The organism is Paraburkholderia sp. TE9906 (genome assembly GCF_056279605.1).
Window position 1 is genome coordinate 1 of the sequence record NZ_JBWCCT010000003.1, and the last position, 56,942, is coordinate 56,942.

50 protein-coding genes and 1 pseudogene are annotated in these 56,942 nt (G+C 64.8%); 27 read left to right on the forward strand and 24 right to left on the reverse strand.

What is annotated here, in order from left to right; translation table 11 throughout:
* Positions 1–93: 93 nt before the first annotated feature.
* Together ACZ9H4_RS07775 and ACZ9H4_RS07780 are read right to left on the reverse strand one after the other, a co-directional pair.
* Positions 94–1,074, reverse strand: a pseudogene (locus tag ACZ9H4_RS07775) (ABC transporter substrate-binding protein); the annotation flags it as partial.
* A gap of 72 nt (positions 1,075–1,146) precedes the next feature.
* Positions 1,147–2,391, reverse strand: coding sequence for a DUF1479 domain-containing protein (locus ACZ9H4_RS07780; protein WP_476118663.1), 1,245 nt, complete (start codon positions 2,389–2,391; stop codon positions 1,147–1,149).
* Between the two features lie 95 nt (positions 2,392–2,486).
* On the opposite strand from ACZ9H4_RS07780, the gene ACZ9H4_RS07785 reads away from it, so the two are divergent.
* Positions 2,487–3,443: a helix-turn-helix domain-containing protein gene (locus tag ACZ9H4_RS07785; protein WP_408157870.1), complete on the forward strand. Its 957-nt coding sequence runs from the start codon at positions 2,487–2,489 to the stop codon at positions 3,441–3,443.
* Positions 3,444–3,903: 460 nt separating this feature from the next.
* Here ACZ9H4_RS07785 and ACZ9H4_RS07790 read toward each other — a convergent pair whose 3' ends face one another.
* Positions 3,904–5,568 (reverse strand): ABC-F family ATP-binding cassette domain-containing protein, encoded by a 1,665-nt coding sequence (locus ACZ9H4_RS07790; protein WP_476118664.1) that lies wholly within the window; start codon positions 5,566–5,568, stop codon positions 3,904–3,906.
* Positions 5,569–5,984: 416 nt separating this feature from the next.
* Here ACZ9H4_RS07790 and ACZ9H4_RS07795 point away from each other — a divergent pair, with 416 nt between their 5' ends.
* Positions 5,985–7,034, forward strand: coding sequence for an NAD(P)/FAD-dependent oxidoreductase (locus ACZ9H4_RS07795; RefSeq protein WP_408143630.1), 1,050 nt, complete (start codon positions 5,985–5,987; stop codon positions 7,032–7,034).
* A gap of 129 nt (positions 7,035–7,163) precedes the next feature.
* On the opposite strand, the gene ACZ9H4_RS07800 is transcribed toward ACZ9H4_RS07795, so the two are convergent.
* Positions 7,164–7,400, reverse strand: coding sequence for a hypothetical protein (locus ACZ9H4_RS07800; RefSeq protein WP_408143628.1), 237 nt, complete (start codon positions 7,398–7,400; stop codon positions 7,164–7,166).
* A gap of 234 nt (positions 7,401–7,634) precedes the next feature.
* Here ACZ9H4_RS07800 and ACZ9H4_RS07805 point away from each other — a divergent pair, with 234 nt between their 5' ends.
* From ACZ9H4_RS07805 to ACZ9H4_RS07825, 5 genes are all read left to right on the forward strand, one after another.
* Positions 7,635–9,593 (forward strand): PAS domain-containing hybrid sensor histidine kinase/response regulator, encoded by a 1,959-nt coding sequence (locus ACZ9H4_RS07805; RefSeq protein WP_408143626.1) that lies wholly within the window; start codon positions 7,635–7,637, stop codon positions 9,591–9,593.
* A gap of 216 nt (positions 9,594–9,809) precedes the next feature.
* The gene (locus ACZ9H4_RS07810; protein ID WP_476118666.1) at positions 9,810–11,021 is read left to right on the forward strand and encodes an acyl-CoA dehydrogenase; all 1,212 of its coding nucleotides are present in this window, start codon (positions 9,810–9,812) and stop codon (positions 11,019–11,021) included.
* A gap of 23 nt (positions 11,022–11,044) precedes the next feature.
* The gene (locus ACZ9H4_RS07815; RefSeq protein WP_408143622.1) at positions 11,045–11,650 is read left to right on the forward strand and encodes an SAM-dependent methyltransferase; all 606 of its coding nucleotides are present in this window, start codon (positions 11,045–11,047) and stop codon (positions 11,648–11,650) included.
* The gene (locus ACZ9H4_RS07820) at positions 11,647–12,303 is read left to right on the forward strand and encodes a glycosyltransferase family 2 protein (protein WP_408143620.1); all 657 of its coding nucleotides are present in this window, start codon (positions 11,647–11,649) and stop codon (positions 12,301–12,303) included. Before ACZ9H4_RS07815 ends, ACZ9H4_RS07820 begins: the two co-directional genes overlap by 4 nt.
* An 84-nt stretch (positions 12,304–12,387) precedes the next feature.
* Positions 12,388–12,894: a DUF421 domain-containing protein gene (locus tag ACZ9H4_RS07825; RefSeq protein WP_476118667.1), complete on the forward strand. Its 507-nt coding sequence runs from the start codon at positions 12,388–12,390 to the stop codon at positions 12,892–12,894.
* A gap of 15 nt (positions 12,895–12,909) precedes the next feature.
* Here the strand turns inward: ACZ9H4_RS07825 and ACZ9H4_RS07830 are convergent, their stop codons facing one another.
* The gene (locus ACZ9H4_RS07830) at positions 12,910–14,307 is read right to left on the reverse strand and encodes an MFS transporter (protein WP_476118668.1); all 1,398 of its coding nucleotides are present in this window, start codon (positions 14,305–14,307) and stop codon (positions 12,910–12,912) included.
* Between the two features lie 229 nt (positions 14,308–14,536).
* Here ACZ9H4_RS07830 and ACZ9H4_RS07835 point away from each other — a divergent pair, with 229 nt between their 5' ends.
* A complete protein-coding gene (locus ACZ9H4_RS07835; RefSeq protein ID WP_175165537.1) occupies positions 14,537–14,683 on the forward strand; it encodes a hypothetical protein in 147 nt (48 codons plus the stop codon).
* A 272-nt stretch (positions 14,684–14,955) separates the two neighbouring features.
* On the opposite strand, the gene ACZ9H4_RS07840 is transcribed toward ACZ9H4_RS07835, so the two are convergent.
* Positions 14,956–15,102, reverse strand: coding sequence for a hypothetical protein (locus ACZ9H4_RS07840; protein WP_476118669.1), 147 nt, complete (start codon positions 15,100–15,102; stop codon positions 14,956–14,958).
* A 450-nt stretch (positions 15,103–15,552) separates the two neighbouring features.
* Here ACZ9H4_RS07840 and mprF point away from each other — a divergent pair, with 450 nt between their 5' ends.
* From mprF to ACZ9H4_RS07860, 4 genes are all read left to right on the forward strand, one after another.
* The gene (gene mprF / locus ACZ9H4_RS07845; RefSeq protein WP_408328881.1) at positions 15,553–18,105 is read left to right on the forward strand and encodes a bifunctional lysylphosphatidylglycerol flippase/synthetase MprF; all 2,553 of its coding nucleotides are present in this window, start codon (positions 15,553–15,555) and stop codon (positions 18,103–18,105) included.
* Positions 18,102–19,367 (forward strand): virulence factor family protein, encoded by a 1,266-nt coding sequence (locus tag ACZ9H4_RS07850; RefSeq protein WP_408157856.1) that lies wholly within the window; start codon positions 18,102–18,104, stop codon positions 19,365–19,367. Before mprF ends, ACZ9H4_RS07850 begins: the two co-directional genes overlap by 4 nt.
* A gap of 425 nt (positions 19,368–19,792) precedes the next feature.
* Positions 19,793–21,364: a threonine ammonia-lyase, biosynthetic gene (gene ilvA, locus ACZ9H4_RS07855; RefSeq protein ID WP_476118670.1), complete on the forward strand. Its 1,572-nt coding sequence runs from the start codon at positions 19,793–19,795 to the stop codon at positions 21,362–21,364.
* Between the two features lie 245 nt (positions 21,365–21,609).
* Positions 21,610–22,788 carry a 4-hydroxybenzoate 3-monooxygenase gene (locus ACZ9H4_RS07860; RefSeq protein WP_408142082.1) on the forward strand — a complete coding sequence of 393 codons (1,179 nt, stop codon included), beginning with the start codon at positions 21,610–21,612 and terminating at the stop codon, positions 22,786–22,788.
* Positions 22,789–22,829: 41 nt separating this feature from the next.
* Here the strand turns inward: ACZ9H4_RS07860 and ACZ9H4_RS07865 are convergent, their stop codons facing one another.
* Positions 22,830–23,732, reverse strand: coding sequence for a helix-turn-helix domain-containing protein (locus ACZ9H4_RS07865; RefSeq protein WP_408142084.1), 903 nt, complete (start codon positions 23,730–23,732; stop codon positions 22,830–22,832).
* Between the two features lie 166 nt (positions 23,733–23,898).
* Here ACZ9H4_RS07865 and ACZ9H4_RS07870 point away from each other — a divergent pair, with 166 nt between their 5' ends.
* From ACZ9H4_RS07870 to ACZ9H4_RS07895, 6 genes are all read left to right on the forward strand, one after another.
* A complete protein-coding gene (locus tag ACZ9H4_RS07870; RefSeq protein ID WP_476118671.1) occupies positions 23,899–24,792 on the forward strand; it encodes an SDR family NAD(P)-dependent oxidoreductase in 894 nt (297 codons plus the stop codon).
* Positions 24,789–26,606 carry an FAD-dependent oxidoreductase gene (locus ACZ9H4_RS07875; protein WP_476118672.1) on the forward strand — a complete coding sequence of 606 codons (1,818 nt, stop codon included), beginning with the start codon at positions 24,789–24,791 and terminating at the stop codon, positions 26,604–26,606. Before ACZ9H4_RS07870 ends, ACZ9H4_RS07875 begins: the two co-directional genes overlap by 4 nt.
* Positions 26,603–26,941, forward strand: a complete 339-nt coding sequence (locus ACZ9H4_RS07880) for an NIPSNAP family protein (RefSeq protein ID WP_168661879.1) — start codon at positions 26,603–26,605, stop codon at positions 26,939–26,941. The genes ACZ9H4_RS07875 and ACZ9H4_RS07880 overlap by 4 nt, the downstream gene beginning before the upstream one ends.
* Positions 26,942–26,972: 31 nt before the next feature.
* Positions 26,973–27,737: an SDR family NAD(P)-dependent oxidoreductase gene (locus ACZ9H4_RS07885; RefSeq protein WP_408142091.1), complete on the forward strand. Its 765-nt coding sequence runs from the start codon at positions 26,973–26,975 to the stop codon at positions 27,735–27,737.
* 188 nt (positions 27,738–27,925) lie between these two features.
* Positions 27,926–29,335 carry an MFS transporter gene (locus tag ACZ9H4_RS07890; RefSeq protein ID WP_476118673.1) on the forward strand — a complete coding sequence of 470 codons (1,410 nt, stop codon included), beginning with the start codon at positions 27,926–27,928 and terminating at the stop codon, positions 29,333–29,335.
* Positions 29,336–29,536: 201 nt separating this feature from the next.
* Positions 29,537–29,788 (forward strand): hypothetical protein, encoded by a 252-nt coding sequence (locus ACZ9H4_RS07895; RefSeq protein ID WP_476118674.1) that lies wholly within the window; start codon positions 29,537–29,539, stop codon positions 29,786–29,788.
* Positions 29,789–29,904: 116 nt separating this feature from the next.
* On the opposite strand, the gene ACZ9H4_RS07900 is transcribed toward ACZ9H4_RS07895, so the two are convergent.
* The 6 genes from ACZ9H4_RS07900 to kduI form a co-directional block, all read right to left on the reverse strand.
* Entirely contained in the window at positions 29,905–30,153 is a 249-nt protein-coding gene (locus tag ACZ9H4_RS07900) for a hypothetical protein (protein ID WP_175157536.1), read from the reverse strand.
* A 78-nt stretch (positions 30,154–30,231) separates the two neighbouring features.
* Complete coding sequence (locus ACZ9H4_RS07905) at positions 30,232–30,600, reverse strand: hypothetical protein (RefSeq protein ID WP_476118675.1); 369 nt, start codon at positions 30,598–30,600, stop codon at positions 30,232–30,234.
* A gap of 52 nt (positions 30,601–30,652) precedes the next feature.
* A complete protein-coding gene (locus ACZ9H4_RS07910; protein WP_277873540.1) occupies positions 30,653–30,778 on the reverse strand; it encodes a hypothetical protein in 126 nt (41 codons plus the stop codon).
* 514 nt (positions 30,779–31,292) lie between these two features.
* Positions 31,293–32,177, reverse strand: a complete 885-nt coding sequence (gene kdgR, locus ACZ9H4_RS07915) for a DNA-binding transcriptional regulator KdgR (protein ID WP_476118676.1) — start codon at positions 32,175–32,177, stop codon at positions 31,293–31,295.
* Positions 32,178–32,308: 131 nt separating this feature from the next.
* Positions 32,309–33,079, reverse strand: coding sequence for a 2-dehydro-3-deoxy-D-gluconate 5-dehydrogenase KduD (kduD, locus tag ACZ9H4_RS07920; RefSeq protein WP_408324444.1), 771 nt, complete (start codon positions 33,077–33,079; stop codon positions 32,309–32,311).
* A gap of 40 nt (positions 33,080–33,119) precedes the next feature.
* Entirely contained in the window at positions 33,120–33,956 is an 837-nt protein-coding gene (kduI, locus tag ACZ9H4_RS07925; RefSeq protein WP_476118677.1) for a 5-dehydro-4-deoxy-D-glucuronate isomerase, read from the reverse strand.
* Between the two features lie 310 nt (positions 33,957–34,266).
* Here kduI and kdgT point away from each other — a divergent pair, with 310 nt between their 5' ends.
* The gene (kdgT, locus tag ACZ9H4_RS07930; protein ID WP_408142105.1) at positions 34,267–35,283 is read left to right on the forward strand and encodes a 2-keto-3-deoxygluconate transporter; all 1,017 of its coding nucleotides are present in this window, start codon (positions 34,267–34,269) and stop codon (positions 35,281–35,283) included.
* A 130-nt stretch (positions 35,284–35,413) separates the two neighbouring features.
* Here kdgT and ACZ9H4_RS07935 read toward each other — a convergent pair whose 3' ends face one another.
* Positions 35,414–36,013, reverse strand: coding sequence for a GNAT family N-acetyltransferase (locus ACZ9H4_RS07935; protein WP_476118679.1), 600 nt, complete (start codon positions 36,011–36,013; stop codon positions 35,414–35,416).
* A 121-nt stretch (positions 36,014–36,134) separates the two neighbouring features.
* Entirely contained in the window at positions 36,135–37,580 is a 1,446-nt protein-coding gene (locus ACZ9H4_RS07940; protein WP_121319406.1) for an NAD-dependent succinate-semialdehyde dehydrogenase, read from the reverse strand.
* A 380-nt stretch (positions 37,581–37,960) separates the two neighbouring features.
* Between ACZ9H4_RS07940 and ACZ9H4_RS07945 the strand changes: the two genes are divergently transcribed.
* A complete protein-coding gene (locus ACZ9H4_RS07945; protein ID WP_007181784.1) occupies positions 37,961–38,164 on the forward strand; it encodes a cold-shock protein in 204 nt (67 codons plus the stop codon).
* A gap of 191 nt (positions 38,165–38,355) precedes the next feature.
* On the opposite strand, the gene ACZ9H4_RS07950 is transcribed toward ACZ9H4_RS07945, so the two are convergent.
* The 3 genes from ACZ9H4_RS07950 to ACZ9H4_RS07960 form a co-directional block, all read right to left on the reverse strand.
* Complete coding sequence (locus ACZ9H4_RS07950; RefSeq protein ID WP_408142473.1) at positions 38,356–39,144, reverse strand: ABC transporter ATP-binding protein; 789 nt, start codon at positions 39,142–39,144, stop codon at positions 38,356–38,358.
* A gap of 11 nt (positions 39,145–39,155) precedes the next feature.
* On the reverse strand, positions 39,156–40,019 hold the full coding sequence (locus ACZ9H4_RS07955; RefSeq protein ID WP_408142110.1) for an ABC transporter permease: 864 nt from the start codon (positions 40,017–40,019) through the stop codon (positions 39,156–39,158).
* Positions 40,020–40,242: 223 nt separating this feature from the next.
* Positions 40,243–41,304, reverse strand: coding sequence for an aliphatic sulfonate ABC transporter substrate-binding protein (locus ACZ9H4_RS07960; RefSeq protein ID WP_476118681.1), 1,062 nt, complete (start codon positions 41,302–41,304; stop codon positions 40,243–40,245).
* A gap of 259 nt (positions 41,305–41,563) precedes the next feature.
* Here ACZ9H4_RS07960 and ACZ9H4_RS07965 point away from each other — a divergent pair, with 259 nt between their 5' ends.
* The 4 genes from ACZ9H4_RS07965 (at position 41,564) to ACZ9H4_RS07980 (ending at position 45,971) form a co-directional block, all read left to right on the forward strand.
* Positions 41,564–41,956 (forward strand): hypothetical protein, encoded by a 393-nt coding sequence (locus ACZ9H4_RS07965; protein ID WP_408142115.1) that lies wholly within the window; start codon positions 41,564–41,566, stop codon positions 41,954–41,956.
* 244 nt (positions 41,957–42,200) lie between these two features.
* On the forward strand, positions 42,201–43,622 hold the full coding sequence (hpnJ, locus tag ACZ9H4_RS07970) for a hopanoid biosynthesis associated radical SAM protein HpnJ (RefSeq protein ID WP_408142117.1): 1,422 nt from the start codon (positions 42,201–42,203) through the stop codon (positions 43,620–43,622).
* Positions 43,619–44,779 (forward strand): bacteriohopanetetrol glucosamine biosynthesis glycosyltransferase HpnI, encoded by a 1,161-nt coding sequence (hpnI, locus tag ACZ9H4_RS07975; protein WP_408142119.1) that lies wholly within the window; start codon positions 43,619–43,621, stop codon positions 44,777–44,779. Before hpnJ ends, hpnI (ACZ9H4_RS07975) begins: the two co-directional genes overlap by 4 nt.
* A gap of 148 nt (positions 44,780–44,927) precedes the next feature.
* Positions 44,928–45,971 carry a flippase-like domain-containing protein gene (locus ACZ9H4_RS07980; protein ID WP_408142121.1) on the forward strand — a complete coding sequence of 348 codons (1,044 nt, stop codon included), beginning with the start codon at positions 44,928–44,930 and terminating at the stop codon, positions 45,969–45,971.
* A gap of 46 nt (positions 45,972–46,017) precedes the next feature.
* On the opposite strand, the gene ACZ9H4_RS07985 is transcribed toward ACZ9H4_RS07980, so the two are convergent.
* The 3 genes from ACZ9H4_RS07985 to ACZ9H4_RS07995 form a co-directional block, all read right to left on the reverse strand.
* On the reverse strand, positions 46,018–47,451 hold the full coding sequence (locus ACZ9H4_RS07985) for an ATP-binding protein (protein WP_408152671.1): 1,434 nt from the start codon (positions 47,449–47,451) through the stop codon (positions 46,018–46,020).
* Positions 47,448–48,107, reverse strand: a complete 660-nt coding sequence (locus ACZ9H4_RS07990) for a response regulator (RefSeq protein ID WP_408142125.1) — start codon at positions 48,105–48,107, stop codon at positions 47,448–47,450. The genes ACZ9H4_RS07985 and ACZ9H4_RS07990 overlap by 4 nt, the downstream gene beginning before the upstream one ends.
* Positions 48,108–48,239: 132 nt before the next feature.
* Positions 48,240–48,461: a hypothetical protein gene (locus ACZ9H4_RS07995; RefSeq protein WP_476118682.1), complete on the reverse strand. Its 222-nt coding sequence runs from the start codon at positions 48,459–48,461 to the stop codon at positions 48,240–48,242.
* Between the two features lie 16 nt (positions 48,462–48,477).
* Between ACZ9H4_RS07995 and ACZ9H4_RS08000 the strand changes: the two genes are divergently transcribed.
* From ACZ9H4_RS08000 to hpnK, 3 genes are read left to right on the forward strand one after another with little or no spacing between them, the layout of a single operon-like run.
* Complete coding sequence (locus ACZ9H4_RS08000; RefSeq protein WP_476118683.1) at positions 48,478–48,828, forward strand: hypothetical protein; 351 nt, start codon at positions 48,478–48,480, stop codon at positions 48,826–48,828.
* 12 nt (positions 48,829–48,840) lie between these two features.
* On the forward strand, positions 48,841–50,160 hold the full coding sequence (gene hpnI / locus ACZ9H4_RS08005; protein WP_476118684.1) for a bacteriohopanetetrol glucosamine biosynthesis glycosyltransferase HpnI: 1,320 nt from the start codon (positions 48,841–48,843) through the stop codon (positions 50,158–50,160).
* Positions 50,150–50,980, forward strand: a complete 831-nt coding sequence (hpnK, locus tag ACZ9H4_RS08010) for a hopanoid biosynthesis-associated protein HpnK (RefSeq protein ID WP_408324438.1) — start codon at positions 50,150–50,152, stop codon at positions 50,978–50,980. Before hpnI (ACZ9H4_RS08005) ends, hpnK begins: the two co-directional genes overlap by 11 nt.
* Before the next feature lie 97 nt (positions 50,981–51,077).
* On the opposite strand, the gene ACZ9H4_RS08015 is transcribed toward hpnK, so the two are convergent.
* Genes ACZ9H4_RS08015 through ACZ9H4_RS08025 form a run of 3 tightly spaced genes read right to left on the reverse strand, consistent with a single transcriptional unit; the run spans position 51,078 to position 56,726 of the window.
* Positions 51,078–54,128, reverse strand: a complete 3,051-nt coding sequence (locus ACZ9H4_RS08015; protein ID WP_476118685.1) for an efflux RND transporter permease subunit — start codon at positions 54,126–54,128, stop codon at positions 51,078–51,080.
* Positions 54,125–55,267 (reverse strand): efflux RND transporter periplasmic adaptor subunit, encoded by a 1,143-nt coding sequence (locus ACZ9H4_RS08020; RefSeq protein ID WP_476118686.1) that lies wholly within the window; start codon positions 55,265–55,267, stop codon positions 54,125–54,127. Before ACZ9H4_RS08020 ends, ACZ9H4_RS08015 begins: the two co-directional genes overlap by 4 nt.
* Positions 55,257–56,726 (reverse strand): TolC family protein, encoded by a 1,470-nt coding sequence (locus tag ACZ9H4_RS08025; protein WP_408142139.1) that lies wholly within the window; start codon positions 56,724–56,726, stop codon positions 55,257–55,259. The genes ACZ9H4_RS08020 and ACZ9H4_RS08025 overlap by 11 nt, the downstream gene beginning before the upstream one ends.
* Positions 56,727–56,942: the final 216 nt, after the last annotated feature.

Below are 56,942 nucleotides of genomic sequence, written 5' to 3' on the forward strand. Positions count from 1 at the left end.
GCGTTGAAATACCGCTCGCCACGAGCGTTTCGCCGCGCGATGGATTCAGCAACCTTAGTGTGACGCTGTGTCCGGAATTACAGGGTCAACTCCAAAATCGACTGACATGATCGTCCTGGCAAGTGCAAGCTGTCCGGCGCTCGCGTCTTTTTTACCATTCTGCTGGAAGAACACGAACGAGTCTACGGTGTAGGTGAAGGCGTTCGACGTACCCGGTGCGGCCGCGCAGATATAGTCAACGTCGGCCTTTTTGTTCGCATTCGAGAACTCGCCTTTCGCCCAGTCACCCATGAACTGCATCCCGCCAGATCCGTTGATGACCATGGCGGTGGCGAGATTCCAGTCGCGCCCGGTAGAGCCTTTGTCGAAGTAACCCTGAATCTTTCGGACAGTCTGGAACACCTGCAACATCTGCGGCGAAGTGAGTGCTTTCTGGTCGAGATCAATCATGGCCTTGCGATAAAAATCCGCGCCCTGAGACAGCACCACCGTTTCCCAGATGGTCATGTCCTGCCATGGTTGACCGCCGCGTGCGACGGCCGTAATGCCCGCAGCACGGAACTTGTCGGCGAGGGCGAAGAACTCCGGCCACGTCGTGGGTGCTTTACCGCCGACCTTATCGAGGGCTGCCTTGTTGATCCACAGCCAGTTGATCCGGTGTATCGAGAATGGCGCGGCCACATAGTGACCCTTCGACATCATGGTCTTGTTAATCTGCGCCGGCAGTTGAGCTTTCCAGTCGGTAGCCGATTTGTCTATATCGACCAGTACACCTTGATCGGCCCAGTCCTGTATCAACGGTCCCTTGATCTGTGCAGCCGAGGGTGCATTGCCTGACATGACCTGTGTCTTTAACGCGGTCATCGCAGCCGCACCCGCTCCTCCAGCTACGGCGAAGTCTTTCCACTCGTAGCCCTGTTTATTCATGTCGTCTTTAAGTACCCTGATTGCCTTCGATTCGCCACCCGAGGTCCACCAGTGCAACACGGAAAGCGATTCGGCAGCACTGGCGAGCGGTGCACCTGTGGCGAGCGCCGCCGCGACAATTGCGGCTGACATGAGCGTCCTTTGCATTGCTGTCTCCGTTAGTTTTGCTTATGAATCACCAGGCAGGCGCTCGCCACAACGGCGTGCGCCTGTTACCGCTTAGAGATCGAAACCGAGTTGGGATTTACCGAGGGGCGTCAGGTCGTCGGCGGTGGCCCGTCCGACAAAATCGACTTCGAAATGGTCGGTCGGGAAGTCCGGCGGGCTCTTGCCTTCCAGGAAGCTCGGCAGCTGGCGTTTAAGGTATTCATCGTTTTTGGCACACGCCGGCGCCGACGGGATATACATCACGTTGCTGTATCCTGCTCCGCGGTGTGCGTCTTCCACTGCGTGGATCACGTCGCTGTGCCAGAACACCGTGTCGCCCGCCTGCATGTGGGGAATCGATGACAGCGCTTCGAACAGAGGCGCGTGGAACTCCTGCTTGATCGAAAGCGCGCGGCCAGGCATCGCACCGCACAGGTCGTCGTCGGCAACATCGTCCTGAAGGGCGCGCAACAGGATATAAGCCATCGAATTCGCAATCGGCACGAGTTGCAGCGTGCCGTCGCCGGGGCCTTGCGGCGTCAACGCGGTCCACCCCTGGAACGTGCGGAACATCGAACATACTGCGGGCGACGCGATCTCTTCGACGTCCGGTCGGAACGCGGCATCGAACGGATCGTATTGACGCCAGTTGCCATCGAACACATGCCGGTACACCTTGCGGAAGTTGCCTTCGATCCACCGCTCGACCGAGCCGCCGTCGCAATGCGCGGACAGGCCCAATGACTCGGAGCCGGGTGGCCGCCGACGCATCCGGTCCGCGTAAGCCGGCACGCGCTCCGGATCGAAATGGATGCGGCCTTCACTCTCATTGCGCCACAGCCGGTTGAGAAAGACGCGCGCCGCAGTCAGCGAAGGCGCCTGACGTGCGAGCACCTGCGGCTTTGACCAGTACACGCCGTAAATCTGCGGCTTGCTCGATGCGAGCTGACCAAAGTATTTGTCTTCGGCGCGGGTTTTCAGGCGCGTATCCAGGTCGTTGCGCTCCACGTACTCCGCAATATCGCGGTCCCATCCTTCCACCAGCGAACGGTCGAACACGTTGCGGATCACGCACGCGCCGCGCGTTTTGACGAGCTCGATCTGCTCCGCGCTCACACGTTGTTCCGCGATGTCAGAGAACTGGATCTCGGGGATCACGTTTTCGCCGCGGCTGCGTTGCGCAGCAATTCTGCTGGCTTCGGCGCGGATCGCTTCATCCACTTCGGCGAAAACATCCCGGTAGTTCGGAAGGCGTTCGCGAAGCTCCTGCTTGGCCTGCCGGATGGCTGCCGGCAAATCGTCAATTTTGAGTGCCATGGTTGTCTCCTGATGGGTTCTGCCATGTCCGCAGCATAGGCTGACCACACCCATAAAAGTGATACTATTCAGTCAAGTTCTTTGCGATTTATGCCATGAAACCTGCATACGAACGCGTCGAATTCGGCGATGACTGCTCGGTCAGGGTTTACCACCGGCGTTTGCCGCGCATTCCGTTTGAATGGCACCACCATCCGGAATACGAACTGACCCTGACGCTGAATAGTCACGGCAAGCGCTATATCGGGGATTCGATTACGGACTATGTAGACGAAGATCTGGTTCTTGTGCCGCCCAATCTTCCTCACACGTGGGCGTCGAACCGCTCGATCGACTCAGCGTCTGCTCAGGTTGCAATCGTGATCTGGTTCGGCGGCGAATGGGCGCGAAGGTTATCGGATGTGTGCCCGGAATACGCGCCTTTGCGTGACCTGTTGCGTCGGGCAGCGTGCGGACTGGCCTTCGGCCGGGAGGTGGGCGCCGCAATGCACGAGCAGGTCGACAATCTGCTCTCCAGCGCCCCGCGAGAACGCCTTGCCGCTGCACTGAATGTCCTGTGCATGCTCGCTGATGCGCCCGGCGTTCCGCTTGCTTCGCCGACCGCGTTTAGCGACCGGACAGAAGGTCCTTCAGGCCACGAACCGGAACGCATCAATCGTGTGTTGTCGATGATCGACTTACGTTTCGCTGAACCGCTGCGTCTATCCGAACTGTGCGAGGCTGCCAATCTGTCGGAGCGTTCTCTGGCCCGCTACTTCGAGCAGCACATTGGAGAGAGCGTGGGGCGGTATATCACTCGGGTCAGGATTGGACATGCATGCCGGATGCTCGCGCATACCTCGACGCCCGTTTCGGTCGTTGCAACGCGCTCCGGATTTCCGAACGTTGCCAATTTCAACCGGCAGTTCAGGGCATTGAAGGAACTGACGCCCGTCGCTTATCGCAAGCAGTTTGCGGCTGGTGATATTGCGGAAACAAACATCAGTCCGCAGCTCACTGAGCGCTCACCTTCGTTGCAACGAAACCCGCGACTACCGAAATCGATTGCGTGATGGAGACACTGGCCCAACGCAAAGTCTGCATTATGATTATCAGCGGCTCTTTAAAATGTCTGGCCAGATACAGATCTCCGGCACCGCCACTAGCCGCGGAACACGCACGGCGTGATAACACCCGTTATCGCGGCAATCGTCGCGCGGCAATGAAACGGGCGCGGGCGAGGCTGGTTGAATATACTTTCTCGATTGGAATGCATGCGGCCTCAACGGTCTAAAGCGAGGTCGAGGCGCCGCGGGAGGAGCGTGGTTCGGCCGAAGCCGTCATTGGGATGGGCTGGGTTCTACGTCAGCAATGCGACTGATTGCCGACGATGGCGGCATCGAGCAATTCGGTGGCAGCATCCTGCATCAGTGCGCTCACGCTCCCGACCTTAAGCGGCCCTTCGACCCGATGCGAGGGCTGTGGCAGCTTCCAAACTGGAATTGCCGGATGGTTAGCTCAGGCGATGACCTTCTACTCCCCGGCAGCCTGCTCCCGCATGCGACGGGCTTCGTCGCGCAGGAACTGCTGGTAATCGTCCAGATCGCCGTCGAAGGGCTCGACGCCACCCTTGGTCACGAGCCAGAACTCGTCGCATACCGCGCGCAGCAGGGACCGGTCGTGACTGACCAGCATCACTGTGCCTTCGAATTCGTTGAGTGCCATGCCTAGCGCTTCGCGTGTGGCCAGGTCGAGGTGGTTGGTAGGCTCGTCGAGCAGCAGCAGGTTGGGGCGCTGCCACACGATCATGCACAACACGAGCCGCGCCTTTTCGCCGCCGCTCATCGTGCTGACCGCCTGATGGACCATGTCCCCGCTGAAGTTGAAGGTGCCGAGGAAAGTGCGAAGCGATTGTTCGGTGCCGCTCTGGCCGGGGGCACGCATGTGCGCCGGCGTGTCCCTGGCAAGGCGGATCATGTGTTCCATCGGCGTGTCGAGAGGACGCAGCACGTCGAGCTCCTGCTGTGCGAAGTAGCCGATGTTCAGGCCTTTGCCCTCGCTGATTTCGCCGGCAATCGGCGCCAGTTCGTGCGCCACCGTCTTCACCAGCGTGGACTTGCCTTGGCCGTTCGCACCGAGAATGCCGATGCGCTGCCCGGCCAGCACGGATCGGTTGATGCCCCGCACGATGACGGTCGGGGGCGTGCCGGGCGCTGCGCCGGTCGGCGCGGGGTAGCCGAAGCTCGTGTCCAGCATCGACAATAGCGGGTTCGGGACGTTGAGCGGCTCCTTGAACTCGAAGTTGAACTCCGCGTCGGCAAGCACGGGTGCGATCCTCTCCATGCGTTCGAGCGCCTTGACCCGGCTCTGCGCCTGCTTCGCCTTCGAGGCCTTGGCCTTGAAACGGTCGATGAATTTCTGCAGGTGGGCGATCTTGTCCGCCTGCCTGGCCATCGCGGCCTGCTGCAACAGCAGTTGCTCAGCGCGCATCTCTTCGAACTTGCTGTAGTTGCCGCCGTAACGCACGAGCTTGGCGTTGTCGACGTGCACCGTCACCTGCGTCACCGCGTCGAGGAATTCGCGATCGTGGCTGATCACGACCAAGGTTCCTTGATAGCGCTTGAGCCACGCTTCCAGCCAGACCAGCGCGTCGAGGTCGAGGTGATTGGTCGGCTCGTCGAGCAACAGCAGGTCGGACGGGCACATGAGCGCGCGCGCCAGCTGCAGTCGCATGCGCCAGCCGCCGGAGAAACTGTTGACCGGCTGGCTAAGCTGCGCAGCACTGAAGCCAAGGCCCAGGATCAGCGCTTGGGCACGTGCGGGGGCATCATGCGCACCGGCGTCGTGCAAAGCCATGTAGGCATGCGCCATGCGCATGCCATCGTCGTTGGCCTCAGCGGCGGTTACTTCGGCCTGCGCGGCCAGCAGTAAGGTGTCACCCTCGATGACGAAGTCGGTCGCGCTCTGCTCGGTCTCCGGCATCTCCTGCGCGACCTGGCCCATCTTCCATGCAGCGGGAATCGAGAACTCGCCGCCGTCTTCGTGCAGCGTGCCGTTGAGAAGGCCGAAGAAGGATGACTTGCCGGCGCCATTGCGGCCGACAAGGCCAATCTTTTCGCCGGGGGTGAAGGTGACGGACGCGTGGTCGAGTACGACATTGACGCCGCGGCGCAGCGTGACATTACGGACGGAAATCATAAGGGGCTACTTCGGAGAGGACAGGCATCATAGCCGACCGGACGTACAGGGCTGTCTCTTTTCTGGCCGCACGAGTGAAGAGCCGCTTGCGCTTTGCGGCGCCCAGCGCCCGCAAAGCGAGGCTGGCACTGGCGCACCGGGCGTTCCGGCTACGGGGCCAGCGAACAGACGGTGAGGGACGGCTCCTGGCCGCGTGTTGACGAACGCCTCCCGGCTGTTGCACGTCACCGCGAGCGCACTGAGGCAAAATAACTGCATACTCGCTGTGTGTATTGCCGAGCCTGGAATCATTGATTAGCGGGCCCCAAACCTGTCGCTTTTCGCCGGGGCGGGTACCTTACCAGCAGTAATGACATCGTTGCCGCGCCGCGCTCGATTCGGTATCGTGGGTCATCGACTATCCGGAGAGACCACTCATGACGCCCGCCGCAGAACCCCTTCCGGCACCCTTGCGCACCGACGTCCTGATTGTCGGCGCCGGACCCGTCGGCCTGTTTGCGGCGTTCGAGGCGGGCGTGATCGGCCTGTCCTGCCAGATCGTCGATGCGCTCGACAAGATCGGCGGCCAGTGCACCGAACTCTATCCCGACAAGCCCATCTACGATATCCCGGCGATTCCGTCCTGCACCGCGCGCGAACTGGTCGAGCGTCTGATGGCGCAATGCAAGCCGTTCGACGCGCCGATCCATCTCGAGCAGACGGTCGAGTCCGTCGAGCAGCGCGACGACGGCCGCTGGACCGTGCGCACCAATCGCGGTCTCGTGTTCGACGCTGCGGCGATTCTGCTCGCGGCGGGCAACGGCGCGTTCGTGCCGCAAAAGCTCGCGCTGCCCGAGGCGGTGCCGCTGGAGTCGCGTCACGTGCATTACAGCGTGCCGCGCCTTGCCGATTTCGCCAACAAGAACGTGGTGGTGGCCGGCGGCGGCGACTCGGCGCTCGACTGGGCGCTCGCCCTGCGCAAGGTCGCGCGGCGCGTGACGCTGGTGCACCGGCGCAGCGGTTTCAGCGCGGCCGATTCGAGCGTCGCGACGATGCGGCGCGCGGTGGAGGCGGGCGAGATGGACTTCATCGTCGGCGCGATCGCGGGGCTCACCGTCGAAGGCGATGCGCTGAAGTCGTTGACGTTGCGGCATATCGAGGGCGAGACGCGACTCGAGGCCGAACACCTCGTCGCGCTGTACGGTCTGGTTGCCGATCTCGGCCCAATCGCGCAATGGGGACTGTCGATTCACGGCGGGCGCATCGACGTCGATACGTCCAACTACGAAAGCTCCCGGCCGGGCATCTTCGCGGCCGGCGACCTCGCCAACTACCCGAATAAGCAGAAGCTGATTCTGTCTGGCTTTCACGAGGCGTCGCTGGCGCTGCGCAAGGCGTATGCGTACGCGTATCCCGAGAAGAAGCGCGTGCACGTGCATTCCAGTTACGACGCGAAGCTGGCGGAAAAGCTCGGCGCGGCTAGCTGAGCGGGCGGGCGTCGGACTGACGGCGCGGGTGTTTTCGCGCAGTGCGCGCGAGCAAAGAGAGCCTGTCTCGATGAACGCGCCACGACAGGCTCTTTCTTACCCGTTGACCAGGCTTGCCGTGATGCAGCCTTATTTTCCCTCGGGCTGACTGGCGGCAGCCGCCGCGCTCGCGGCCTTGTCTTTTTTCTTCGCTTCGTGGTGGCCGATCGCGCAGCCGGCGGCCGCGCCTGCGACGCCATGATCTCCGGCCACGTGACCGGCAACGCCGCCCACGACCGCGCCTTTGGTGCAGCCTTCGGCGTGCGCGGGGGCATGGGTGAGCACGAGCGCCGTGGCGCAGGCGAGGGTGGTAAAGGCTTGTTTCATTGGGGCTCCTGTCCGTTGCGACGAGGCGATGCCGGGAGGCTGCCGATGCGGCAACCGGTCTGGTCATCGGCACGGTAGAGGTAGCAAGCGCGGGGCCCGGCAGCCGCGCGTCCCGCCGATGCCACGACGCGCACGCGTGTTGGCGGCGCATACGCTCATCAGGTGAAACCATGAGCCCGGCAGCGCGCCGTGCGCGGTGTATCCTTTGACCGGAATCCCCTATACTTGCGCGCCATGAATCCGCTTGATATGCGTTCCCCCCACGACACCGGCAAGCATGACCGGGACCCCGCCGCAACGGCCGTCGGCCTCGATTACTGGATGCTTGTGCAGGCAATCGAGGACTACGCGATCTTCCTGCTCGATGCGAGCGGGCACATCGTCAGCTGGAACGCCGGCGCGCAGAAGCTGAAGGGCTATGCGGCGCAGGAGATCATCGGCCAGCATTTCTCGCGTTTCTATACCGAGGAAGCCGTGGCGCGCGGCTGGCCGGCCTACGAGCTGCAACAGGCGTCGCTGACCGGCCGCTTCGAGGACGAAGGCTGGCGGGTGCGCAAGGATGGCACCACCTTCTGGTCGAACGTCGTGATCACGGCGATCCGCAACGAGGCGGGCATTCTCACCGGCTTCGCCAAGATCACGCGCGACCTGACCGCGCAACGCGAGTACATGGAAGCATTGCGGCAAAGCGAGGAGCGCTTCCGTCTGCTGGTCGACAACGTCAAGGACTACGCGATCTTCATGCTCGATCCGCAAGGCTATGTGGTGAGCTGGAATGCGGGCGCCGCGCGCATCAAGGGCTATAGGCGCGAGGAAATCATCGGCAAGCATTTTTCGCTGTTCTATTTGCCGGAGGATGCGGCGGCGGGCAAGCCCGCGCGCGAACTGGCCATCGCACGGCAGCTCGGCCGCGTCGAAGACGAGGGCTGGCGCGTGCGCAAGGACGGCACGACCTTCTGGGCCAACGTCAACATTACGGCGGTGCACGACGAATCGAACCGCTTGCGCGGTTTCGCCAAGGTCACGCGCGATCTGACCGAGCGGCGTCAGCGCGAAGAACTGGAGCGTTCGGGCGAGCGCATGCGCGAGTTTCTCGCGACCCTCGCGCACGAATTGCGCAATCCGCTTGCGCCGGTGCGCAACGCCGTCGGTGTGATGCAGCTCGAGACCGGGCTGAGTCCCACGCTGGCGCGCGCGCGCGATCTGATCGACCGGCAGGTGACGCACCTGACGCGGCTGGTGGACGATCTGCTCGATGTCGGCCGGATCATGTCGAACAAGGTCGAACTGCGCCTCGCGCGCGTCGATCTGGGCGAACTGGTGACGCGCGCGGTCGAAGCGGCGCGGCCATTCATCGATGCGCACGAGCAGCAGGTGGTATCGCATTTGCCGTACGAATCGGTGTCGCTGCGCGGCGACATGACGCGACTCGTGCAGGTGCTGCAAAACCTGCTGCACAACGCGTCGAAATTCTCGCCGCCCGGCAGCCGTATCGACATCGCGGGCCGCGTCGAGCAACGGATGGCGGTGCTCGAAGTGCGCGACTCGGGATGCGGCATTCCGCTGGGCTCGCTCGACAGGATCTTCGAACTGTTCGCGCAGGAAAAGGACTGCCAGAATTCGGGCGAAGGCGGGCTCGGCATCGGTCTCACGCTGTGCAAATCGCTCGTCGACATGCACGGCGGCAGCATTATCGCGACTAGCGACGGGCCGGGCTGCGGCAGCACGTTCACGCTGAGTTTGCCGCTCGCCGCCGCGCCGTCCGACGCCCCGGCCGACGAAGCGAACGCGGCCGCGTCCGAGGTGAAGCCGCTGCGGATCCTGCTGGTCGACGACAACCGCGACTCCGCCGACAGTCTCGCGATGCTGCTTGAACTCAAAGGCCATGAAGTGCGCATCGCGTACGAGGGCGAGCAGGCGCTGCAGATCGCGCCGCGTTTCGTGCCTCATCTTGCCGTGATCGACATCGCGATGCCGAAGATGGATGGGTATGCGACGCTCGCGGCCTTGCGTCAAATGCCCGAGCTTGCCGGGACGATGTACGCCGCGATGACCGGCTTCGGCCATGCAAGCGATCGCGACCGGACGCGCGAGGCCGGTTTTCACGCGCATCTGGTGAAGCCGGTGGAACTCGCGCTGTTCGATACGCTGCTCGCGCAGGTCGAAGCGCGGCGCGGCGGCGGTGCCGGCTGACGGTTGGTTCGTCGGCTGGGTTAGCTCGACTCAAGCTCCTGCCGTCACGGTGCGCGGAGTTGCGCAGCATCATCCTTCCTGTTTCCCGACTTTCCTGAAACACAGCTATGTGGCCGGGCGTTCGGCGCCTGAGGCACGTCACTTGCTGTAGGTCTGCATGGGCAGCGGCCGGCCAACGTCCGCGCTCAGCAGTTCCAACCGTTTCAGGGAGGCAGAATGCTCGATACGCGTGACCAGACGACCTGCGTGGCTGGCGTCAATGCGCGGCGCTCGCCGGGGCCGGGCGGCAGTGGCGGCCGCGAATCACATCCCGCCACGCCCCCGACAGCACTGCCGCCGCGCCATCCGCCGAGCGAGGGGAAAACTGCCGAATCGCTTGAAGAATTTCTCCACGCCACGCGTTTCGATCCCGACGACCCCGCCGCGCTCGGGGACATGTTGCGCGCACTGGTCGAATGCGGCTACGACCGCGCGCCATTCCTGCCCTTGCCAGGGCACGGCCAGACATTGATCCGCTGGCGCGCGCTGGCGGCCGTGGCCGCGTGCGATCTCGGCCTCGTCAAACTGTTCGAAGGCCATACCGACGCGCTCGCGATCCTCGCCGAACTACATGGCCCCATGCCGCCAGCGGCGAGCCGCTGGGCTGTCTGGGCCGCCGAGCCGCCCGATGCACGGGTGCAGGTGCTGAATGTGGACAAAGTAGGAATCCGAAGCGAAGAAGGGCAGGTTCGATTGATGGGCACCAAGGCCTGGTGTTCGGGCGCGAGAAGCGTTAGCCATGCGCTCGTTACCGCATGGCTGCATGACGAACCTGTGCTGGTCGCCGTCGCGATGGACCAGGCATCGATCGCGATCGATACCTCGAAGTGGCGGGCGGTCGGCATGCAGGCCACCGCGAGCGCCGACGTCAGCTTCGATGGCACGCCGGCCGCCCTGGTTGGCGCGCCGCATGCGTATGTGCGCCGTCCCGGCTTCTGGCACGGCGGCGCAGGCATTGCCGCGTGCTGGTACGGCGCGGCGGCGCAGATCGGCCGGACGTTGCGCGATGCGTGCGCGCAGCGCGCCGATCCGCATCGCCTCGCGCACCTCGGCGCGGTCGAGGTCGCATTGCAAGCGGCGGCTGCCGTATTGCGCGAGACCGCCGCCCATATCGATGCGAATCCCCTCGCGGATGCGCAACGTGAAGCGATGCGTGCCCGCCTCGTGGTCGAAGAAGCGGCAACGGCGGTGATGCATCACGCGACGCGTGCGCTCGGCGCGGGGCCGTTGTGCCGCGATGCGCGCTTCGCACGCGCGCTGGCGGATCTGCCCGTATTTCTGCGCCAAAGTCACGCGGAACGCGACCTCGCGGCACTCGGCGAATGGGTGGCCTCGGGCCACGGCGGCGATACGCCGATGTACGGTGGAGGTGCGCCGTGGACACTCTGATTCCATGCCCGAGGGTCGCTGAGATGAACTCGACGGTGCTGTACTTCGATCATCTCTACCAGCAGAGCGACGATCCGTGGAAGCTGCGCGAAGGCTGGTATGAACGCCGCAAGCGTTCGCTCACGCTCGCCTTGCTGCCGCGGCCACGCTATCGGAATGCGTTCGAACCCGGCTGCGCGAACGGCGAATTGACTGTCGAACTTGCGACGCGCTGCGACACGCTGCTCGCCGCCGATCTGCACGAGCGGGCCGTAGCGCTCGCGCGCGAGCGTGTGGCCGGTGCGCCGCAAGTCCGTGTCGAACAGCGCATGGTGCCGCGTGAATGGCCGACCGAAGCCGGACCCTTCGATCTGATCGTCATCAGCGAATTCGCGTATTACCTCGCTGCAGCCGAGCTGGAAACGCTGGCTGCGCGGATCGCCGCGTCGCTGACGACGGACGGCACGCTGCTCGCCTGTCACTGGCGCCGGCCCTTCGCCGAAGCGCTCGAATCCGCCGACGCCGCGCATGCGTTGTTCGATGCGCGCTGCGGCCTGTCGCGTCTCGCGCATCACGACGAAGCCGATCTGCTGATCGACGTCTGGTCGCGCGACGCACGTTCGGTAGCGCAACGCGAGGGGCTCCTATGATCGGCGTGATCGTTCCGGCACATAACGAAGAGGCGTTGCTGGCGCCTTGCCTCGCGGCGCTGATCGAAGCGTCGCGCCACGAAGACCTGGCGGGCGAGGCCGTGCGCATCGTGGTCGTGCTCGACGCGTGCAGCGATTTTTCCGGCGCGATCGCGCGGGCGTACGGCATCGAAACGCTGACGGTGAAGGCGCGCAACGTCGGCATCGCGCGTGCGAGCGGCGCCGATCTGCTGCTCGCGGACGGCGCCCGCTGGCTTGCGTTCACCGATGCCGACAGCCGCGTGTCGCCAGGCTGGCTCGTCGCGCAGCTCGCGCTCGACGCAGACGCGGTGTGCGGCTCGATTGCGGTCGACGACTGGAGCGCGCACCCGCACAGTGTGCGCGAATACTTTCGCAAGACGTACGTGGATGCCGACGGCCACCGGCACATTCACGGCGCGAACCTCGGCGTGTCGGCCGATGCTTACCGGCGTGCCGGCGGCTTTCCGCCATTGAGGTGCAGTGAAGACGTCGCGCTCGTCGACCGGCTGATTGCGATCGGCGCGCACATCGCCTGGAGCGCCGCACCGCGCGTGATCACGAGTGCGCGCGCAGCGGCACGTGCGCACGGCGGCTTCGGCGATACGCTGGTTGCGTGGGCCGCCGCCGGGTAGCGCGCACGACGCGTTCGTGCGGCGCGCCGGATTTGCTTCGGATACCAGAAGATCGGGACGGCGGCACGCCGCGAGGAGGGCGACATGATGGACGCAATCTTCATTCTGTTCGGCGAGGGCAGGAATCTCGACCCCTTGCAGATGGGCATGCGCTCGATCATCGTGTTCGTGATCGCGCTCGTGCTGATCAGGGTGTCGGGCCGACGCTCGTTCGGGCAACGCTCGCCGTTCGATTCGGTCGTGGTGATCCTGCTCGGCGCGACGCTGAGCCGGGCGATCGTCGGCGCGTCGCCGTTCGTCGCGACGGTGGCGGCGTCGTTCGTGATCGTCGCGAGCCATCGCGTGCTGGCGTGGGCCTGCATGCGCTCGCGCACGGTCGAGCGGCTGGTGGGCGGCGTCGAACGCGAGGTGTTCAGCAACGGCCGGTTCAACGTGCGTGAGATGGACGCCGCGTTGATATCGACCACCGATGTCGAGGAAAGCGTGCGGCAGAAAACCGGCTCGCGCTCGATGGATGACGTGGCCGCGGCGATTCTCGAACGTAATGGCGAGGTGAGCGTGATCCGCAAGCGGGTGCGAAAAACCGCCTGAACAAAGGCGCGTCGTTCAGCCTCGGCCACCGCGCGCGATCTCTTCGCCAGCGCCGCGCGGCATGCGCAGCGTGACCGGAATCGATGCGAACGAGCACAGGCCGACCACGAGGAACGCGGGCCAGAAATCCGACCACACGATGCTCGGATGGCCATGCAGCATGCGTGACAACTGCAGCACGATACCGCCCACGGTGACGCCGAGGCCTAGCGACATCTGCTGCACGACGCTGCCGAGGCTCGTTGCGCGCCCCACGTCGCGGCTGGCGATCTCCGCATAGGTCAGCGAGTTCAGACTCGTGAACTGCAGCGCGGGGAAGAAGCCGCCGAGCAGCACGACGACCCAGATGATCCACGTCGGTGTGCTCGGGAAAAACAGCCCGCACGCCGCGATCGAGAGTCCCGACAGCGCGGCGTTGACCACCAGCACCGAACGGAAGCCGAAGCGGCGCAGCACGCTGGAGGCGACCGTGCGCATGAACATGCCGCCGAACGCGGACGCGCACGTGATCAGACCGGATTGGAACGCGCTCATGCCATGGCCTTCCTGCAGCATCAGCGGCAACAGAAACGGCAGGGCGCCCAGGCCGATGCGAAACAGCGAACCGCCGAGCACGCTGGCCTGGAACGTCGGCACCTTGAAAAAGCGCAGGTCCAGCAGCGGAAGTTTGACGCGCTGCGCGTAGGCGACATAAATCACGAGCAGCACGGCGCCGATTGCGCACATGCCGAACGCGTCGGCGTTGGGAATCATTTCGCCGCCCACCAGTGACAGACCGAGCAGAAGCAGCACCGCGCCCGCGGCGGACAACAGAAAACCGATCCAGTCGAGTGGGCCCGGATGTGGCTCGCGCGTGTTGGCGATGTACTTGTTGGTCAGATAGATGCCGAGGATGCCGATCGGCACGTTGATGAAGAAGATCAGGCGCCAGTGCAGATAGGTCGTGATGAAGCCGCCGAGCAGCGGGCCGGCCGCCGGGCCGAGCATCGCGGGTACGCTCAGATAGTTCATCGCGCGGATGAAGTCGGCTTTATGGACCACGCGAAAGATGATGATCCGCCCGACCGGCACCATCATGGCGCCGCCGACGCCCTGCACGAAGCGTGCGAGCGTGAAGGTGGCGAGCGAGTTCGACGCAGCGCACAGCAGCGAGCCGGTCACGAAAATGCCGATCGCGGTACGGAAAATCGTGCGCGCGCCGAACCGGTCGGCCAGCCAGCCACACACGGGGATGAACACGCCGAGTCCGAGCACGTAGCTCGTCACGGCGATTTTCAGCGTGACCGGATCGCGCCCGAAGTCGCGCGCCATGGCCGGCAGCGCGGTGACGATCACGTTGGCATCGACGCTCTCCATGAACATCGCACACGCGACGATAAGGGGCGCAATCAGAGCTTTTTCGGCGACGGTCATGAAGACGGGCTGCGGCGGACGGTCGCAGGCAAAAGGGTCATTATTGCATCCGATTGGTGCGGATGGTTAATAGGCGGGCTAATGATGGTGCCCCTTTCACGTAATCGGCCTCAGCCGTTGTGACCGTGGCGCAACAGTGGCGTCACATTTTTTAAAGTTGTTGCAGTGCGGCAGGAGAAGGCTATAATCGGGTTGTTACCTAGGTATAAACCCTATACAGGAATCCGCCATGAACACCGCTTCCAACGCCGTCGCCCGTACTACTCCCGCTGCCACCACGCTGTTCGGCAAACTGCGCGCGCTGGCGCTGCATGCGCTGAACCTGCACCTGCAAAACTGCGCAGTCATGGCGGAAGCTTATCGCCGCCCGCTGTAAGAACGGCGTCGTGCGCCATCCTTGCCTGGAAGGCAGGGCAGGCGCGAGAAGGCACCGACCGGCGAATACGTGGAAATCGCGTTTTCAGGTCGTTCGAGGCGACGTTTAGCCGTCGCTCATCGCAGCCGCCCGCTTTTATAGCGGGCGTTGTGTTATCTGCGCCGGGATAATTGAGGGGGTGGCCCAAAGCTTAAGGGCCAGATGCGCGTTCGTTCGGTCCGTGTGCCTCTATCAGCAGGGCTTGCGGCGCGCACCCGCTGTGCCTGTGCGTCTTATTCGTCGATGCCGCTGCTCGACGCTATCGACACTGCCACCCGTTTCCTGGTCGCACGCGTGGTCAAGCCGCTCATCAGCAGCACCATGGACACCAGTCCGACCAGGTAAATCCCGGCCATCGCCCAATCCTGTTGCGCCATCATCGTTCTCCTTCAAATACAGGACTCGCACGGTCAATCTCCGGTATTTCACCGCGCCATTGCTTGCGATTACGGCACATGGATAGAAAAGCTTGATGCTGCAAACCGCCGTTTGAAAACCATTCTGGCAAAAATCGGCGGGAACGCGGCGCCGAATTGCCGGTAATAGGGCAGGGTTAACGTTTAAACCGCGCAACCCCTTGTGCGCACGGAGCCTCGCAGGCCATTCCGATCCGCCCGGAAAATATTCCCGCTTATTTCGTTCGATCGAATTAAATGCCGGCGATATAGCCCGCGCTGTCAACCTTTTGCATACTTTGCCGTTATCCCTTTGTAATCGCCAGATCCGGCGACGCAGCGATGGACGATCCGTCGCCGCGACAGCTCCATGCAAGGCCCCCCGCATTGACCATGTTCCATCGACATAACAATAGATTCGACCGGCCACGCGCAATGTTCGAACGTATCTCAAAGACGCTTGGCAACCGGGGAATGCTCTCGCCCGTACTCGCCCTCGTGATTTGCGGATTGCTGCTGGTGGTCTTGCAGCATCTGTCGCAAGCGGTCGACTATCGCTCGGTGATGCGTGAGTTGCGTGAACTCACGGCCGGCGAGTGGGCCGCCGCGCTCGGCGCCACCGCGCTCAGCTACGTGGCGCTGGTCGGGCGCGACGCCGTCGGCTTGCGCTATCTCGGCACGACGGTGCCGCGCGTGGCGTTGTGGATCGGCGCGACCGCGGGCTCGGCGCTCGGCAATGCGACCGGCTTCGGCGCGTTGACGGGCGGCGCCGTCCGTGCGCGCGTGTATGGCGTCGCGAACCTCACGCCCGTGCAGATCGGCCGCATGACGGTGTTCACGAGCGTGTCGCTGGCGCTTGCGCTGGTGCTGATGACGGCGCTCGGGATGGTCGGCATGGCCGGGCAGCTCGCACCGATGCTGCACCTCACGCCGCTCACGCTGCGCTGGATCGGCGTGGCGCTGCTGATCGCGCTTACGCTCGTGGCTGCCGCGTGCCGCCGCGACACCCGGCCGGTACGCACGCGCTGGCAGTGGCTCTCGTTCGATATTCCGGCGCGCCGCGATCTGCTCGCGCAGGTGGCCCTCGCGGTCCTCGACGTGGTGGCCGCGGGCCTTGCTTTGTGGGCGCTGCTGCCCCACGCGAACGTGAGCTTCGTCACTTTCATCACGGTCTATGCCGCTGCGATGCTGCTCGGCATGATCGGCCACACGCCCGGCGGCGTCGGCGTATTCGAAGCGGCCATGGTGTTCACGCTGAGCGGCAGCGTGCAAACGCACCAGATGGTGGCGGCGCTCCTCGCTTATCGCGCGATTTATTTCGGTGTCCCGTTGATCGTCTCGGCGGCATTGCTCGCGGGCTTCGAAGGCCGCGCCCTCAAAGGGCGCTTGCCGTTTCTCGACGCGGCGGGTGCATCGAAACTCGCGCCGCTGTTTCTGAGCCTCGTCACGTTCGTGGTCGGCGGGATGCTGGTGATTTCCAGCGCGACGCCCGCGTTCTGGCAGCGCATTCACATCCTGCGCGACATGGTGCCGTTGTGGGTCCTCGAAAGCTCGCAGATGCTGTGCAGCGTGCTGGGCGTGCTGCTGCTGTTCGTCGCGCGTGGTTTGCTGCGCCGTCTGGACGCCGCGTGGTGGATGACGCTGCTGCTCGCGGTGCTGAGCCTCGCGCTGTCGCTGACCAAGGGCCTCGCCTTCGTCGAGGCGAGCGTGCTCGGCATGCTGATCGTGCTGCTGCTGTCGACGCGCCGGCGTTTCAACCGTCATTCATCGCTGTTCGCCGAGCGCTTCACGGCGGGTTGGCTGGTGTCGGTTGCGATGGTGCTGATGCTCGCCACGTGGGTGATGCTGTTTGCCTTTCGCGACGTGCCGTACACGCGCGACTTGTGGTGGCAATTCGCCTTCGACGAACGCGCGCCGCGCGCGCTGCGCGCGACGCTGGCCGCGAGCCTGTTCGCCGCGACTTTTTCGTTCTGGCAATTGCTGCGTCCGGCGCCGGGCCGCTTCGTCAAACCGGCGCCGGAGGATCTGCATGACGCGGCGCGCATCGTGCGCGCGCAGGAGCGCAGCGACGCCGGTCTCGCGCTGATGGGCGACAAGAGCTTTCTTTTTTCGGAGTCGCGCCAGGCGTTTCTGATGTACGCGAAATATGGCCGCACGTGGGCCGCGCTGCATGATCCGGTGGGACCGCGCGAGGAATGGGCCGGCCTGATCAGCAAGTTCGTCGCGCTCGCGCACGCGCACGGCGGGCGCGCGGCGTTCTATCAGGTCCGCGCCAACGCGTTGCCGCTTTATCTCGATGCAGGCCTCACGCTGATGAAGCTCGGCGAGGAAGCGCACGTCGTGCTCGACGATTTCGATCTGAAGGGCTCGCATCGCGCGCATCTGCGCTATGCGCTCAAACGTGGCGAGCGCGACGGCTTCACCGTCGAAGTGATCGATCAGGCGAACGTGCCGGCGTCGCTCGAAACGCTCCGCGGGATTTCCGACGGCTGGCTCGGCAGCCGCGACGCGCGCGAGAAGAGCTTCTCGGTGGCCGCGTTCAACGACGAGTACCTGGCCGCGCAATCGGTGATGCTGGTGCGCCAGAACGGCGAGCCCGTCGCGTTCGTCACGTTCATGACCACCGATCTGAACACCGAAGCGACAGTCGGCGTGATGCGGCACGTGGAGAGCGCGTCGCCGTACGCGATGGAATACCTGTTCACGCAACTGGCGCTGCATCTGAAGCAGGCGGGTTTCCGCTCGCTCAGTCTCGGCATCGCGCCGCTTTCCGGCATGCAGCCGACGCCGCTCGCGTCGCGCTGGCATCGGCTGGCCGGCATCGTGTGGCGCTTCGGCGGCCGCTTCTATAACTTCCGCGGACTGCGTGCTTTCAAGAGCAAGTTCCAGCCGCATTGGGAGCCGCGCTATCTCGCGGCGTCGGGTTCGGTGGGCGTGTTCTTCACGCTCGCGGACCTGTCATTGCTGGCAGGAGGCCGGCGTTCATGACTTTGCATTCGATTTTCAAGCTCGCCGTCGCGGCGAGCCTCGTGACCTGCGGCGCGCTCGCGCAGGCAGCGACCACCACGGTGCCCGGCGGCCGCTATGGCGACGTCACCGTGACGCAGCCAGAGGGTCCGTTGCGCGGTTTCGTGGTGCTGTACTCGCAAGCCGGCGGCTGGAGCGCCGCCGACCAGCAAAGCGCCGATGCGCTCGCGAAAGCGGGGGCGTTGACCGTTGGCGTGGATACCGCGCGCTACGCGGCCAACCTGAAAGCGAAGAAGGAAACCTGCCATCAACTCGTGGGCGACGCCGAAGCGTTGAGCCACCAGCTCGAACGGCAATCGCAGTCGAGCCACTATTTCGCGCCGATCGTCGCGGGCACGGGCCAGGGCGCGACGCTCGCGATGCACGTGCTCGAACAGGCGCCGTCCAACACGATTGCCGGCGCGGTCTCGGTGGATGCCGAGCACACGCTCGACGTACGCTTCAACCCATGCCCGCCGGACCCGACGGTGATCCGCGACAAGGTGCCGGGCTTCGTCGAAAAGGCGAGCACGGGCAATGCCGATCGCGCGCGTCTCGTCGCGTTGCTCACGCCGCATCTGCAAGCGGTATCGACGAGCGACGACGACGTCTCCGATCTGCCGCTGATCGAGTTGCCGGCCGCGCATCCGAACGGTCTGATGGCGATCGTCATTTCCGGCGACGGCGGCTGGCGCGATCTCGACAAGACCATCGCGCAAGCGTTGCAGAAGGACGGTGTCTCGGTGATCGGTTGGGACAGCCTGCGCTATTTCTGGAGCGAGAAGCCGCCCGCGCAGACGAGCCGTGATCTCGCGCGCGTGATGCAGACCTACGGTGCGCGCTGGAACGCGCAGCACATCGCGCTGGTCGGCTATTCGTTCGGCGCGGACGTGATGCCGTTCGCGTACAACCGTTTGCCGCAAGCGCAGCGTGCGAAGGTGTCGTTGATCGCGTTGCTCGGCTTTGCGCCAGACGCCGATTTTCAGATCCGGGTGGGGGGGTGGCTCGGCATGCCCGCGAGCGACAAAGCTTTGAAGGTGCGGCCGGAATTGACGAAAGTGCCGCCTGCGATCGTCCAGTGCTTCTACGGTGCGGACGAGGAAGACACGTTGTGCCCGGCGCTCGACAAGACCGGCATCGAGGTGATTCGCACGTCGGGCGATCATCATTTCGGCGGCAACTATAACGCGTTGGAGAGACATATCCTCAGCGCCTTCAGGAAGCAGAGCGGTGTGGCTGATTGATTGCCGCATGACGTGATGTGGGCTCGCGGAGTGCGCGAGTCCGCGAGCGAGCCTCATCCTCGGGTGCTGCACGTCGAAGCCCGCTCATCTCGCTTGACGCGGCAGCATCAATGAAGACTAATTCATGCTCATTTTGAGTGAGACGGCGAACGTCTTCCGGCGTCGCGTAGAGGGTAGTCCGCAACGCGCAGCATCCTGACCAGGTTGACAAAGCCCGCCAACTCAACGAAGATCGATCACATGAACTGCCTCGACATCCGTATTGCGCTGATTATTAGCATCATTCATCGAATGGTGGGTTAGCGCGCGTCCAGTAGCAGTGACACATTAACCCGCTCCAAGAGGCGGGTTTTTTTATGTCCGCTTGCTGCCTGCCTCCTGGTGAACGCCTTTGCTGATTCGTCTTTGCCTCACAGGAGCTTGCCTTGCCGTTACTCGAACTCGAACATGCGACCGAAACCGCCAGCAGCGCCGCGCTTCGCCATGACTACCTCAAGAAAACCCTGACCGCACGCGTCTACGACGTGGCCCGCGAAACCGAACTGGAACGCGCGCCGAATCTGTCGGCGCGGCTACGCAATCCGGTGTATCTGAAGCGTGAGGACAACCAGCCGGTGTTCTCGTTCAAGCTGCGCGGCGCGTACAACAAGATGGCGCATATTCCGGCTGAAGCGCTGGAGCGTGGGGTGATCACGGCTTCGGCAGGCAATCACGCGCAGGGTGTCGCATTGTCGGCGGCACGCATGGGTGTGAAGGCGATCATCGTGGTGCCGGTGACGACGCCGCAGGTGAAGGTCGATGCAGTACGTGCGCATGGTGGGCCGACGGTCGAAGTGGTGCAGTTCGGCGAGTCGTATAGCGACGCTTACGGCCATGCGGTCAAACTGCAGGAAGAGCGCGGCCTGACCTTCGTGCATCCGTTCGACGATCCGTACGTGATCGCAGGCCAGGGCACCGTGGCGATGGAAATTCTCAGTCAGCATCAGGGGCCGATCCACGCGATCTTCGTGCCGATCGGTGGCGGGGGGCTCGCGGCGGGCGTGGCCGCGTATGTGAAATCGGTGCGCCCGGAGATCAAGGTGATCGGCGTACAGACCGACGATTCGTGCGCGATGGCCGCCTCGCTCAAAGCGGGAGAGCGCGTCACGCTGAATGAAGTCGGGCTGTTCTCGGACGGCACGGCGGTGAAGCTGGTCGGTGAAGAAACCTTCCGCCTGTGCAACGAATATCTCGACGACGTGCTGCTCGTGAACACCGACGCGCTGTGCGCCGCAATCAAGGACGTGTTCCAGGACACCCGCAGCGTGCTCGAACCGGCAGGCTCGCTGGCCGTTGCGGGCGCGAAGCAGTATGCCGAGCGCGAAGGCATCGAGAACCAGACGCTGATCGCGATCACGTCGGGCGCGAACATGAATTTCGACCGCATGCGCTTCGTCGCCGAGCGTGCTGAAGTTGGTGAAGCGCGCGAAGCAGTGTTCGCGGTGACAATTCCCGAAGAGCGCGGCAGCTTCAGGCGTTTCTGCGAACTGGTCGGCACGCGCAGCGTCACCGAGTTCAACTACCGGATCGCGGACGCGAACTCGGCGCATATCTTCGTCGGCGTGCAGATCAGAAACCGCAGCGAATCCGCGCAGATCGCGGGCGCCTTCGAAGCCCACGGCTTCGCCACCGTCGACCTGACCTTCGACGAACTCTCCAAGCAGCACATCCGCTACATGGTGGGCGGCCGCTCGCCGCTCGCGCATGACGAACGCCTGTTCCGCTTCGAGTTTCCCGAGCGGCCGGGCGCGCTGATGAAGTTCCTGTCGTCGATGGCGCCGAACTGGAACATCAGTCTGTTCCACTATCGCAACCAGGGCGCGGACTACAGCTCGATCCTCGTCGGCATCCAGGTGCCCGCGAGCGAGACCGAAGCGTTCGAACGTTTTCTCGCCACGCTCGGCTATCCGAACTGGGAAGAGACGCAAAACCCGGTGTACCGGCTGTTTCTGGCCTGACGGACGCGCTCGGGGTTTACCTTAAGCCCACCTGAAGTCGAGTGATTGCGCGACGATCCTCATCGAGACGCTGCAAGCCCAGCCAGTACGGCGTTAGCGCGCATTGTCACCCATCAGCGCCGTCGCCCCGGAAACGTTGTTTATCGCCATAAGCGATACAGCCTATCCGTCATATCGCGTTGCACGATACGGGCCATGATCGTCACACTGAGTGCAAATCAATCGCCGCATTCAGGAGACATCTCATGCGCACCCAAGTTGGCATCATCGGTGCTGGGCCCGCGGGCCTGCTGCTTTCCCACCTTCTTCATTTGCGGGGCATCGAGTCGGTCGTGCTCGAAACGCGCACACGCGAACAGATCGAATCCACCATCCGCGCCGGCGTGCTCGAACAGGGCACGATGGACCTGCTGAGCGAAGCCGGCGTCGGCGCGCGCATGAAAGCCGAAGGCGCACTGCATCATGGCTTCGAACTGGCGTTCGAAGGCAAGCGCCGCCGCATCGATCTGACCGGACTCACCGGCCATTCGATCACGGTCTATGCACAGCACGAAGTGATCAAGGATCTGGTCGCGGCGCGCGTGGCCGCGAATGGCGCGCTGCGTTTCGGCGTGTCGGAGACGTCGATTCACGGCATCGATACCGACAAGCCGACGATCCGCTATCGCCACGAAGGCGAAGCCTGCGAGCTGCAATGCGACTTCGTGATCGGCTGCGACGGATCGCAAGGCGTCTCGCGCGCATCGATTCCGCAGGCGCTGCGCAAAGACTATGAGCGCGTCTACCCGTTCGGTTGGTTCGGTATCCTGTGCGAAGGGCCGCCGTCGTCGGAGGAACTGATCTATGCACGCCACGACCGCGGCTTCGCGCTGATCAGCACGCGCTCGCCGAACGTGCAGCGCATGTACTTTCAGTGCGATCCGAAGGACTCGGTCGAGAACTGGTCCGACGATCGTATCTGGGCCGAATTGCACGCACGTGTCGATTCGCACGACGGGCAGAAGATCGTCGACGGCAAGATTTTCCAGAAGAACATTGTCGGCATGCGCAGTTTCGTGTCGGCCACGATGCAGCATGGCCGGCTCTTCCTCGCCGGCGACGCGGCGCACATCGTGCCGCCGACGGGCGCGAAGGGCATGAACCTCGCCGTCTCCGACGTGCGTGTGCTGACGCAAGCGCTCAACGCGTTCTACGTCGAAAATCGCAGCGATCTGCTGGACGGCTATACCGAAACCGCGCTCAAGCGCATCTGGCGCGCGGAGCACTTCTCGTACTGGATGACGAGCATGATGCACCGTATCGAAGGCGCGTCGCCGTTCGAGCAACAGTTGCAGGTGGCCGAACTCGAATACGTGACGACCTCGCGTGCGGCGGCCACCGCCATGGCGGAAAACTACGTCGGCGTCGCTGGAGCGCACGCATAAACATAAGCGAAAGCGCATAGCGTACGCAGTGCGTCGGGTGACTAGTTCAACGATAAATCCCGATGCGCCGCAGCCTGAAACTCCGTAGGCGTGACGCCGGTCTGCTTGCGGAAATAGCGGCTGAAATAAGCCGCGTCCTCGAAACCGAGCGCATGCGCAATCTGTTTGATGGTCAAGCCTGAATAGACCAGATCGCGCTGCGCCTCGCGTATCAGATGATCGTTGACGAGCGACATCGGCGAATGGCCGAGTTCGTCGCGGCAGATGCGGCCCAATTGCGCGGCCGTGATGCCGATTTTGCCCGCATAGAACTCGATCGGCTGATGCTCGCGAACGTGCGCGGCGACGAGTTCGCGCAGCCGTTTGATCTGCGCCGCGCGCCGGTCGTTGACTGTTGCGCCGGCCGCCGCGCTGGCCGCCGAAGCCGCGTCGGTCAAACGCGCTACTTGTACAAAAAGTGCAATCATCAACGACATGCCCGCGGCGATGTGGCCGCGCGCACTGCCACGAAATTCCTGCTCCAGCAAACCGAATAGCGGCATCAGCGTGTCGTCGCCGATCTCGGGCCGCACGGGAATCAGCGCGGGCCGCTGCAGCACCGGCAACAGACCCGGCGACACCGCCTTCGAAATCGACTCCAAAGCCCGCTGCGCGGCGGTAATCACCAGCCCGTCGATCTCGGGCGAAAACACGAAGCCATGCACCGTTTGCGCGGGAATCAGCAGGAGGCAAGGCGGTTCGATCACGAGCTTTTCGCTTTCTATCAGCACGTGGCCCGTTCCGCTGCGGATATAGAGGATCTGCAGCAACGCGTCGTGCCGATGAGCGGAGATGTGCCAGTCGTTAGGACGGCTGCGCTCGGCGATCCATTCGAAATTGAACGCGTCGTACCAGGGCGGTCGCGCGGATTCGCCGTACAGATCGTAGTTAGGGATTTTACTCATGCCGGTTTGTCTCCTGTGTACGAATTGTCCTGCGATGCGCCGCCTTTGTCCAATTTCAAGCGCATTCGCGTCGCTATACTTTTTTCCATGAAAGGGGCGCTGGGATAGCGCGGTGCAGGTATCGACGCGGCACGCCATACCGGCAATCAAAATCATGGAGATTCGGATGACTAATCAAATAAAGAAACCCGATGCGGACGCGAACCCGCGGCATTGGCTCGGCCTCGAAGGCAAGGTCTGCGTGGTGAGCGGCGCGGCCGGGGGCATCGGCAGTGCGATCGCTCACGTGCTGGGCGGGGCCGGCGCGCGGCTCGCATTGCTCGACCGTGACGACGACAAGTGCCGCGCGCTTGCGCAAGCGTTGAACGCGAACGGCATCGAAGCACTGGCGCTGGCCTGCGATATCGGCGACATCGACAGCGTGCGCGGCGCCGTGCAGGGCGTCGAGTCGGCGTACGGCGCGGCCGATGTGCTGGTGAACAACGCGGGCCTGCTGCGCCCGGGCGGCATCGAGGAGATCGCGCTGGATGCATGGAACGCGATGCTGCGTGTGAACCTGACCGGCTACATGCTGTGCTCGCAGCAGTTCGGCCACGGCATGCTGAAACGGGGCGCGGGCGCGATCGTGCATGTCGCGTCGGTGGCCGCGCATCATCCACAGACTTACAGCGGCGCGTATAGCCCCGGCAAGGCCGGCGTGGCGATGCTGTCGAAACAGATCGCGGCGGAGTGGGGGCCGCGCGGTATCCGCAGCAACACGGTGTGTCCGGGCATGATCCGCACGCCGTTGTCCGCCGCGTTCTACGAGCATGGCGACATCGAGCGGCGCCGCAGCGCGATGACGGCGAGCCGCCGTATCGGCGAGCCCAACGACATCGCCGATGTCGTCGCGTTTCTCGGCAGCGCTCGCGCCGCGTATGTGAACGGCGCGGAGTTCGTCGTCGACGGCGGGCTCGAAAGCATGCTGATGGACCTCGTGCCGCGCCCAGGCTTCGAAGCCACAGCGGCTGTGCCGGTCACTCGCCAAGCCCCCGCACAAGGACAAGGACGCACATCATGACTACCGCAACACGTGCAACCGGCAACACCACACTGACCTGCGACGTGCTCGTCATCGGTTCGGGCGCGGGCGGCCTCTCGACGGCCATCACTGCGCGCAAGCAGGGGCTCGACGTGATCGTGATCGAGAAGGAGCCATTCTTTGGCGGCACGACCGCGTTTTCCGGGGGCGTGCTGTGGATTCCGGGCAATCGTCACGCTAGCAGCAATCACGTGAGCGACACGCGCGAGGCGGCGCTGACCTACATGCGCAACGAGACCGGCGCCTTTTTCGATGCCGCCGCCGTCGACGCGTTTCTCGACACCGGCCCGCACATGCTCGAGTTCTTCGAACGGGAGACCGCAGTCAAATTCGTGCCGACGCTCTATCCCGACTATCACCCGAACGTGGGCGGCGGCGTGGATATCGGCCGCTCGGTGGTAGCCGCGCCGTTCGATGCACGCGCGCTCGGCAAGGACATCGGGCGTTTGCGGCCGCCGCTGAAGACGATCACGTTCATCGGCATGATGTTCAATTCGTCGAACGCGGACCTCAAGCACTTTTTCAACGCGACGCGCTCGTTGACGTCCGCGCTGTACGTGGCGAAGCGCCTTGCAAGCCACCTGAAGGATCTCGCGCTGTACCGGCGCGGCGTACAGGTCACGAGCGGCAACGCGCTCGCCGCACGACTCGCGAAGTCCGCGCTCGACCTCGGCATTCCGGTTCACACGAACACCGCGGCGCGCGAGTTGACCGTCGCGGGCCAACGCGTGACGGGTGCGCTCGTTAGCGGACCAGACGGCGAGATGCGCATTACCGCGCGGCGCGGCGTCGTGCTCGCGTGCGGCGGCTTCTCGCATGACGTGGCGCGCATCGCCCGTGCGTATCCGCACGTGCGGCGTGGCGGTGAGCACGTGTCGTCGGTGCCGACCGGCAATACCGGCGACGGCGTCGGCATGGCGGAACGGCTGGGCGCGAAAGTGACGATCCGTTATCCGCAACCGGCGGCCTGGATGCCGGTCTCGCGTGTGCCGATGCGCGATGGCAGCGTCGGCGTGTTTCCGCATCTGCTCGATCGCTACAAGCCTGGGATCATCGGCGTGACGCGCGCGGGCAAACGCTTCACCAACGAAGCGAATTCGTATCACGACGTGGGCGCGGCGATGATCGAAGCGTGCGCGAACGAGCGCGAAACCGCGATGTGGCTGATCTGCGATCACGCGACAATCCGCAAATACGGGCTTGGTTTCGCGAAGCCCGCCCCGGTCCCGCTCGGACCGCTGCTGCGCAACGGCTATCTGACGAGCGGCCGCACGCTTGCCGAACTCGCGCGCAACGCGGGGCTCGACGGTGCGGCGTTGGAAGCGACGGTGAAACGCTACAACGCCGATGCAGTGCGCGGCGAAGACCCCGAGTTCGGGCGCGGCACGACCTCGTTCAACCGCTATCTTGCAGACCCGGAGCACCGTCCGAATCCATGCGTCGCGCCGATCGGCAATGGCCCGTATTACGCGTTGAAGGTGGTGATGGGCGACCTCGGCACCTTCGATGGCATTTCGACCAAAGTGACCGGCGAAGTGCTCGACGAAGCCGGCGCGCCGATTTCCGGCTTGTATGCAGTCGGCAACGATCGCGCGAGTGTGATGGGCGGCAACTATCCCGGCGCAGGCATCACGCTTGGCCCGATCATGACGTTCGGTTACATCACCGGGCGGCATCTGGCAGGCGTCGGTGAGACCGGTGAAACTGGTGCAAGCGGCGCGAACGCAAGTCACGACCGGGGCGGCAACGCAGGCGCCCGCAACACCGAAACCGTGTTGAGGACAGGCACATGAGCAGCGGCAAACCGTTTGTCGATCACCGCATCTATACGATCCGCCCGCGCGGCATGGCGGAATTCATCGAGGTATTCGACCAGCTGGCCATGCCGATCCAGGTGAAGTATCTCGGTGCGCCGGTCGGCTTCTATATGAGCGACATCGGCGCGCTGAATCAGGTCGTGCATCTGTGGGGCTACGAGAGCATTGCCGACTACGACCAGCGTCGCACCGCGCGCGACGCCGATCCGCAATGGCCCGCGTATTTGCAGGCGTCGGCGCATCTGATCGTCGCGCAGGAAAGCCGCATCATCAAACGCGTCGATTTCAGGAGCCTGGCGATGCTTCGCTAGCGGCGCCGCATCATTCAGGAGGAGACAAAACATGAACGATCGAACACGACGCGTCGCGCTCGTGACAGGCGCCGCGAACGGTATCGGCTGGGCGAGCGCACAACGTTTCGCGCAGGAAGGTTATAGCGTGGTCATTGCCGACATGGATGCGAATCGTGCTGGCGAACGCGCGCAGGCATTAGGTGCGGCTCATCTGGGCATCGGCGCAGATGTGGCCGTCGAAGCCGACGTGCGCGCGCTGATCGGCGCATGCATCGAGCGTTTCGGGCGGCTCGACGTGCTGGTCAACAACGCAGGCAACGGCGATCAACCGCATCCGACGATCGAGCAGAACGTCGAAGCGTTCGACCGGCTACTCGACATCCATGTGCGCGGCACCTTCCTCGCATGCCGCGAGGCGGCCCGAGTCATGCTCGCGCAGCGCAGCGGCGCGATCGTCAATCTCGGCTCGATTGCGGGGCTCGCCGGCATCCCGGCGCGCAACGCATACGGCGCCGCGAAGGCGGGCATCGTGGCGATGACGCGTTCGCTCGCCTGCGAATGGGCGCGCGACGGCGTCCGCGTGAACGCCGTGGCGCCAGGCTATGTCGCCACCGAACTGGTGGAGACGCTCAAGCGCAACGGCCAGATGAATCTGCAGGCCATCGAGCGGCGCACCCCGATGGGCCGCCTCGCACAGCCGGATGAAATCGCGCGGGCAATCAGCTTCCTCGCGTCGGACGCGGCGAGCTACATCACCGGCACGGTGCTGAGCGTCGATGGAGGCTGGCATGCGTACGGCGCCGCCGGCGACTGACAGCCTCCTGAACGCCGCGAGCGAATCTCGGCATAGGCAGCCGCATTATTCATAGCATTCCGAACAATAAAAAACACCTCGTCATATCACGGAGACACCGCAATGAAAAAGCCTCAACCAGGCAGGGCGAAAGTCCTGCGCCCGTACGGTCGTGAAACACGCGCCACCCTCGCTCGGGGAGACCTCAAATGATCCGCTCCGAACGCAATGTGGATGTTCAGGCCTTCATCGACGAGCAGCGCTTTTCGCCGTATCAATGGACGATTCTCCTGCTGTGCTTTCTCGTCGTTGCCGCGGATGGCTTCGATACGGCCGCGGTCGGCTTCATCGCGCCGTCACTGGTGCAGCAGTGGGGCATCGCGCGCAGCTCGCTCGGGCCCGTGATGAGCGCGGCGCTCGTCGGGCTCGGGATCGGCGCGCTCGCGGCCGGTCCTTTCGCGGATCGTCTCGGACGCAAAACGGTGCTGGTGTTGTCGGTGTTCTTCTTCGGCGTGTGGAGTCTCGCGGCGGCTCGCGCGAACTCGATCGAAGCGCTGACGCTGCTGCGCTTTCTCACGGGGCTGGGCCTCGGCGCGGCGATGCCGAACGCCGTCACGCTGATGTCCGAATACGCGCCGGCGCGGCTTCGCGCGGTCGCGGTCAACGGGATGTTCTGCGGATTTTCGTGCGGACTGGCGATTGGCGGTGTGGCTTCCGCGTGGCTGATTCCGCATTTCGGCTGGCCCAGCGTACTGGTGGCAGGCGGCGTCGGCCCGATCGCGCTGACCGTGCTGCTGATTCTGCTGCTGCCGGAGTCGGTGCAGTTTCTTGCCGTGCGCAGGCAGGCGGATCGGCGCATCGCGCGGATCCTGCAACGTATTGCGCCGCATAGCCGCTTCGAAGGATGCCGCTTCGTCGCGGTGGATGCGCGCGCAGGCCACGAGGCTGCGGCAAGCAACGCGAGCAAATCCGGCGCGCGTCCTCAATGGGCGCTCGCCATCGTGCTGTCCTCACGTTACCGCTTCGGCACGCTCATGCTGTGGCTCGCGTATTTCATGGGCTTGCTGATCTATTACCTGCTGACCAACTGGCTGCCGACGCTGTTCAAGGACACCGGTTTCTCCGGCGAAAAAGCCGCGCTGATGACCTCACTTTTTCCGCTTGGCGGCGTACTCGGCAATCTGTGCGTCGGCTGGATCATGGACCGTTTTGCCGGGCATCGCGTGGTGGCGCTGACCTTCGTCCTGGTGGGTGTGCTGGTGCTGCTGGTCGGACGTGGCGTTGGACATCAGGTCTGGCTCGGCACGCTGATCTTCCTCACCGGCACGGTGGCGACGAGCGCGGTCACGTCGATGTCGGCGCTCGCCGCGAGCTTCTATCCGACCCGGGCGCGCGCGACGGGGGTAGCGTGGATGCTGGGGATCGGCCGCATCGGCGGTGTGGCGGGCGCGCTGGTCGGCGCCGTGCTGATGGGGCTCGGCTGGCAGTTCGGCGCGGTGTTCAGTCTGCTGGCCGTGCCGTCGGTGATCGCCGCGAGCGGTGTGTATCTGATGATGCGGCGCGTGCGGGCAGACGCGTCTTCGGAGCAGGGGGCAAATCCTGCCGTCGCGCTCGAATGACCGCTGCGTGGCAAAGGGGGGGGCCGCACAATGGCGCCACGCCTTCATGACCGGCAGCCACTTTCATTGTGGTCTGAAAAACAACAGTGAATTCGTGATTGACGGATTTATCCCGTCAGGTGAGCCACCTACACTGCCTTCAATGCTGCCGCGCGAGTCACGCGGGCAGCGCATGTGGAGACAATCTCTGGAGGTGGTGTCATGAAGTTGCTCATTCAAACTGTTGCTCTCGCCGTCGGTCTTGCCGCGCCGGTCGCATCGTTCGCCCAACCGGCCGGTGATCCCGGTTCTCAGGACTCGCAGGCCACGCAGACGCCAGCCGCCCGCCCGCATCACGCAGCTCGAACGGATGACAGCGGGTATGGTGCAAGCAGCCACGGTACGTCGCAGTCCGGTCGCGGCACCGACACGACGGTCAGCTCCTACTCGCCGCCGATCTACAACGCGCGTTGAGCGCAGGTGCGGGCGAGGTATTCATAAGAATGGCTCGCGCGTAAGCACTTAACGAAGCCATACATGACCCACCGCGCGACGAGCGATTCGTCGCGCGCGTGTCGTCGGGGTTCCAGTCAGGGCGTACGCAACAACGCCATCTCGTTGCGCAACAGCGCATGCAGTTCATCGTCGGTAGGGCGAGTCCCCCAATGCTGTGCGCCCGCCACCGATGCAATCGCCATCCACGAATGCGGTGGGAACCACTCGCGCAACAGCGCGCCGTCCTGGCGCAAACACAATTGACCAGTCTGTTCGCTGTATTCGGCGCAGATGAGCGAACCATCGATGTGCGCCGTTACTCGTCTTGGATCGTTGCGTAGCAATTCGTCGCTCCTGCAAAAGGGGTGGCGAGCATGCCCACGCGATACGGCTGCGTCATCGACGCAGCCGCCGTCCAGGCATCAGTGATTGTGCCCGTGGTCGTCGCCATGGCCATGCCAGCCGTTGTCGTGACCGTGCGGGCCGCGAGCCTCGCGCCACTCGCGCCGGTCGTCATGACGCTCTTCCCATTCGCGCCGTTCCCAGTAGCGGTGGCCGTCGTAATAGCGCTCGCCGTACCAGCCGGGGCTCACCACGACCACGGGCGGCGGCGCAGGTGCGTACACCGGCGGAGGCGGGGGCGGCGCATACACCGGCTCGGGTGCGTACACGACACCCGGCACGCCGATGTTCACGCCGACATCGACGTGGGCCAGCGCGCCCGACGATGCGCCGATTCCCACGCCTGCAACGATCGCCAACGAGAGCCAGCGGTTTTTTGAATTGCTCATGTTTTATTCTCGGTCTCTACGATTGAGGGGACATGCTCGCGCGCGATGCGCATTAGTAATGGTCGTGATCGCGGTGGTGGTCGTGATCGTGATAGCCGCCTTCGGGGACCACGATGCAACCGCTCAGCGTGCTGCCGAGCGTTGCTGCCAGAATGACCAGGGCGAGAATTCTTTTCATGTCGTTGCTCCGTTTTGCTTGTGAAGCGAACTCTACTGAGCGGCGGCATTTTCGTTGTGTTTGTGTGTAACAGGACGTGTCGATGCGAACGCGCGTGGCTAACGGGCGCGGCGTGTGAGGAGGGCGTCGAGGGAGCGTTTCATCGGGCGATGGCGAGCTTGCCGCAACAGCCGCAAGCCATTGAACAGACTATGAAAAAAACGCGGCGCCCACGCATTGCGCATGACTGCGCGCATTGAGCGGTCAATGCATCAATTGCCGGCAAGTGGATCGCATCGTGTTTCGCCGCGGATAAGCCGGGCGGATACATTCAGTTGCAGACTGAGGCGTGACGTTGCATGGCGAGCGGCGCGGCCGCCGGCCTGCGTGGTCGAGGCGCGACACGACGCGAGTGCCATCAGTTCTGGATAAGGTTCGATGCGTAAAATGGACACGATGTGCGTCCGGCGTTCACACAGGCGTGACGGCGCCAAGGCCAGGTCGAGTCAACAGCGCCGTCATTGCAGCGCGTCGTTTATCCCGCCGGTGCAGGCTCCGGCGCCGGCGCTTGACGATAGCCGAGCCGCGCCGAGATCGCAAGACCCGACTGCTTGAGCAACGCGACATAGTGCGACTTCGTGTCGGCGCCGCAACGCATCGTCGGAAACGACACCGACAGGCCGGCGATCACGCGGCCGAAGCGATCGAACACCGGCACCGCGATGCACCGCAGTCCTTCTTCCTGCTCCTCGTTGTCTTCGCCATAACCTTGCTCGCGCACGTGAGGCAGGATGCTGAGCACCGCTTCGGCGCAGGTGAGGGTTTTCTGCGTCGACTTGCGAAACTCGACATGCGAAAGCACTTCGCGCGCGTCGGCCGGGTCCATCCACGCGAGCAGCACCTTGCCGATCGCCGTGCTGTGCAGCGGATTGCGCCGGCCGATGCGTGACTGCATGCGCAAGCCGTAGTCGGCGTCGATCTTGTGGATGTAGACGATCGCGTCTTCGTCGAATGCGCCGAGGTGCACCGCTTCGCGCGTCACCTGGCCGATGCGCCGCATTTCGACGTCGGCCTCGCGCACGAGATCGACGCTCTCCAGCGCCTTCGCGCCGAGTTCGAACAGACGGATCGTGAGCCGGTAGCGCTCGGTCTCGACTTCCTGGGTCACATAGCCGAGCGCCTTGAGCGTCTGGATCACGCGATGCACGGTGGTCTTCGACATTGCGAGCCGTTGCGACAGCTCGCTGATGCCGATCTGTCCGCTGTCGCCGATCGCGCCGAGAATCGCGAACACGCGGCCGATCGACGACGCCGATTCGCCCCGTTCGCCCCGTTCGCCGCCGTTGCCGGACTCGCCGCTCTCTGCGTCCTGTATGTGCGCGGCGGCGTCGTCCTTGCGCTGTTTGCCTGTTGCTGCCATTTCCGTCATTCCCTGTCTATACGGACCCATACGGCCCCTCTGCGTGGCCGGCCCGCGCGATCGAACACGTCAGTCACGCCCGCTCGTGCGGCGAGGCGCGCAAGCATACCGCTTCGCGCGCGTGTCTGCCGCTAGCGCGCGAGCCACCCGCCGTCTACCGCCAGTGTATGCCCGTGCACGTAGTCCGAAGCGGACGACGCGAGAAATACGACCGGCCCCGCGAGATCTTCTGGCGCGCCCCAACGGCCCGCCGGAATCCGCCCGACAATCTCCTCGTTGCGCTGCGCGTCCTCGCGCAGCGCCGTCGTGTTGGCGGTTGCCATGTAGCCCGGCGCGATCGCGTTCACGTTGATGCGCTGCGCGGCCCATTCGTTGGCGAGCAGCCGCGTCAGACCGAGCACGCCGCTTTTCGCCGCCGTATAAGAGGCGACCCGGATGCCGCCCTGGAACGACAGCATCGACGCGACGTTGATGATCTTGCCGCCGCTTTGCTGCCTGACGAACTGCCGCGCCGTGGCTTGCGACAGAAAGAACAGACTCTTCAGATTGACGTCGACGACGGCGTCCCAATCGTCTTCGGTGAAGTCGAGCGCGTCCTCGCGGCGGATGATGCCGGCGTTGTTCACGAGCACGTCGACGCGGCCGAAGGCCTCGACCGCCGCGCGCACGATGTCGTCGACCGGCGCGATCGAGCCGAGGTCGGCGCGCACGTCGGCGAAACGGCGCCCAATGGCCGCGACGCGCGCGGGCGTGGCGCCGGCGTCGGCACGGCTCACGCCGATGATGTCGCAGCCGGCCGCGGCGAGCGCGAGCGCCATCGCGGCGCCGAGCCCCGTATTGCTGCCGGTGACGATGGCGACCTTGCCGGTGAGATCGAAAGTATTCACGTTATTCAAACCCATGTCGTATGCGGATGGTCGTCGGGATAAAGCGGACGGGCCCTCAACGCAGGTCGCCGATCGCGAGATGATCCATGTCGCCGAACACCTGGTTCTCGCCGACCATGCCCCAGATGAACGTGTATGCGCGCGTACCGACGCCCGAGTGAATCGACCAGCTCGGCGAGATCACCGCCTGTTCGTTGTGCACGAGAATGTGCCGCGTTTCATGTGGCTCGCCCATCATGTGAAAGACGGCGGCGTCGTCGGCGACGTCGAAGTAGAAATACACTTCCATGCGCCGTTCGTGGGTGTGGCAGGGCATCGTGTTCCACAGGCTGCCCGGTTCGAGCCTGGTCATGCCCATCGACAGCTGGCAGGTGGGCAGCACCTCGGGCACGATGAACTTGTAGATGGTGCGGCGGTTGCTCGTGGCCGGATCGCCGAGCGTTTGCGGCGATGCCTGCGCGAGCGTGATCGTGCGGGTCGGATACGACTCGTGCGCGGGCGCGCAGTTCAGATAGAACTTCGCCGGGCGCGCAGCGTCGTCGCTGCCGAATGCGATCGCCTGCGCGCCCTTGCCGATGTAGATCGCTTCCTCGTTGCGCACCGTATGGCGCGTACCGTCGACATCGACCCAGCCGTCGCCGCCGATGTTGATCGCCCCGAGTTCGCGCCGCTCCAGCAGATAGTTGACGCCGATCGACTTGCCGAGCGAGCCGGGCACCTCGACTGCGCGCGTCGCCGGCCACACACCGCCGACGATGATCCGGTCGATATGGCTATAGGTGAGCTTCAACGCGTCGCGCTCGAACACCTCCTCGACCAGAAACGTTTTGCGCAGCCCGGCGGTATCGAGCGTCTTCGCATACTCGCTGTTGATGGCCTGTCTCACTTCCATGTTGTTTCTCCGTTCGATTCGCTTTCCGTGGGGCCGCCCCGCCCGCGCGGCCACGCCGATCTGTTCGGGACTGTAGCGCAGATTCGCAGTTTCGGAACAGTGGTCCGAAAAATTATGGCGTGCCTTCGAGCCTGGTAAAGCGTTCGTCCTGCAGGCGGGTAAACGATGAGCCGAATTTATAAAGAGAATCGGAACGACGTTCCTTTCACGATGTTATATTGCGCCGAAAGGGAGCAGACCGGCGTCAGACCGGCGACCTTACCCCGGGTGATTCACCCGACCAACAGGACGCAAAGTCCATGGAGGAGGCATGAAGATCAAGAAGGCCCTCGACCGCATTCCCGGCGGGTTGATGCTGGTTCCGCTGCTGCTCGGCGCCTGTGTCCATACGTTCGCGCCCGGCGCGGGCAAATATTTCGGGTCGTTCAGCAACGGCCTGATCACCGGCACCGTGCCGATTCTGGCGGTGTGGTTCTTCTGCATGGGGGCGACGATCGATCTGCGGGCGACCGGCACCGTGCTGCGCAAGTCGGGCACGCTGCTCGCGACCAAGATGCTGGTCGCGTGGATCGTGACGATGATCGCGGCGCGCTTCATTCCGGTCGACGGCATCAAGACAGGGCTATTCGCCGGACTCTCGATCCTCGCGATCACGACTTCGATGGACATGACCAACGGCGGCCTCTATGCCGCGGTGATGCAGCAATACGGGACCAAGGAGGAGGCGGGCGCGTTCGTGCTGATGTCGGTCGAATCGGGACCGCTCGTCAGCATGATCATTCTGGGCGCGACGGGCGTCGCGTTCTTCGAGCCGCGGCTCTTTGTCGGCGCGGTGCTGCCGTTCCTGATCGGCTTCGCGCTGGGCAATTTCGACAGCGATCTGCGCGATCTGTTCGGCCGCTGCGTGCATCCGCTGATTCCGTTTTTTGGCTTTGCGCTCGGTAACGGCATCGACCTGAACGTGATCGTCACGAGCGGCTTGCCGGGCATCGTGCTCGGTCTCGCGGTGATCGTCGTGACGGGCATTCCGCTGATTCTCGCCGACCGCTGGATTGCCGGCGGCAATGGGGCGGCGGGGCTGGCGGCATCGTCGACGGCGGGGGCCGCGGTGGCCAATCCGGCGATCATCGGCGACATGATTCCGAGCTTCAAGCCGCTGGTGCCGGCCGCGACGGCGATGGTCGCGACGGCTTGCCTCGTGACCGCGATTCTGGTGCCGATTCTCACCGCGCTGTGGGTACGCCGGCATCACGCACGCGATGCGTTGCGCGAGGAGTTCGCGGCGGCGCAGGCGGCGCCGCTCAATGAGCGCGACGCGCACGTTTGAGACGGTGAGGTCGTGCGGTTGCGTGAGGTTGCAAGGCAACCGGTAAGTGGCCCGCGTGCGCGCGTTGGATCGGAGCGCGGCGGGCCTTGAGCGGCATCTGCAGCCTAGACCGTCCGCGAGGCCGCGCCGATTAACGCGCGAGCTTCGCTTCCAGCATCGTCTTCACCCCGGGCCATTCGTCATCGATGATGCTAAAGCGCACCGAGTTGCGCTTGCGCCCATCCGGCATGATCCGTTCATGCCGGACCACTCCTTCCTGTTTCGCACCGATGCGCAGAATCGCCGCGCGTGAGCGCTCGTTGAGCGCATCGGTCGTGAACTGCACGCGCACGCATTGCATTGCGTCGAACGCCTCGCTCAGCAGCAGATACTTTGCCTCGGTGTTGACCGCCGAGCGCTGCACCGATTCGCTCAACCACGTATGACCGATTTCGAGCTTGCGGTTCGCGCGGTCGATCTTCCAGAAGCGCGTGCTGCCGACAATCGCGCCGCTCGCGCGCAGCACGATCACGAACGGCATCACGGTGCCGGCCGCGCAGCCGTCGAGCGCGCTCGCGATATAGCCGCCGATGGTGGCCGGTCCGGGCACGACGGTCAGCTTCATGTTCCAGAGTTGGCCGTCGGCGGCGGCGTCGAGCAACGCTTGCGCGTGTTCCTGCCGAAGCGGCCGGAGCTCGACCGTCGCGCCGGTCAGCGTGGGTTGCATGAGTGGGGAAGTGTCGTGATTCATGGCGATAAAAAAGTCCGCGAGTTTTTGGCTCGCGGACCCGATGCAGTGACGTCGAACGGTACGGGCCGAAACGCCTGACTCGACTTGCGCCGACCGGCCTTCAGCCCGTGGCGGCTAAACCTTAAGCCGCCAGCACCGACACCGCCTTGGTGACCAGATAGCCTTCCATCGCTTCCGGTCCGCCTTCCGAGCCGTAGCCCGAATCCTTCACGCCGCCGAACGGCATTTCCGGCGAAGGCGTGGCCGGCTGGTTGATCCACAGCATGCCGACTTCCATTTGCTGCGACAGCAGGTGCACGTTGCTGAACGACTTCGTGTACGCGTAGCCCGCGAGGCCGAACGGCAGACGGTTGGCTTCGGCGATCGCGTCTTCGAGCTTGTCGAAGCCGCGAATCGCGGCGATCGGGCCGAACGGTTCGTTGTTGAACACGTCGGCTTCGAGCGACACGTTGGTCAGCACGGTCGGCGCGAAGAAGTTGCCTTCCGAGCCCACGCGTTCGCCGCCGGTTTCGACCTTGGCGCCGGTCTTGCGCGCGTCGTCGAGCACCTTGGTCATTGCGGAGAGACGGCGCGCGTTGGCGAGCGGCCCGAGGGTCGTGCCTTCCGCGAGGCCGTCGCCGAGCTTCAGGCTTTCGGCGTGCTTGACCAGCGCCGCGGCGAATTCTTCACGGATGCTGTTGTGCACGAGAAAGCGCGTCGGCGAGATGCAGACCTGGCCGGCGTTGCGGAACTTCGCGCCGCCGGCCGCCTTGACGGCGAGCGCCACGTCGGCGTCTTCAGCGACGATCACCGGCGCGTGACCGCCCAGCTCCATGGTCGCGCGCTTCATGTGCGCGCCGGCGAGGGCGGCCAGTTGCTTGCCGACCGGCGTCGAGCCCGTGAACGTGACCTTGCGGATCACCGGGTGCGGGATCAGGTAGCTGGAAATTTCAGCCGGGTCGCCGAACACGAGGCCGACCGTGCCCGCCGGCACGCCCGCTTCGACGAATGCCTGCAGCAGTGCCGCCGGCGATGCCGGGGTTTCTTCCGGCGCCTTCACGAGGAACGAGCAGCCGCAGGCGAGCGCCGCGGAGAGCTTGCGCACCACCTGGTTGACCGGGAAGTTCCACGGCGTGAACGCCGCGACCGGGCCGATCGGCTCCTTGAGCACCAGTTGCTGCGCGGCGAGGTTGCGCGACGGCACGATGCGGCCATACACGCGGCGGCCTTCGTCGGCGAACCACTCGATGATGTCCGCGGCGGCCAGCACTTCGACGCGCGCTTCGGCGAACGGCTTGCCCTGTTCCTGCGTCATCAGGCGGCCGATGTCGGAAGCGCGTTCGCGCACCAGAGCCGCGGCCTTGCGCATCGTCGTGGCGCGCTCGTTGGCCGGAATCTTGCGCCATGCTTCGAAGCCGCGTTGCGCGGCTTCGAGCGCGCGGTCGAGGTCGGCGATGCCGGCGTGCGCCACTTTGCCGATGGCCTGGCCGGTGGCCGGGTTGATGACGTCGAGCGTCTTGCCGCTGGCAGCATCACACCACTCGCCGTTAATCAGAAGTCGGGTATCGGTATAGCTCGAAATGGCCATGCTGGGTTCCTGTAGTTGGGAAAAACGACAGGCCGCGCGATCCTGAAGCGATGAAACCGACCTGCGCGGCCATGGATGGACTGCCGATAGCAATCATCTTATCTGATTGCGCGTCATCGCATCGGCCGCCGCCTCGATTGCGGCACGCGGCACGCCGCTTGCGGGGCGGTTGTCGCGGCACCGGGAAAACGGTAGGAGCAGCGCCGCGCAAACAGGCGTAAAGTCAGATGGCTGTGGCCGTTGCCGCGGTGGGAGCAGGCCCGGCCCGCGACGGCGGACGGCGCTGAAGCAGGAGAGAGCAGCGCGAGGCAAGTTCCCGGCGCGGCAGGCGAAGACAGCGAACAAACTCCAATCAACCCAGATGCACACGAGGAATCGACATGCCAACCGGTACAGTGAAGTGGTTCAACGACGCGAAAGGATTTGGCTTCATCACACCCGATGACGGCGGCGAAGATCTTTTCGCCCATTTTTCGGAGATTCGCTCCGAGGGCTTCAAATCGTTGCAGGAAAACCAGAAGGTCAGCTTTGAGATCAAGCAGGGGCCCAAGGGGAAACAGGCAGCGGATATCAAGCCGGTGTGAAGGAAGAGGGGCAGCCGGTTCGCACGCGGGATGAGATGCGGCCGGCTGCTTCGTGAAGCGTGGGTGGGGTTCGCATGGGCGAAGGTGGCGGCTGACGCCGGCACGCGAGTTCAAGGCAGCCTCTGGGCGCTCGAACGCCGACGCTTGGGACTTGCGCCCTGGTCAAGCCGTGCCCTTGGCCGCTACATTCTTTAAATCCCGCCGTCCGCCGCAGCCCCGATTCCTTCGAGCAATTCATCACGCAGGGCCGCGAGGGTTTCGTCGCGCCGCTCGCGTGGATGCCGTCCCGTCACCGCCACGTCGCGCAGCAGCCGCCCCGCGCGATGCGGACCTGCCGCGTTGAGCAGCAGCACCCGGTCCGACAGATAGAGCGCCTCGTCCAGATCGTGTGTGACGATCAGCGCGGCGGTGCCGTGCGCGCGCGTCAACGACAGCAACAGATCCTGCAGACGCCTGCGCGTCATCGCATCGACCGCGCTGAACGGTTCGTCGAGCAGCAACAGATCCGGCTGCGGGAACAGCCCGCGCGCAAGCGCCACACGCTGCGCCATGCCGCCCGAGAGCTGCTTGGGCAACGCCGCGCCTATGCCGGCGAGGCCGACCTCTTCGAGCAGACGCGCGACGCGCGGGTCATGGCCCTGGCGCGGACCGGCTGAAAACGCGACGTTGTCGGCCACGCTCAGCCACGGCAGCAGGCGGGGCTCCTGAAAAATCACGCCGACGCGCGGCGACGGTCCGCGCTGCGCCACTGCGTCGAGAAGCAGTTCGCCGTCGAAGTCGCGATCGAGCCCGGCCAGCACGCGCAGCAGGGTGCTTTTGCCGCATCCGCTCGGACCGACCAGGCTGACGATCTCGCCGCGTCCGAGCGCGAAGCTCACCCGGTCGAGCACCATGCGCGCGTCGTAGCGCTTGCTCACCGCCCGCACGTCCAGCAGCCGCGACGCTCCCGCGGCCGGCCCGGACGACAACCCCGTCGACACTTCAACCGCGCTCACCGCGCACCTCCCGAAACCGCCTGATCGTTCGCCGTGTCGCGCCAGCGCAGCACGCGCGCTTCGAGCGCCTTGAGCACGCTGTCGCTGAGCTTGCCGAGCAGCGCCAGCAGCAGGATCGCGCCGAACACGAGGTCGGGGCGGCCGGTTTCGCGTCCGTCGCTGAGCAGATAGCCGAGCCCGCGCGTGGCCGCGATCAGTTCGGCGGCGACCATGAACATCCACGCGAGGCTCAGGCCGGTGCGCAGACCGGTGAAGATCTGCGGTAACGCCGCCGGCAGCAGAATGCGCGTGAACAGCGCGCGGCGACTCAAGCGGTTGACCTCACCGAGTTCGAGCAGTTTTCTATCGACGCCGCGAATCCCCGCCACCACGCTCAGTTGCACCGGGAAAAACGCGCCGATGGCGACGAGCGCGATTTTCGGCGCTTCGTCGATGCCCATCCACAGCAGCAGAATCGGCACCCACGCGAGCGATGGAATCGCACGCAACGCCTGGAACGCGGGATCGAACAGCGCGTCGAGCCGGCGGCTCAGCCCCATCGCGGCGCCGGCCAGCAGCGCGAGCGCGGCGCCGATGCCGAAACCCGCGAGCACCCGCAGTGTGCTCGCGCCGAGGTGGCGGCCAAGACGCTCGCCGCCGAGCTGCCAGAGGGTCTCGAAGATCGAACTGGGCGCCGGCACCAGATGCGCCGGCAGTATCGACGCCCGCACCAGGGCTTCGATCAGCGCGAGGAACGCGAGCGGCAGGATCAGGCCTGCGATGCGCCAGCGCCTCAGCGGATCGCGCGGCGGCGACGGGCGGCCGGCAGCGGCGGCGGGGTAGGTGGGAGGATGCAGGGAGAGCGATTCGTCGGTGGCCATGAACGTGGGTCAGCGAGGGGGGAAACGAAGGTGCGGTGGCTTGGCGGCCGCGCATGGCCGATAGGCGGTTGAGCGGCTATGCGTCCGAACGGCATGGCACACAGCCGCGACCAGACAAATGGCGAAGCATCAACCGCAGGCGATACATGGATGGCCCTGAGCGCGCGGAGCAGCAGCTAACCCAGTACGCCACGCGGCCGGAGAAGCACAAGCACGCAACCGCTCACTGCCCATTCGCGGCAAACACAGGCTGCGCCGATTTCACATCGATCAACGCATCGATCACCTGATTCAGATCCGTACCCGGCTTCACCAGTTGCTCCTGCACCAGAATCGGCGCGGCCGCCTTGAGCGCGGCGAGCTGCTGCGCGCCCAACTGAGGGTGGCTGAAATCGTTGCGGCTCAATTGCAGTTTCGCGACCGGCAGCGACAGCTTCGATTCCTCCGCGACGATCTTCGCGGTTTCGTCCGGATGCGCGGCGATCCACACGCGCGCTTTTTCATAAACCTTCAGCACCTGCGCGAGCGTCTCCGGATGATCGCGGATGAAATCCTCGCGGGCGTTGAGCAGACCCCATGTGTTGAAATCGACGTTGCGGCATAGCAGCTTCGCGCCATCGTCGATCTGCGCGGCAGCCATGTGCGGATCGAGGCCGGCCCAGGCGTCCACCTGGCTGTTGGCGAGCGCCGTGCGGCCATCCGGATGCTGGAGATTGACGATCTCGACGTCGTCGCGCGACAGCCCCGCCGTGTGCAATGCACGCAGCGTGAAGAGGAACGGATCGGTGCCCTTGGTCGCGGCGATCTTCTTGCCCTTCAGGTCGGCGAGGGTCTTGATCGGCGAGTCCTTGCGCACGACCAGCGCGGTCCATTCCGGGCGCGAGAACACGTACACCGAGCGGATCGGATTGCCGTTCGCCTTGGCGAGCACGGCGGCGAGACCCGCCGTCGAGCCGATGTCGATCGCACCGCTATTGAGGTATTCGAGCGCGCGATTGCTGCCGAGGCTCAGCACCCATTTGACGTCGGTGTGCTGCGGCGCCAGCGCTTGTTCAAGCCAGCCGTTACGCTTGATCACCAGACTTTCCGGCGAGTAGTACGCATAGTCGAGCTTCAGTTCGGCGGGCGGCGCGGCGCGTGCGACGTTCGGCGCGAAGAACGCAGCCAGCGCGGTGGCGGCTACCAGCAGCGACGCGAAACCGGCTTGCACGCGGTTCGCTTGCCGCGAACGCGGCGCCCGGAAAGTGGAACGCGACAGATTGGCCGTACCCCGCGGGAATGTCATCGAATGGTCCTGATTAGTCGTCTGGTGTGACCGCTTAATGTAGTGAATGACCGCGCGAAACTGAACGAATAAAAAGTCACAATCAAAGCAGCTCGGCCGCTATGGAGGCGGGGTGAATTGTGTGCTTAATGCAAGAGGTGCATGGCGTTGAGCGAGGAGGCATTCGGGCGCGTGGCCGCCAACTCCGCGGCCTCACTCCGCCGATATGGCACGATGAGATCAACGGCCGCGGTGCGGCCCGTCGGCAAGCGAGGACGTCGTGGACAAAGACAGTGCATACAAGGAAATAACCGGCAACGGCGGCGCACCGTATGCAAGGTACTTCGCCATGCAGAACCCCGAGCATCCGCTCACGCCGTTCTGCCATCGCTACCTGTTCGAAAAGGATCTCGAAGCGCGAACCGCCGCGCACGACGAAGAGCGCGGCTTCGCGCTGAAGTCGCTCGCGCAGATGGAATCGTCGTCGCATCTCGCGCAAGCGGCGGCGAGCGCATCGCGCGATGCGGCCACGGCCGCGCATACGTCCGCGCTGAGCGCGCGGCGTTCGGCATTCTGGACGATGATCGCCGCGATCGCGTCGGCGCTCGGCGTAGTGGTAAACGCTGCTCTCAATCTGGGCTGGCTCGACTGGGCAAGGCACGTTGTACGGTGAGACGGGCGACCCGCGAATCACCGCGCATTTTTGTCCGGCTAGCATAAAAAAAAGACAGCTGTGCGTAAGGTGAAACTAAAACGCAGAACCATGCCGCGCATCGCGTGAACGCAGTATTATTCATCAGGTTTCCTTCAGCTTTGCTCCGTACTATCTGCGCCACCCGTTCGCGTTCGCACGAACCACGGTCCCGATAGTGTTTCGACAGAAAACTGAAATGCCGCACAGGCTTGCTAGGGTCTCTATGAAAACTCTGTTCTTGCAGGCTCCGTCATTCGACGGCTTCGACGGCGGCGCAGGTTCGCGCTACCAGGCAAAACGTGAGGTCAAGTCGTTCTGGTATCCAACATGGCTTGCACAGCCAGCCGCTCTGATTCCCGACAGCCGCGTCTTCGATGCCACCGCGAATGGGGCATCGGTGGACGAGACGCTCGACCTCGCCCAGCAATACGATCTCGTCATCATCCACACCAGCACGCCTTCGTTTCCCACCGACGCGCTATTCGCGCAGCATCTCAAGGAACGCAGGCCGTCGATCCTGATCGGCATGGTCGGCGCGAAGGTGGCGGTCGATCCGCACAATTCGCTCACCGCGACCCAGGCAATCGACTTCGTCGGCCGCGAAGAATTCGATTTCACCTGCAAGGAAGTCGCCGATGGCGTGCCGTTCGCGCAGATCAAGGGCTTGAGCTATCGCGCCGCGGACGGTTCGATCGAACATAACGAAGCGCGTCCGATCCTCGAGAACATGGACGAGCTGCCGTTCGTCGCGCCGGTCTACAAGCGCGATCTGAAGATCGAAAACTACTTCAACGGCTATCTGAAGCATCCGTACGTTTCGCTCTACACCGGCCGCGGCTGCCGCTCGCGGTGCACGTTCTGCCTGTGGCCGCACACGGTCGGCGGCCATCGCTACCGGGTGCGCTCGGCCGAGCACGTGCTCGAGGAAGTGAAGTGGATTCGCGACAACATGCCTGAAGTCAAGGAGATCATGTTCGACGACGACACCTTCACCGACTTCAGGCCGCGCGCCGAAGAAATCGCGCGCGGCATGGGCAAGCTGGGCGTGACGTGGTCGTGCAACGCGAAGGCCAACGTGCCTTACGAGACGTTGAAGATCATGAAGGAGAACGGCCTGCGCCTGTTGCTCGTCGGCTATGAATCCGGCGACGACCAGATCCTCGTGAACGTGAAGAAGGGCTTGCGCACGGATATGGCGCGGCGCTTTGCGAAAGACTGCCGCGCGCTCGGCATCAAGGTTCACGGCACCTTCATTCTGGGCTTGCCGGGCGAAACGCCGGAAACGATCCGGAAGACCATCGAATACGCGAAAGAGGTCAATCCTCTGACGATCCAGGTGTCGCTCGCCGCGCCGTATCCCGGTACCGTGCTCTACAACCAGGCGGTCGAGAACGGTTGGCTCGCGGAGAACAAGGTCATCAACCTCGTGAGCAAGGAAGGCGTGCAGCTGGCGGCGATCGGCTATCCGCATCTGTCGCGCGACGAGATGTATCACCAGCTCGAAAACTTCTACAAACGCTTCTATTTCCGGCCGTCGAAGATCTGGGAAATCCTGCGCGAGATGTTTACCAGCTGGGACATGATGAAACGGCGCTTGCGTGAAGGCGTCGAATTCTTCCGTTTCCTGCGTGCCCATCAGGCGTGAGCGCCACGCACCTGCTCGCCGTCACGCTGGCCTACGCGTGTGCGGCGGCGGCTGTATTCGGGATCGGCTACACGGTGCTGGCCGGCGTGCTGATCGGGCGCTTCTTCGCCCGGCCGGTGTCCATGCCGACCAGTTTTCCGCCAGTCACGATCGTCAAGCCGCTGCACGGCAACGAGTGGGCGCTGCTCGCTAATCTGGCTAGCTTCTGCGAGCAGGATTATCCGGGGCCGGTGCAATTCGTATTCGGCGTGCACGACTCGAACGACCCCGCGCTGCATGCCGTTGAAGAACTGCGGCGGCTGCATCCGGACGCCGACATCACGGTGGTCGCCGATGCGCGTCTGTACGGGCCGAACCGCAAGATCAGCAACATCATCAATATGTTGCCGCAGGCGCGGCACGACGTGCTGGTGTTCGCCGACAGCGACGTGAGCGTCGCGCCCGGCTATCTGCGCCACGTCATGGGCGAACTGCAGAAGCCGGACGTGGGGCTCGTCACCTGCGCGTATCAAGGACAGCCCGATCCGGGCTTCTGGCCGCGGTTGTCGGTCAAGGCCACCAACTACCAGTTCCTGCCTAGCGTGGTGACCGGCCTCGCAGTCGGACTCGCCCGGCCGTGCTTCGGGCAGACCATTGCGATGCGGCGCGACACGTTCGACAAAATCGGCGGTTTCACGCCGTTCGTGCGGCATCTCGCCGAGGATCATGCGATCGGCGAAGCGGTGCGCATGATCGGCGAGAAGGTCGTGATCCCGCCGTTTCCGATTTCGCATGCGTGCGTCGAATCGAGCGCAACGCAGCTGATCGCGCATGAACTGCGCTGGAGCCGCACGATTCGTTATATCGATCCGCTCGGCCATCTGGGCTCGGCGCTGATTCATCCGCTGCCGTTCGCGCTGCTGGCCGTCGCATTCTCGGGCGGCGCGATCTGGGCGTGGCCGCTCGCCGTCATCGCGATGTGCGCGCGGCTCGCGCTGCAACTGCTCACCGACCGCGCGTTGCGGCTGCGCCCGCGCGACCTCTGGGTGCTGCCGTTATGGGATATCGTATCGTTTGCGATTTTCGTGGCGAGCTTCCGGTCGTCGCGCGTGATCTGGCGGGGCTTCAGCTTCAAGGTGGATGGCGACGGCCTGTTGTCGGCGCCACAGGACGAGTAACGGATGAACGGCAAGGCAGGGCGGTCATGACAGATGGGTTTTTCGAACCGCGCGCAGCGGACTGTACGGCTGCATTCGCGGCGAGTGGCATCGTATTCGCGTCGGCATTGATCGCGCCGATGATGCGCGCACGCACGGTGTCCGCGCGATGAAGCATGTCGGCCGCGCCGCCGCGCTACTCGGCTTGCTGCTCTCGCTATGGCTCGTGTGGCGCGACAATCCCGGCGCCGTGCTCGGCGCGCTGCAGGCCGCGGGCGCCGGCCTCGTGCTCGCAGCGCTCGTGCACCTGCTGCCGATGCTGGCCAACGCCTGCAGCTGGCGCTCGCTGATTCGCGGCGCGCAGCAGCCGAGCGTGCTCAGGATGCTGCATCTCGTGTGGGTGCGAGAATCGGTCAACAGCATGCTGCCGGTCGCGCGGATCGGCGGCGAAGTCGTCGCATTCCGCATGCTCCGGCGCTGGGACACGCGCGCTTCGACGGCGGTGGGCAGCATCGTCGTCGACATGCAGCTCACGGTGATCAGCCAATTGCTGTTCACGATGGTCGGCATCGGCTTCCTGTTCGCGCACGCGCAGTCCGACACGCTGCGCCTCGCGGGACAACTCGCATGGGGCGTGGTGGTGCTGGCGCCGCTGCTGCTGTTGTTCGCGCTCGTGCAGCATGCGAATCCGTTCGCGCGCATCACGCGTGTACTCAACCGGATGACGAGCGGCAAGCTCGCGGCGCTGGCCGGGCAGTCCGCGCAGATCGATCAGTCGATCAAGCTCATCTGGCGGCGGCGCGCAGTGGTGTTGCGCTATCTGTTCGGCTGGCAAGCGCTGCAATCCTTGATGACGGCCTTCGAAATCTGGCTCGCGCTGTATTTTCTCGGCGTGCGGATCACGCTCGTGGAAGCGATCGTGATCGAGTCGTTGATCCAGGCGATCAGCAGCGCGGCGTTCTTCGTGCCTGGCGGGCTGGGCGTGCAGGAGGGCGGTTTCATTCTGATCGGCGGCGCGCTCGGACTCGATCCGTCCACCTGTCTGGCGCTGGCCGCCGCGCGACGGATTCGCGACGTGCTGATATTCGTGCCGGGGCTGCTCGCGTGGCAGTTTGCCGAATCGCCGAAACGCGCAAACACGCTGGCGCAGCAGGGAGCGCGCGCGGAACGGGGCGAGCCGCGCTCTGCCGTGACCGAGACTGGCCGGCGTTAGGCCTTAAGCGAGACGAACCCGGAGCGAGGGCCATCGTGCAGGAGCGTCAGTGCGCGTGCGCTTGTGCCTGCTCCTGCTCCTGCTCCTGCACATGGGCTGGAAACGACACATCCACCTTCAGACCTCGTCCGCCAATGCCCGCGGCCAGATTCAGCTGCGCGCCGAAATGCCCGGCGATACGCGCGGCGATCGACAACCCCAGGCCGCTGCCGGAAGCCGCGTTGCCGGTTGCGCGAAAGAATCGGCGGGTCAGGCGGGCGAGGTCGTCCGGCGCAACGCCGGGGCCGTCGTCGCACACGCTGATCTGCACGCGGTCGCCGGCCTGGCTGACCGCGACTTCGACGCTGCCGCCGCTGTGCCCGTACTTGATCGCGTTATCGAGCAGATTGTCGAGCAGGATGCCGATCAGTACCGGCTCCGCGTCGATCTCGGCGCGCATGTCGCCGGTGAGCCACACGCGGATGTTCTTCTGCTGCGCGTTGAACTCGTTCGCGCGCAGCGTGTTCTTCGCCACCATCGCGAGTTTGAGCGGCCCGGCCGACAATTTTTCATGTGCGTCGAGACGCGCTAGCAGCAGCAATTGTTCCGCGAGCCGCGCGCTGCGATCCACGGCTTGCACCACGCGCTCCATGGCGAGCCTCTGCAATGCGGTGTCCGGCTCGGCCAGCGCGACCTGCGCCTGCACCTTGATCGCGGCGAGCGGCGTCTTCAGTTCATGGGCGGCGTCGGCGGTAAACGCGCGTTCACGCTCCAGCGAGTTCAGCAAGCGCGACAACATCAGATTGATCGCATCGACGAGCGGCCGAACTTCGAGCGGCGCACGGCCGATGTCGACCGGCTCCATCCGGTTGACGTCGCGCGAGCGAATCGCGCCCGACAGCACCTTCAGCGGCGCCAGACTCCAGCCGATGCTCAACCACACCAGCAGCGCCAGCACCGGCAACGCGATCAGCGTGGGACGCGCAATCCGGCTCGCGACGCCGCTCACCAGGTCGCTGCGCGTATTGGCTGGTTCGAACACGCGCACGGTGTGGCCGAGCGCGGTGTCGCGCAGCGTGAACGAGTGATACCGCTGGCCGCCGAGCGTGATGTCGCGCGCGCCGCTGACGGACGGCACCGGCAGGTCCCATGCGCGGAGCGCATGCAATTGCGGGCTGCCCGCGAGTACCTCGCCGTTCGCGCCGCGCACCTGGAAGAGGGCGTCGCGCGGCAGGGTGTCGTCGTCGTCGAGATCGCTGGCGCCGGGGTCGCCGCCTTTTTCTTCTTCGCGCACGTCGATGCGCGCGTTGGCGAGTGTGGTCAGATTGCGTTGGTCGAGCAGCGCGAGAATCTGCGCGAGTTCCGCAAGACGCGCCTCTTCCCATTCGCCGACTTCACGCGTGGCCTGACGATAACTCGACACCAGCGCGATGCCCCAGATCAACACGATGCTGGCGAGCACCAGCAGCATGAGGCGCCGGCGAATCGACGCGCCCATCACGCTTTCTCCACCACGTAGCCGATATTGCGCACGGTCTTGATCAACCCCGCGCCGAGTTTCTTGCGCAGGTTAGAGACATGGACTTCGATCGCGTTGCTTTCGATCTCTTCCTGCCAGCCGTACAGGCTTTCTTCGAGTTGCGAGCGTGATTGCGGAATGTCCTGATGAGTCAGCAACTGCAACAGGATCGCCCATTCGCGCGACGTGAGCGGCACGCGCGTCGTGCCCACTTCCACCGTTTGCGCGACCGGATTGACCGTCAGGTCCTGATAGCGGATCAGCTCGACACTGCGGCCTTGCGCGCGGCGCAGCAGAGCGCGGCAACGCGCGATCAGTTCGGTCAGGTCGAAGGGCTTGCCGAGGTAGTCGTCCGCGCCGGCTTCGAGACCGCCGACCCGGTCGGCCACGGTGCCTCTCGCGGTCAGCACCAGCACCGGCACGTCGTTGCCGGCGTCGCGTAAGCGCCGAAGGAGTTCCATACCGCAGACGCGCGGCAAGCCGAGATCGAGCACCATCAGCGCATACGTGGTGGTGTCGAGCGCGAGGCCGGCCTTGTGGCCGTCGCGTGCCCAATCAACGGTAAAGCCGGCTTGACGCAAGCCGGCTTCGACGCCGTAGCCGATCAGATCATCGTCTTCTACGAGGAGTACACGCATGGGGGAAATGTCCGTTTCGAATGTTTATTGCATGACGGCAGGCGCTTTTATGCGAGCGCCAATCGTGCATCCGCAGTTTAACCAGCCTCTTCATCAGACTGCTTTATACCGTGCGCATGCTTAAGGTTTCCTTCAGTTCGAATGGATAGTATCGCCCCTCAACAGCCCGGTTCGCGAGGCGATGATGAACACGTGACGCGCATACGGATGTGGGTTGATTTTTTCTGACTGCGCTTTTTTCAACATCGCTCGTCGCCCACGTTCGTTAGCCAATTGCAACTCGATCGTAAGGACATCGACGGAAATTTTCCGGCCAGTGTCCATGCCGACAAATCCCGCCGTGCGTTCCTTCACGTCACGAGGCCGCATTATGAAGCCACTCACCGTCGACATGCTGCGCGCTCATCTGCTGGTCGCCTCGCTCACTGCAGTGGGCGCCGAGGCGATCGTCTGTGTTGCACTGCTGGTGTTGCCCGTGTCGCAGCAATACTTCGGCTCCACTTCGTTCCGGCTGCTCGCGATTGCGGTGATCGTCGGCGGCGTGATCGTGACGCGCGAATTCGCGCAGGCCGCGTTCGAGGTCGCGGTCGAAGGTCATCACACGACGCCTGCCAGGCGCTGCGAGCGGCCGTTCGAGATCGCGCCGGATTGTCCGCGGCGCTGGCTCGTCATTCTTCATCTGCGGCTGACAGGCCAACCGTTCGTGCTGGCTGGCCACTGACGGAAACGGGCTATGGCGGCGCATGTATGGACCGTATGCCAATGGATTCTGTCGACCGGCTGCATTGGCGCCGCGTTCTACGCGATGACCGCCGTGGTGGCGACGCCGTTCCTCGGCACGTGCCGGCACGCTTCGGCCCATCGGGAGGACGCCCCTGATTTTCCAGCGGCCCCCGTCTGCGCGCCGCAATCGACGCAATCAGCGCAATCAGCGCAACGGCCCGATCCATTCGAGCAGGTCGGCATCAGCGTGCTCAAACCGCTGTGCGGCGCCGAGCCGCGTCTGTACGACAACCTGCGAACCTTCTGCGAGCAACGACATGGGCATTTTCAACTGGTGCTCGGCGTGTCGTCGCCGCACGATCCCGCGATCGCGGTGGCACGCCGCTTGCAAGCCGCCTATCCGGCGCACGACATCGAGTTCGCGATCGATACGCGCGTGCACGGCAGCAATCTGAAGGTCAGCAATCTGATCAACATGACGGGTCGAGCCCGCTACGACGTGATCGTGATTGCCGACAGCGATATTGCCGTCTCAGCCGATTACCTCGACAGCGTCGCCGCGCCGCTCGCGGACCCGCGCGTGGGGGTCGTCACGTGTCTGTACGTCGCGCGCGGCGTCGGCGGATTCTGGCCGCGCGTGGGCGCGCTCTTCATCAACGAGTGGTTCGCGCCGTCGGTGCGCGTCGCGCACGCGATCGGCTCGCGCCGCTTCGGTTTCGGCGCGACCCTCGCGTTGCGCCGCGCGACGCTTGAACGCATCGGCGGCTTCGACGCGCTGAAAAACTGTCTCGCGGACGATTACTGGCTCGCCGAACACGTGCGGGCGCTGGGCTTGCAAACGGTGCTCTCGCGCGTGGTGGTGGCCACCGATGTGATCGAGCCGACCTTCGGCGAGCTATGGCAACGTGAAACCCGCTGGTTGCGCACGATCCGCTCGGTGAATCCGTCGGGCTTCGCGTCGCTGGCGATCACGTTTGCAACGCCGTGGCTGCTGGTTGGCGCGTGGCTCAGCTTTGCTCTCACGACGTGCCAGGGCCACGGGGCGCACAGCGCGGTCGCACTGGCGAGCGCCGCCGCCACGGCGGCCGGGTTCGGCGCGCGCCTACTGCTGCATCTGCGCGCCGCGCGGCATGAGCGCACGTTCTGGCGCGATCTGCCGCTCGTGCCGCTACGCGATACGTTGCTGGCGTTGCAATGGTGCGCCGGCGCGTTCGGCTCGCACGTGACCTGGCGCGGCGTGCGTGTGCCGCTCGGCACGTCGGCTGCGGCGCCGGCGCGCAGCGGGCACGTGAACGTGATGGATGCAATGGAGGTGTCGGATGGCGGCTAGGCCACGCGGGCTGATCGTCACCGCCGACGATTTCGGCCTGCATCCGCGCGTGAATCTGGCCGTCGAGCGCGCGCATCGTGACGGCGTGTTGAGCGCGGCGAGCTTGATGATCGGCGCGCCGGCTGCAAGCGACGCCGTGGCGCGCGCCCGCGCGCTGCCGCGCCTGCGGGTTGGTCTGCATCTGGTGCTCGCCGACGGCGCCGCGCTGCTGCCGCGCGCGGAGATTCACGCGTTGCTCGACGAGCACGGCCGCTTCGGCGACAACATGGTGCGCGACGGCGTGCGCTTTTTCTTCCTGCCACGAGTGCGCCGCCAACTCGCGCGCGAAATCCGCGCGCAGTTCGACGCCTTCGCGCAAACCGGGTTGACGCTCGATCACGTGAACACACACAAGCATTTTCATCTGCACCCGACGGTGCTCGGGTTGATCCTCGCGATCGGCCGCGAGTACGGCATGCAGGCGATGCGCCTGCCGTTCGAAGCGAACGCGCCGCTCTGGCTGAAGCCGTGGATCGCGCAGGTGAGGGCGCGCCTCGATCGCGCGGGGATCGTGCACAACGACTACGTGCTCGGGATCGCCGGCAGCGGACGGATGGACGAAGCGGCGTGGCTCGCGGCGTTGAGCGCGCTGCCGCATGGCGTCGGCGAGATCTATTGCCATCCCGCGCTGGCGGGCGAACTGCCGTTGAGTGACGGCATGCGCGACTACCGGCATGCCGATGAATTGCAGGCGCTGCTCTCGCCGAAGGTGGCCGCCGCGATTCGCGCGTCGGGCGCGCGGGTCGGCGGATTTGCGGACGTGTTGACGCAGCGCATGTAATAACGGGGGTGTTTGACTGCGGGCGGGTACGTCCACGAGACCGGCGTGGACGTACCCACACGATGTGCACCCGCGCGTGTGCGGCAAAAGCTGCGCGTTATATCGGCTGCTTCTTCATCAAGAGCTTCAGCAGCACCGGCAGCAGCAACAAGACGAGCGGCAACTGCACGATCAGCCCGGAAATGATCGCGATCGCGAGCGGCTGCTGCATCGCCGAGCCTTGCCCGAGCGCGAACGCCAAAGGCAGCAGCGCGAGGATCGCGGCGATCGTCGTCATCGCGATCGGGCGCAGGCGATTGCGGCCGGCGCTACGCAACGCTTCGTCGAACGGCATCTCCTCGTCACGCACGAGGCCCTGCAATTCCGACACATAGAAGATCGCCACTTCGGTGACGATGCCGATGATCATCGTCATCCCCATCATCGCGGAGATGTTCAACTCGATGCCGGTGATCCACAGGCCGATGAACACCGCGCCCGCCGCCAGCAGCGGCATCGCCAGCACCGCCAGCGCGACCCGAAAGCGCTCGTACAGAAACAGCAGCAGGCCGAACACCAGCGCAATCGCCGCGCCGAACACGGTCAGCAGCCCCTTGAACGCGATCTGCTGTTGCTGGTACAAGCCGCCCAGTTCGTAGTAGACGCCCGTCGGCAGCAGGTTGGCTTCGCCGAGCGCCTTCTGCACGTCGGCGATGGTGGAGCCGAGATCGCGCCCGTCGATGCGCGCGGTCACCGCGACCATCCGCTTGAGGTTGTCGCGGCTGATCTCAGGCTGGCCCGTCACCTTCACCTGATCGGCGACGCGGTTCAGCGCGAACAGATGGCCGTCCGGCGCGCGAATCTGTAACTGGCCCAGTTGCGTATCGGTGAGTTTCAACGCGCCGTCCACCCGCACGCGCACGCCGACCGTTTTCGGCCCGCTCTGGAACTGCGTCGCCACATTGCCTTCGACCATGTCGGACACGGCCTGCGCAATCGACTGCGGGTCCATGCCCTCGGCGGCGGCCGCGGCCGGCAGGATATGCAATTCGAGCGCGTCGCCCGCGGGATTGATGCCGTCGTTCACGTCCACCACGCCCTGAATCTTGCCGATACGCGCGGCGACCTTGCGCGCGGTGGTGTCGAGCGTGTTCGCGTCGTCGGAGAAGATCTTGATCTGCACCGGCTGGGGCACCGCCGTCAGGTCGCCGATCAGATCCTCCATCAACTGCGCGAGTTCGATATTGACGCCGGGCACCTGCGCTTCGACCTGCGAGCGGATTTCTTCCATGACCGTGTCGATCGGCTCGCGCTGGCCGGACTTCAGGCGCACGAAGAAGTCGCCTTTGTTGGGCTCGTTCAGGTCGCCGCCGAGACCCGCGCCGGTGCGGCGCGAATAGGTCGCCACATTCGGATTCGCGCGAATGATGCTCTCGATCTGCTTCATCAGCCGATCGGTTTCGGTCACCGAGGTGCCCGGTTCGGTGTGATAGTCGAGCACGAAACCGCCTTCGTCCATGCTCGGCATGAAGCCGCTGCCCACCTGCGTGAACGCGAACGCGGCCACTACGATCAACGGCAGGACGCCGAGCAGTACGAGCACGGGTTTTGTCGTGACGCGCTCGACCAGCGTGGCGTAACGCCGGTTCAGCCATGCGGCGAAGCGGGTTTCGGCATGCTCTTCGGCGTCTTTCGGTTTCAGCCAGCGGTCGCACAGAATCGGCACCGCGAGCCAGGTGACGAGAAATGAAATGAACAGCGCGCTCGCCATCGTCACTGAAAGCGCCTTGAAGAACGCGCCCGTCACGCCCGACAGGAACGCGAGCGGCACGAAGATGATCAGCGTCGCCGCCGAGGACCCGGCCAGCGGCCGCGTGAATTCGAGCGCCGCGGCTATCACGCGGCCGTGAAACGCGCGCGAGCCGGCTTCGCGCATGCGCCGCACGATGTGCTCGATCATCACGATCGCGTCGTCGATCACGAGGCCGACCGCGGCCGCCATGCCGCCGAGCGTCATGATGTTGAAGCCCATGCCGAACACGTCGAGCAGCAGGATCGTCGCGGCCATCACCACCGGCACCAGCGCCACGGCGATCGCGGTGATCTTCCAGTTGCGCAGGAATACGAACAGCGTGAGCGCCGCCAGCACGACGCCGATCATGATCGCGTCGCGCACGCTGGTGGCCGATGCGATGACCAGTTCGCTCTGGTCGTACCAGTTCGACAGATGCACGCCCGGCGGCATCTGATGCTGGAAGTCGGCGAGTTTCGCGCGGATCGCCTTCGCCATCGCGACGCTGTTCGCGCCGGGCTGCTGGTAGACGTTGAGCAGCACGGCGTCCTGGCCGTCGGCGGTGACGCGCATCCACTGCGGCACGACGCCCTGGCGGACCGTCGCGACGTCGCCCAGGCGGACCTGCGCCGCGCCGCTCGCGGACACCACCACGTTGCGCAGTTCATCGAGCTGCGTGATCGTGGTGTTGGTGATCACGAGGTACAGCTTGTCGTGGTCCTCAATGCGGCCGTTGGCCATCAGCACGTTGTGCGCGCCGATCGCCTTCGATACGTCGGCGAGCGACAGCTTGTACGCGGCGAGGCGCGCGGGGTCGACCGCGACTTCGAACTCGTCCTGAGCGCCGCCGGTCACGTCGACCCGCGCCACGCCTTCCACCGAAGACAGCAACGGCCGCATCTGGAACTGCGCGAGATCGTGCAATGCAGACAGCGACTGCTGCGTCGACGTGAGGCTGTACGCGAGCACCGGAAACACGGTCGGGTCCATGCGCCGCACCTGCATCGAGGTGCCGGGCGGCAGCGTCGCGAGAATCTCGCTGATGGCCGACTGCGCCTGCAACGTGGCCTGCGCCATGTCGGTGCCCCAGTCGAAGTTCAGCGAGATTTCCGCCGCGCCGCGACTGGTGGTCGACTCGACGTCGCGCACGTTCGGCACGCGGCGCAGCGCTTCCTCGACCGGCATCGTCACGAGCGTCGCCATCTGTTCGGCGGGGCGGTCGCCCGCGTCGAGCGAGATCACCGCACGCGGAAATGCGACGTTTGGAAACAGCGAGATCGGCAGACGGAACGCCGTCAGCGCGCCCGCGATCGCCAGCAGCGCGATCACGAACAGCAGCGAGCGGCGGTGCGTCTGCATCCATTGACCGAAGTTCATCGCGGTGCGCCTCCGCCGGTTCGCACCGCCATGCCGTCCTTCAGTTCATAGTTGCCGCTGACCACGAGCCCTTGGGCGGCATCGATCGGGCCGTCCACACCGTAGCGCTCGCCGTTCTCGATCTGAACGCTTACGGCGACGCGGCGCGCTTTGTTTTGCGGCGTGATCTGGAAGACGTACGCACTCCTGTCGTCCTTGAGCACGGCCGCGCGCGGCACGACCCAATGCGTGCCGCTGCGGGTCGCGATCTCGGCGCTCACGCGCGTGCCCGGAATGAATGCACTCTCACCGAGCGGCACGTTCGCGCCGACGTCAACCTGTTGGCTCTGCGGATTGATCGCGGCGCCGACCTGCACCACGCGTCCATTGACCGGCGTGTTCGCAAGTGCGCTCGAGAGGCCGCGCAGCGTGACGGAGTCGCCCGCGTGAATCGCGGCAGCGTCCGACGGTTCGACGCCGAGCATTACGTTCGCGCGCGTGTCTTTCGCATTGCCGCCGGCCAGTTGCAGGATCGGCGCGCCGGCCTGCACCTGGTCGCCTTGCGCCGCCGACAGTTGCAGCACCACGCCATCGAGCGGCGCGGTCACGACCTTGTTGCCGCTCGCGACGCCGGTCTGGGTTTGCGCAGCAAGCGCCTGTTGCGCGTCGTCGGCAGCCTTGCGGGCGGCCGCGAGTTGCGACTGCGTGGCGAGCCCCTTGTCATACAGCGACTGCGTGCGCGTCAACTCGCCTTGCGCGAGCGTCACGGCGCTCTTCGCCTGGGTCGCGGCGAGCACGGCGGCGGGATCGGCCTGCACGACGAACAGCGGCGTGCCGCGCGTGACGCGCTGGCCGGACTGCACGCGCATCTGCACGATGCGTGCGACGTAGGGCAGATTGATGGTCGTGAGATTGGAGGCAGACGCGGCGACGATGCCGAAACCGCGCACCGGCTGCGCGATTTCGGCGCGTTGCACGCGAACGGTCTGGACGGATACGGCGGGTTGATTGGCGGCGTCGTCGGCGGGGGCCGCGCTTGCGCGGGCTGCATGAGCCGCGCTCACGGCGTGGACCGCCACGTATAGCAGCGCGGCGCAGGCGAGCGCGGTCGCCACAGCGGCGACGCGCGGCCGTGAGCTTGGGAATGGACTATTTCGCATGAGTGTCGATGAAGGTCTGAGCGGAGGTGAAGGCGTCGGGAATCGCGCTGCCTAGCAGCGCCTGCAAGCCGACACGCTGTTCGGCGAGCGACTCGCGCAGTGTCGCTACGTCGACACGTTTGGCGAGCGCGGCGCTTTGCGCGTCGGTGTACGCGCCGAGCGCGAGATTGTGTTCGGCATAGGCCGCGGCCGCATGCTGGGCCGCGAGATCGACCTCGGGCAGCGCGCTTTCGGTCTGCTGCAATTGCCGCGTGAGGATCGCGAGATCCGCGCGCATCTGCGCGACGTCGGCGTAGGCCTGGTTCAGGCGCGTCTGATATTCGTCGCGCAGCCGCTGCCGGGTGGCCTTTTCGATCGCGACGTTGCCCTGGTTGCGGTTGAAGATCGGCAGGCTCAGGTTGATCTGGAAGCCGCTGGTGTAGATGTTCGACGTGTCGCGCGCGCGCACGAAGCCCACCGACAGGCTGGGAAACTGGCTCAGAATCGCCGCGCGGTACTTCTGCTCCTGGGCCTCGTAGCCCGCCTGCAGCGCGATCAGGTCCGGGCGGCGTTGTGCGAGCGAGGCGAGCGCGCCGTCGAGCGTGGGGTCGCTCAGCGGCGCGATGTCGTCGCTGCCGCGCAGGGGCAACTGGACGTCGGGCGCGAGACCGAGCAATGCGTTCAGATCGTGGTGCGTCTGCTGCGCGGCGCGTTCGGCGTCCGTGGCTTGCTTGCGCGCGTCGCTATACGCGGTGAGTGCGGCGCTCAGCGTGTCGTCGGTGAGGTTGCCGTCGCGGCGTGCTTCGGCCATCCGTTCGTAGCGCGTGCGCGCGAGCTCGCGCTGTTGCTGCAGCAGCGGCAGCGTGTCCTGCTGGAAGCGCGTCTTGATGAACAACTGCCGCGCCTGCGCGACGATCTGCCATTCCTGCCAGAGCAGGCCGAGATCGGTTTTGGCAACCGTGGCGTCGGCGGACTGCTGGTTCGCACTGCGCAGCACGATCGCCATCACGTCGATGCTCAAGCCATAATTGAATGCGCGCGTGGTGCCGGCGGCGCCCGGGTAATCGCTCGACACGCTCAGTTGCGGGTCGGGCAGCAGGCCCGCCGAGTAGGCTTGAGCACGCGCGATGCCGAGATCGCCGCGGGCCAGCTTGAGCTCGGGATTGTTGGCCACCGCGAGCATCGCGACTTCGTCGATGTCGAGCCCGTCGGACGGATCGAAACGATGCGCGGCCAGCTCGGGCAGCGGCATGCGCGACGCGTCGATCTGGATGCGTTCGAGCGAATGTGCGGAGGTGGACGTGTCGCGCGGCGCGAGCGGCTCGCGGTGATACCACGCGCAGCCGCCGAGCAGCAGCGCGGCGAGGGCCACGAGCGCGCGCAGCCGTGGCGCACGGCGCGCGCCCACTGACGCGCGGGTGACGGCATTCTCTGGGGGTGCCGCAGGGAAGGCCGCCGTGGCGGCATCGAAAACGGGCAAAATCCGGCTCCTGAATGAAGAATTGACGCAACCGCGAGCGGATGCCGCGGCAAAGTGGAGCCGAGTTTGCGCAGGGAGCGCTTAAGTCACGCTTAACTTCAAATTAAGCAGGCCAACGGCGTCGCATCGGCCCGCTGCAACGCGCCCATAAGGCTGCGCTAAGGAAGTGTTAAGGAAGCATTAAGGAAGCGTTAAGCTGGCGGCCTGGACAATGGG

Coding starts and splice junctions, on each gene's coding strand:
- ACZ9H4_RS07780 (WP_476118663.1), bottom strand. CDS start 2,391: ATGGCACTCAAAATTGACGATTTGCCGGCAGCCATCCGGCAGGCCAAG.
- ACZ9H4_RS07785 (WP_408157870.1), top strand. CDS start 2,487: ATGAAACCTGCATACGAACGCGTCGAATTCGGCGATGACTGCTCGGTC.
- ACZ9H4_RS07790 (WP_476118664.1), bottom strand. CDS start 5,568: ATGATTTCCGTCCGTAATGTCACGCTGCGCCGCGGCGTCAATGTCGTA.
- ACZ9H4_RS07795 (WP_408143630.1), top strand. CDS start 5,985: ATGACGCCCGCCGCAGAACCCCTTCCGGCACCCTTGCGCACCGACGTC.
- ACZ9H4_RS07800 (WP_408143628.1), bottom strand. CDS start 7,400: ATGAAACAAGCCTTTACCACCCTCGCCTGCGCCACGGCGCTCGTGCTC.
- ACZ9H4_RS07805 (WP_408143626.1), top strand. CDS start 7,635: ATGAATCCGCTTGATATGCGTTCCCCCCACGACACCGGCAAGCATGAC.
- ACZ9H4_RS07810 (WP_476118666.1), top strand. CDS start 9,810: ATGCTCGATACGCGTGACCAGACGACCTGCGTGGCTGGCGTCAATGCG.
- ACZ9H4_RS07815 (WP_408143622.1), top strand. CDS start 11,045: ATGAACTCGACGGTGCTGTACTTCGATCATCTCTACCAGCAGAGCGAC.
- ACZ9H4_RS07820 (WP_408143620.1), top strand. CDS start 11,647: ATGATCGGCGTGATCGTTCCGGCACATAACGAAGAGGCGTTGCTGGCG.
- ACZ9H4_RS07825 (WP_476118667.1), top strand. CDS start 12,388: ATGATGGACGCAATCTTCATTCTGTTCGGCGAGGGCAGGAATCTCGAC.
- ACZ9H4_RS07830 (WP_476118668.1), bottom strand. CDS start 14,307: ATGACCGTCGCCGAAAAAGCTCTGATTGCGCCCCTTATCGTCGCGTGT.
- ACZ9H4_RS07835 (WP_175165537.1), top strand. CDS start 14,537: ATGAACACCGCTTCCAACGCCGTCGCCCGTACTACTCCCGCTGCCACC.
- ACZ9H4_RS07840 (WP_476118669.1), bottom strand. CDS start 15,102: ATGATGGCGCAACAGGATTGGGCGATGGCCGGGATTTACCTGGTCGGA.
- mprF (WP_408328881.1), top strand. CDS start 15,553: ATGTTCGAACGTATCTCAAAGACGCTTGGCAACCGGGGAATGCTCTCG.
- ACZ9H4_RS07850 (WP_408157856.1), top strand. CDS start 18,102: ATGACTTTGCATTCGATTTTCAAGCTCGCCGTCGCGGCGAGCCTCGTG.
- ACZ9H4_RS07860 (WP_408142082.1), top strand. CDS start 21,610: ATGCGCACCCAAGTTGGCATCATCGGTGCTGGGCCCGCGGGCCTGCTG.
- ACZ9H4_RS07865 (WP_408142084.1), bottom strand. CDS start 23,732: ATGAGTAAAATCCCTAACTACGATCTGTACGGCGAATCCGCGCGACCG.
- ACZ9H4_RS07870 (WP_476118671.1), top strand. CDS start 23,899: ATGACTAATCAAATAAAGAAACCCGATGCGGACGCGAACCCGCGGCAT.
- ACZ9H4_RS07875 (WP_476118672.1), top strand. CDS start 24,789: ATGACTACCGCAACACGTGCAACCGGCAACACCACACTGACCTGCGAC.
- ACZ9H4_RS07880 (WP_168661879.1), top strand. CDS start 26,603: ATGAGCAGCGGCAAACCGTTTGTCGATCACCGCATCTATACGATCCGC.
- ACZ9H4_RS07885 (WP_408142091.1), top strand. CDS start 26,973: ATGAACGATCGAACACGACGCGTCGCGCTCGTGACAGGCGCCGCGAAC.
- ACZ9H4_RS07890 (WP_476118673.1), top strand. CDS start 27,926: ATGATCCGCTCCGAACGCAATGTGGATGTTCAGGCCTTCATCGACGAG.
- ACZ9H4_RS07895 (WP_476118674.1), top strand. CDS start 29,537: ATGAAGTTGCTCATTCAAACTGTTGCTCTCGCCGTCGGTCTTGCCGCG.
- ACZ9H4_RS07905 (WP_476118675.1), bottom strand. CDS start 30,600: ATGAGCAATTCAAAAAACCGCTGGCTCTCGTTGGCGATCGTTGCAGGC.
- ACZ9H4_RS07910 (WP_277873540.1), bottom strand. CDS start 30,778: ATGAAAAGAATTCTCGCCCTGGTCATTCTGGCAGCAACGCTCGGCAGC.
- kdgR (WP_476118676.1), bottom strand. CDS start 32,177: ATGGCAGCAACAGGCAAACAGCGCAAGGACGACGCCGCCGCGCACATA.
- kduD (WP_408324444.1), bottom strand. CDS start 33,079: ATGGGTTTGAATAACGTGAATACTTTCGATCTCACCGGCAAGGTCGCC.
- kduI (WP_476118677.1), bottom strand. CDS start 33,956: ATGGAAGTGAGACAGGCCATCAACAGCGAGTATGCGAAGACGCTCGAT.
- kdgT (WP_408142105.1), top strand. CDS start 34,267: ATGAAGATCAAGAAGGCCCTCGACCGCATTCCCGGCGGGTTGATGCTG.
- ACZ9H4_RS07935 (WP_476118679.1), bottom strand. CDS start 36,013: ATGAATCACGACACTTCCCCACTCATGCAACCCACGCTGACCGGCGCG.
- ACZ9H4_RS07940 (WP_121319406.1), bottom strand. CDS start 37,580: ATGGCCATTTCGAGCTATACCGATACCCGACTTCTGATTAACGGCGAG.
- ACZ9H4_RS07945 (WP_007181784.1), top strand. CDS start 37,961: ATGCCAACCGGTACAGTGAAGTGGTTCAACGACGCGAAAGGATTTGGC.
- ACZ9H4_RS07955 (WP_408142110.1), bottom strand. CDS start 40,019: ATGGCCACCGACGAATCGCTCTCCCTGCATCCTCCCACCTACCCCGCC.
- ACZ9H4_RS07960 (WP_476118681.1), bottom strand. CDS start 41,304: ATGACATTCCCGCGGGGTACGGCCAATCTGTCGCGTTCCACTTTCCGG.
- hpnJ (WP_408142117.1), top strand. CDS start 42,201: ATGAAAACTCTGTTCTTGCAGGCTCCGTCATTCGACGGCTTCGACGGC.
- ACZ9H4_RS07980 (WP_408142121.1), top strand. CDS start 44,928: ATGAAGCATGTCGGCCGCGCCGCCGCGCTACTCGGCTTGCTGCTCTCG.
- ACZ9H4_RS07990 (WP_408142125.1), bottom strand. CDS start 48,107: ATGCGTGTACTCCTCGTAGAAGACGATGATCTGATCGGCTACGGCGTC.
- ACZ9H4_RS08000 (WP_476118683.1), top strand. CDS start 48,478: ATGAAGCCACTCACCGTCGACATGCTGCGCGCTCATCTGCTGGTCGCC.
- hpnI (WP_476118684.1), top strand. CDS start 48,841: ATGGCGGCGCATGTATGGACCGTATGCCAATGGATTCTGTCGACCGGC.
- hpnK (WP_408324438.1), top strand. CDS start 50,150: ATGGCGGCTAGGCCACGCGGGCTGATCGTCACCGCCGACGATTTCGGC.
- ACZ9H4_RS08015 (WP_476118685.1), bottom strand. CDS start 54,128: ATGAACTTCGGTCAATGGATGCAGACGCACCGCCGCTCGCTGCTGTTC.
- ACZ9H4_RS08020 (WP_476118686.1), bottom strand. CDS start 55,267: ATGCGAAATAGTCCATTCCCAAGCTCACGGCCGCGCGTCGCCGCTGTG.